This window comes from uncultured Flavobacterium sp. (assembly GCF_963925185.1).
Taxonomy (GTDB): Bacteria; Bacteroidota; Bacteroidia; order Flavobacteriales; family Flavobacteriaceae; genus Flavobacterium.
Map to the genome: position 1 here is coordinate 1 of NZ_CAWURC010000001.1, position 57,671 is coordinate 57,671.

The 57,671-nt window shown below is 34.9% G+C and carries 52 protein-coding genes (1 of these 52 running past the window's edge); 12 read left to right on the forward strand and 40 right to left on the reverse strand.

Annotation, left to right across the window (positions count from 1 at the left end):
- The first annotated feature begins 378 nt into the window (after nucleotides 1-378).
- The 4 genes from AABM59_RS00005 (at nucleotide 379) to ilvA (ending at nucleotide 5,044) form a co-directional block, all read left to right on the forward strand.
- Complete coding sequence (locus AABM59_RS00005; protein WP_338406923.1) at nucleotides 379-888, forward strand: thioredoxin family protein; 510 nt, start codon at nucleotides 379-381, stop codon at nucleotides 886-888.
- A 530-nt stretch (nucleotides 889-1,418) separates the two neighbouring features.
- The gene (ilvB, locus tag AABM59_RS00010; RefSeq protein WP_338406924.1) at nucleotides 1,419-3,167 is read left to right on the forward strand and encodes a biosynthetic-type acetolactate synthase large subunit; all 1,749 of its coding nucleotides are present in this window, start codon (nucleotides 1,419-1,421) and stop codon (nucleotides 3,165-3,167) included.
- A gap of 32 nt (nucleotides 3,168-3,199) precedes the next feature.
- Nucleotides 3,200-3,787, forward strand: a complete 588-nt coding sequence (ilvN, locus tag AABM59_RS00015) for an acetolactate synthase small subunit (RefSeq protein WP_338406925.1) — start codon at nucleotides 3,200-3,202, stop codon at nucleotides 3,785-3,787.
- A gap of 12 nt (nucleotides 3,788-3,799) precedes the next feature.
- Nucleotides 3,800-5,044, forward strand: coding sequence for a threonine ammonia-lyase IlvA (gene ilvA, locus AABM59_RS00020; protein WP_338406926.1), 1,245 nt, complete (start codon nucleotides 3,800-3,802; stop codon nucleotides 5,042-5,044).
- 192 nt (nucleotides 5,045-5,236) lie between these two features.
- On the opposite strand, the gene AABM59_RS00025 is transcribed toward ilvA, so the two are convergent.
- From AABM59_RS00025 to AABM59_RS00055, 7 genes are all read right to left on the reverse strand, one after another.
- Nucleotides 5,237-8,278, reverse strand: a complete 3,042-nt coding sequence (locus tag AABM59_RS00025) for an aminotransferase class III-fold pyridoxal phosphate-dependent enzyme (RefSeq protein WP_338406927.1) — start codon at nucleotides 8,276-8,278, stop codon at nucleotides 5,237-5,239.
- 560 nt (nucleotides 8,279-8,838) lie between these two features.
- Nucleotides 8,839-10,074: a M20 family metallo-hydrolase gene (locus AABM59_RS00030; RefSeq protein WP_338406928.1), complete on the reverse strand. Its 1,236-nt coding sequence runs from the start codon at nucleotides 10,072-10,074 to the stop codon at nucleotides 8,839-8,841.
- 210 nt (nucleotides 10,075-10,284) lie between these two features.
- Nucleotides 10,285-11,553, reverse strand: a complete 1,269-nt coding sequence (gene preA / locus AABM59_RS00035) for an NAD-dependent dihydropyrimidine dehydrogenase subunit PreA (RefSeq protein WP_338406929.1) — start codon at nucleotides 11,551-11,553, stop codon at nucleotides 10,285-10,287.
- A 52-nt stretch (nucleotides 11,554-11,605) separates the two neighbouring features.
- A complete protein-coding gene (locus AABM59_RS00040; RefSeq protein ID WP_338406930.1) occupies nucleotides 11,606-12,946 on the reverse strand; it encodes an NAD(P)-dependent oxidoreductase in 1,341 nt (446 codons plus the stop codon).
- A 126-nt stretch (nucleotides 12,947-13,072) separates the two neighbouring features.
- A complete protein-coding gene (locus AABM59_RS00045) occupies nucleotides 13,073-13,939 on the reverse strand; it encodes a nitrilase-related carbon-nitrogen hydrolase (protein WP_338406931.1) in 867 nt (288 codons plus the stop codon).
- A gap of 87 nt (nucleotides 13,940-14,026) precedes the next feature.
- Complete coding sequence (gene hydA, locus AABM59_RS00050) at nucleotides 14,027-15,409, reverse strand: dihydropyrimidinase (RefSeq protein ID WP_338406932.1); 1,383 nt, start codon at nucleotides 15,407-15,409, stop codon at nucleotides 14,027-14,029.
- A gap of 4 nt (nucleotides 15,410-15,413) precedes the next feature.
- Nucleotides 15,414-16,868 carry an NCS1 family nucleobase:cation symporter-1 gene (locus tag AABM59_RS00055; RefSeq protein WP_338406933.1) on the reverse strand — a complete coding sequence of 485 codons (1,455 nt, stop codon included), beginning with the start codon at nucleotides 16,866-16,868 and terminating at the stop codon, nucleotides 15,414-15,416.
- A gap of 552 nt (nucleotides 16,869-17,420) precedes the next feature.
- Between AABM59_RS00055 and AABM59_RS00060 the strand changes: the two genes are divergently transcribed.
- On the forward strand, nucleotides 17,421-17,654 hold the full coding sequence (locus tag AABM59_RS00060) for a hypothetical protein (RefSeq protein WP_338406934.1): 234 nt from the start codon (nucleotides 17,421-17,423) through the stop codon (nucleotides 17,652-17,654).
- A gap of 60 nt (nucleotides 17,655-17,714) precedes the next feature.
- A complete protein-coding gene (locus AABM59_RS00065) occupies nucleotides 17,715-17,846 on the forward strand; it encodes a hypothetical protein (protein WP_338406935.1) in 132 nt (43 codons plus the stop codon).
- A gap of 597 nt (nucleotides 17,847-18,443) precedes the next feature.
- Here AABM59_RS00065 and AABM59_RS00070 read toward each other — a convergent pair.
- The 17 genes from AABM59_RS00070 to AABM59_RS00150 all read right to left on the reverse strand — a co-directional run bounded on the left by AABM59_RS00070 (nucleotide 18,444) and on the right by AABM59_RS00150 (nucleotide 36,762).
- Entirely contained in the window at nucleotides 18,444-19,697 is a 1,254-nt protein-coding gene (locus AABM59_RS00070) for a peptidoglycan DD-metalloendopeptidase family protein (protein WP_338406936.1), read from the reverse strand.
- Nucleotides 19,698-19,720: 23 nt separating this feature from the next.
- Nucleotides 19,721-20,509 carry a DUF4292 domain-containing protein gene (locus AABM59_RS00075; RefSeq protein WP_338406937.1) on the reverse strand — a complete coding sequence of 263 codons (789 nt, stop codon included), beginning with the start codon at nucleotides 20,507-20,509 and terminating at the stop codon, nucleotides 19,721-19,723.
- A 10-nt stretch (nucleotides 20,510-20,519) separates the two neighbouring features.
- Nucleotides 20,520-21,869 (reverse strand): tetratricopeptide repeat protein, encoded by a 1,350-nt coding sequence (locus tag AABM59_RS00080; protein ID WP_338406938.1) that lies wholly within the window; start codon nucleotides 21,867-21,869, stop codon nucleotides 20,520-20,522.
- 28 nt (nucleotides 21,870-21,897) lie between these two features.
- The gene (locus AABM59_RS00085; RefSeq protein WP_338406939.1) at nucleotides 21,898-22,908 is read right to left on the reverse strand and encodes a sugar phosphate nucleotidyltransferase; all 1,011 of its coding nucleotides are present in this window, start codon (nucleotides 22,906-22,908) and stop codon (nucleotides 21,898-21,900) included.
- Nucleotides 22,909-23,019: 111 nt separating this feature from the next.
- Nucleotides 23,020-23,454: a dUTP diphosphatase gene (gene dut, locus AABM59_RS00090; protein WP_338406940.1), complete on the reverse strand. Its 435-nt coding sequence runs from the start codon at nucleotides 23,452-23,454 to the stop codon at nucleotides 23,020-23,022.
- A 58-nt stretch (nucleotides 23,455-23,512) separates the two neighbouring features.
- The gene (locus AABM59_RS00095; RefSeq protein WP_338406941.1) at nucleotides 23,513-24,973 is read right to left on the reverse strand and encodes an oligosaccharide flippase family protein; all 1,461 of its coding nucleotides are present in this window, start codon (nucleotides 24,971-24,973) and stop codon (nucleotides 23,513-23,515) included.
- Nucleotides 24,974-25,068: 95 nt separating this feature from the next.
- Nucleotides 25,069-25,473 carry a GNAT family N-acetyltransferase gene (locus AABM59_RS00100; protein ID WP_338407080.1) on the reverse strand — a complete coding sequence of 135 codons (405 nt, stop codon included), beginning with the start codon at nucleotides 25,471-25,473 and terminating at the stop codon, nucleotides 25,069-25,071.
- 116 nt (nucleotides 25,474-25,589) lie between these two features.
- Nucleotides 25,590-26,450 carry an ATP synthase F1 subunit gamma gene (atpG, locus tag AABM59_RS00105; RefSeq protein WP_338406942.1) on the reverse strand — a complete coding sequence of 287 codons (861 nt, stop codon included), beginning with the start codon at nucleotides 26,448-26,450 and terminating at the stop codon, nucleotides 25,590-25,592.
- Between the two features lie 121 nt (nucleotides 26,451-26,571).
- A complete protein-coding gene (gene atpA / locus AABM59_RS00110) occupies nucleotides 26,572-28,149 on the reverse strand; it encodes a F0F1 ATP synthase subunit alpha (RefSeq protein WP_338406943.1) in 1,578 nt (525 codons plus the stop codon).
- 16 nt (nucleotides 28,150-28,165) lie between these two features.
- Nucleotides 28,166-28,699: an ATP synthase F1 subunit delta gene (gene atpH, locus AABM59_RS00115; RefSeq protein ID WP_338406944.1), complete on the reverse strand. Its 534-nt coding sequence runs from the start codon at nucleotides 28,697-28,699 to the stop codon at nucleotides 28,166-28,168.
- A gap of 1 nt (nucleotide 28,700) precedes the next feature.
- A complete protein-coding gene (locus tag AABM59_RS00120; protein ID WP_338406945.1) occupies nucleotides 28,701-29,195 on the reverse strand; it encodes a F0F1 ATP synthase subunit B in 495 nt (164 codons plus the stop codon).
- A 69-nt stretch (nucleotides 29,196-29,264) separates the two neighbouring features.
- On the reverse strand, nucleotides 29,265-29,471 hold the full coding sequence (atpE, locus tag AABM59_RS00125; RefSeq protein WP_338406946.1) for an ATP synthase F0 subunit C: 207 nt from the start codon (nucleotides 29,469-29,471) through the stop codon (nucleotides 29,265-29,267).
- 19 nt (nucleotides 29,472-29,490) lie between these two features.
- On the reverse strand, nucleotides 29,491-30,576 hold the full coding sequence (gene atpB / locus AABM59_RS00130) for a F0F1 ATP synthase subunit A (RefSeq protein WP_338406947.1): 1,086 nt from the start codon (nucleotides 30,574-30,576) through the stop codon (nucleotides 29,491-29,493).
- Between the two features lie 699 nt (nucleotides 30,577-31,275).
- On the reverse strand, nucleotides 31,276-31,692 hold the full coding sequence (locus AABM59_RS00135) for a polymer-forming cytoskeletal protein (RefSeq protein WP_338406948.1): 417 nt from the start codon (nucleotides 31,690-31,692) through the stop codon (nucleotides 31,276-31,278).
- Between the two features lie 3 nt (nucleotides 31,693-31,695).
- Nucleotides 31,696-34,488, reverse strand: a complete 2,793-nt coding sequence (locus tag AABM59_RS00140) for a tetratricopeptide repeat protein (RefSeq protein WP_338406949.1) — start codon at nucleotides 34,486-34,488, stop codon at nucleotides 31,696-31,698.
- An 87-nt stretch (nucleotides 34,489-34,575) separates the two neighbouring features.
- Nucleotides 34,576-35,271, reverse strand: coding sequence for an ABC transporter ATP-binding protein (locus AABM59_RS00145; RefSeq protein ID WP_338406950.1), 696 nt, complete (start codon nucleotides 35,269-35,271; stop codon nucleotides 34,576-34,578).
- 27 nt (nucleotides 35,272-35,298) lie between these two features.
- A complete protein-coding gene (locus AABM59_RS00150; RefSeq protein WP_338406951.1) occupies nucleotides 35,299-36,762 on the reverse strand; it encodes a DUF5687 family protein in 1,464 nt (487 codons plus the stop codon).
- Between the two features lie 125 nt (nucleotides 36,763-36,887).
- Here AABM59_RS00150 and AABM59_RS00155 point away from each other — a divergent pair, with 125 nt between their 5' ends.
- Both AABM59_RS00155 and AABM59_RS00160 read left to right on the forward strand, forming a co-directional pair.
- On the forward strand, nucleotides 36,888-37,940 hold the full coding sequence (locus AABM59_RS00155) for a ferredoxin--NADP reductase (protein ID WP_338406952.1): 1,053 nt from the start codon (nucleotides 36,888-36,890) through the stop codon (nucleotides 37,938-37,940).
- A gap of 11 nt (nucleotides 37,941-37,951) precedes the next feature.
- Nucleotides 37,952-38,470: a GNAT family N-acetyltransferase gene (locus AABM59_RS00160; protein ID WP_338406953.1), complete on the forward strand. Its 519-nt coding sequence runs from the start codon at nucleotides 37,952-37,954 to the stop codon at nucleotides 38,468-38,470.
- A 59-nt stretch (nucleotides 38,471-38,529) separates the two neighbouring features.
- Here AABM59_RS00160 and AABM59_RS00165 read toward each other — a convergent pair whose 3' ends face one another.
- The 3 genes from AABM59_RS00165 to AABM59_RS00175 form a co-directional block, all read right to left on the reverse strand.
- Nucleotides 38,530-38,835 (reverse strand): hypothetical protein, encoded by a 306-nt coding sequence (locus AABM59_RS00165; RefSeq protein ID WP_338406954.1) that lies wholly within the window; start codon nucleotides 38,833-38,835, stop codon nucleotides 38,530-38,532.
- A 266-nt stretch (nucleotides 38,836-39,101) separates the two neighbouring features.
- On the reverse strand, nucleotides 39,102-40,121 hold the full coding sequence (locus AABM59_RS00170) for a glycosyltransferase family 9 protein (RefSeq protein ID WP_338407081.1): 1,020 nt from the start codon (nucleotides 40,119-40,121) through the stop codon (nucleotides 39,102-39,104).
- Between the two features lie 58 nt (nucleotides 40,122-40,179).
- The gene (locus AABM59_RS00175; protein WP_338406955.1) at nucleotides 40,180-40,785 is read right to left on the reverse strand and encodes a DUF4254 domain-containing protein; all 606 of its coding nucleotides are present in this window, start codon (nucleotides 40,783-40,785) and stop codon (nucleotides 40,180-40,182) included.
- 85 nt (nucleotides 40,786-40,870) lie between these two features.
- Between AABM59_RS00175 and upp the strand changes: the two genes are divergently transcribed.
- On the forward strand, nucleotides 40,871-41,524 hold the full coding sequence (gene upp, locus AABM59_RS00180; protein WP_338406956.1) for a uracil phosphoribosyltransferase: 654 nt from the start codon (nucleotides 40,871-40,873) through the stop codon (nucleotides 41,522-41,524).
- Here the strand turns inward: upp and AABM59_RS00185 are convergent.
- Nucleotides 41,519-42,448, reverse strand: coding sequence for a DUF6427 family protein (locus AABM59_RS00185; protein ID WP_338406957.1), 930 nt, complete (start codon nucleotides 42,446-42,448; stop codon nucleotides 41,519-41,521). The two genes, upp and AABM59_RS00185, sit on opposite strands and share 6 nt — an antisense overlap.
- 135 nt (nucleotides 42,449-42,583) lie before the next feature.
- On the opposite strand from AABM59_RS00185, the gene AABM59_RS00190 reads away from it, so the two are divergent.
- Nucleotides 42,584-42,814, forward strand: coding sequence for a uracil phosphoribosyltransferase (locus tag AABM59_RS00190; RefSeq protein WP_338406958.1), 231 nt, complete (start codon nucleotides 42,584-42,586; stop codon nucleotides 42,812-42,814).
- Here the strand turns inward: AABM59_RS00190 and purD are convergent.
- From purD to AABM59_RS00230, 8 genes are all read right to left on the reverse strand, one after another.
- Complete coding sequence (purD, locus tag AABM59_RS00195) at nucleotides 42,806-44,080, reverse strand: phosphoribosylamine--glycine ligase (protein ID WP_338406959.1); 1,275 nt, start codon at nucleotides 44,078-44,080, stop codon at nucleotides 42,806-42,808. The genes AABM59_RS00190 and purD overlap by 9 nt on opposite strands.
- A 290-nt stretch (nucleotides 44,081-44,370) precedes the next feature.
- Nucleotides 44,371-44,514, reverse strand: coding sequence for a glycosyltransferase (locus AABM59_RS00200; RefSeq protein ID WP_338406960.1), 144 nt, complete (start codon nucleotides 44,512-44,514; stop codon nucleotides 44,371-44,373).
- Nucleotides 44,498-45,850 (reverse strand): exopolysaccharide biosynthesis polyprenyl glycosylphosphotransferase, encoded by a 1,353-nt coding sequence (locus AABM59_RS00205; RefSeq protein ID WP_338406961.1) that lies wholly within the window; start codon nucleotides 45,848-45,850, stop codon nucleotides 44,498-44,500. The genes AABM59_RS00200 and AABM59_RS00205 overlap by 17 nt, the downstream gene beginning before the upstream one ends.
- Nucleotides 45,850-46,833, reverse strand: a complete 984-nt coding sequence (locus tag AABM59_RS00210) for a UDP-glucuronic acid decarboxylase family protein (protein ID WP_338406962.1) — start codon at nucleotides 46,831-46,833, stop codon at nucleotides 45,850-45,852. The genes AABM59_RS00205 and AABM59_RS00210 overlap by 1 nt, the downstream gene beginning before the upstream one ends.
- Nucleotides 46,834-46,900: 67 nt before the next feature.
- Nucleotides 46,901-48,580, reverse strand: a complete 1,680-nt coding sequence (locus AABM59_RS00215; RefSeq protein ID WP_338406963.1) for a hypothetical protein — start codon at nucleotides 48,578-48,580, stop codon at nucleotides 46,901-46,903.
- Nucleotides 48,581-48,622: 42 nt separating this feature from the next.
- Entirely contained in the window at nucleotides 48,623-49,501 is an 879-nt protein-coding gene (locus tag AABM59_RS00220) for a carboxypeptidase-like regulatory domain-containing protein (RefSeq protein ID WP_338406964.1), read from the reverse strand.
- A gap of 7 nt (nucleotides 49,502-49,508) precedes the next feature.
- A complete protein-coding gene (locus AABM59_RS00225; protein ID WP_338406965.1) occupies nucleotides 49,509-50,996 on the reverse strand; it encodes a GH3 auxin-responsive promoter family protein in 1,488 nt (495 codons plus the stop codon).
- Complete coding sequence (locus AABM59_RS00230) at nucleotides 50,997-51,500, reverse strand: peptidase (protein WP_338406966.1); 504 nt, start codon at nucleotides 51,498-51,500, stop codon at nucleotides 50,997-50,999.
- A 213-nt stretch (nucleotides 51,501-51,713) separates the two neighbouring features.
- Here AABM59_RS00230 and tatA point away from each other — a divergent pair, with 213 nt between their 5' ends.
- Nucleotides 51,714-51,890: a twin-arginine translocase TatA/TatE family subunit gene (gene tatA, locus AABM59_RS00235; protein WP_338406967.1), complete on the forward strand. Its 177-nt coding sequence runs from the start codon at nucleotides 51,714-51,716 to the stop codon at nucleotides 51,888-51,890.
- 81 nt (nucleotides 51,891-51,971) lie between these two features.
- Here tatA and AABM59_RS00240 read toward each other — a convergent pair whose 3' ends face one another.
- From AABM59_RS00240 to AABM59_RS00255, 4 genes are all read right to left on the reverse strand, one after another.
- Nucleotides 51,972-54,095: a Tex family protein gene (locus AABM59_RS00240; protein WP_338406968.1), complete on the reverse strand. Its 2,124-nt coding sequence runs from the start codon at nucleotides 54,093-54,095 to the stop codon at nucleotides 51,972-51,974.
- Between the two features lie 15 nt (nucleotides 54,096-54,110).
- Complete coding sequence (locus tag AABM59_RS00245) at nucleotides 54,111-55,013, reverse strand: cation diffusion facilitator family transporter (RefSeq protein WP_338406969.1); 903 nt, start codon at nucleotides 55,011-55,013, stop codon at nucleotides 54,111-54,113.
- A 6-nt stretch (nucleotides 55,014-55,019) separates the two neighbouring features.
- Nucleotides 55,020-55,448, reverse strand: a complete 429-nt coding sequence (gene rpiB / locus AABM59_RS00250; protein ID WP_338406970.1) for a ribose 5-phosphate isomerase B — start codon at nucleotides 55,446-55,448, stop codon at nucleotides 55,020-55,022.
- Nucleotides 55,449-56,087: 639 nt separating this feature from the next.
- Nucleotides 56,088-56,321, reverse strand: a complete 234-nt coding sequence (locus AABM59_RS00255) for a DUF2007 domain-containing protein (RefSeq protein ID WP_338406971.1) — start codon at nucleotides 56,319-56,321, stop codon at nucleotides 56,088-56,090.
- A 106-nt stretch (nucleotides 56,322-56,427) separates the two neighbouring features.
- Between AABM59_RS00255 and rnr the strand changes: the two genes are divergently transcribed.
- Nucleotides 56,428-57,671, forward strand: the 5' portion of a protein-coding gene (rnr, locus tag AABM59_RS00260; protein WP_338406972.1) for a ribonuclease R. It continues 937 nt past the right edge of the window; only the first 1,244 of its 2,181 coding nucleotides appear in the window; the start codon lies at nucleotides 56,428-56,430; its stop codon lies off the right edge, out of view.

Here is a 57,671-nt window from a genome sequence, read left to right on the forward strand (position 1 = left end):
AATGAATTATTATAATTTTTGAGTTTTTTATTAGTAACAAATATGTGATTATCTATATTAAAAACGGATTGGCAGAAAAAACAAAAGTGTTTCATGTTATTATTTTGAATTAGTACCTAAATTAGTAACTACACCTTAAAAAAACCTATCCAATTTAAAGGTTTAAGAACTATTTGTATGGGTTTCAAAACATTTTGTTTTGGAACCCTTTTTTTTAAGTTTAACATAATCCCGGGACATCCTTTTTCTTGTCTATCTTTTTGAAGATAATGCGCATAGTAATAGAAAAAGAAAAGAAATCAGAAATTAAATAAGAATTTTATTATTATCTAATAAATTAAGTTGTACCCCATTAACGAATTATAAATTAAAATTATTATGAAAAATTTAAAACACTCTTTTTTTGTTATAATATTAAGTATCAATGGTATTATAGCACAAGATCTGCCAATACCAAATAATATAAAATTATATGATCCAACAAGTGATGCCAAAGTTGAAGTTACAAATGCAGTAAAAAAAGCAAAAAAAGAAGGTAAACACGTGTTTTTACAGATTGGAGGAAACTGGTGCGGATGGTGTCTAGCGTTTGATAAAAAAGTAAAGTCAAATGACACACTACGAACTGCTATGGAGAAAAATTTCGTGGTTTATCATGTGAATTATAGCAAAGAAAATAAGAATTTGGATGTTCTAGCTTCGTTAGGATTCCCTCAGCGTTTCGGATTTCCTGTATTCGTGATTTTAGATGGTGAAGGAAATAGAATTCATACTCAAAACAGCACGAATCTTGAAGAGGGAAAAGGGCATTCAACACAAAAAACATTAAGCTTTTTTAACAATTGGTCCCTATCGGCTATTGACCCAAAAGAGAATAAAAATTGGTGAAGCGCTTAGCTAAAATTAAAGTATCCTGTTTTTTAATGTTTGGTTTTAGGGATAATCTATAGTGTTAAAAACAGTATTGAATGAATTATTATAATTTTTTGAGTTTATATTGAATAACAAATAGGTGATTGTCTATTTGGAAAACGGATCGGTTGAAAAAATAAAAGTGTTTTTATATTATCATTTGAGTTCATTTAAAAACGGCACTCTAAAAAGCCTATCCTAGTTAAGGATGTAAGAACTATTTGTATGGGCTCCAAGACATTTATTTTTGGAGTCTTTTTTTACGGAAAGTCTTGGGTGAAATTTTCGTTTTATTAGGATGATCCAAAAAAAAGTTTTTTAAAATGTACGCGCTGTCAAATTGCCTAAACCAGTTTCACTTATTGAAATATATTCAAAAAAATATGATTCGAAAACTGTTGTGTGTTAAATTAAAATAATCGCTATTGGTCTTTCTCAAAAAATTAGAAAGGTCGTTTTCTTGTCAAAAAAACATTTGGAACTTATAAAAATACAATAACAAAAAAATGAAAAAATTAGAGCTTCCTCTAAAAGAAAATTCAAAGATTCGAGTAATTAGTACAACGGGTAGTTTTGCGGTTATTGACGCTATACTATCTGAAAAAGTCGATACTGTTTTTGGCTATCCTGGAGGCGCTATAATGCCAATTTATGATGCGTTATACGACTTCAAGAATAGACTAAATCATATCCTAGTCCGTCACGAACAAGGGGCAATTCATGCTGCGCAAGGTTATGCACGTGTGAGCGGAAAAACGGGCGTTGTTTTTGCGACGAGTGGTCCCGGAGCTACAAATTTGGTGACAGGCCTGGCAGATGCCATGATTGATTCTACTCCGTTGGTTTGCATTACGGGTCAAGTTTTTGCTCATTTGTTAGGGACCGATGCTTTTCAGGAAACCGACATCATCAACATCACAACACCTATCACCAAATGGAATTACCAAGTAACTGCTGCTTCTGAAATTCCAGAGGCAATTGCCAAGGCTTTTTTTATAGCCAAAACAGGTCGGCCGGGCCCCGTATTGATCGACATTACCAAAAATGCCCAATTACAATTGTTCGATTACAAAGGATATAGACAATGCATACATGTGCGAAGTTACCGAGCCAAACCAATTGTTCGCAACGAATATATTGTGAAAGCGGCAACTCTTATCAACCAAGCCAAAAAGCCATTTGTGGTTTTTGGACAAGGAGTTATACTGGGTAATGCCGAAAAAGAATTTATATCTTTTATAGAAAAAGCAGGATTGCCCGCCGCTTGGACAATAATGGGAATGAGCGCTATTCCTACTGATCATCCATTAGGGGTGGGTATGTTGGGCATGCATGGGAATTACGCGCCAAATTTTATGACAAATGAATGCGATGTTTTAATTGCTATAGGCATGCGATTTGATGATAGAGTTACCGGAAGATTAGACAAATATGCAAAGCAAGCGCAAATCATTCACGTGGACATTGATCCTGCCGAAATTGATAAGAACGTCTTGACGACTCATTCGGTATGGGGAGACTGCAAAGAAACATTACCTCTACTAACTCTATTGGTGGAGAAGAAAAAGCATACTGAATGGCTTCATGAATTTAAAGTTAAAAAGGAAAAGGAAAACCTAGTAATCATCCAAAAAGAATTGAATCCTGCAGAAGGAGGTTTGACAATGGGAGAAGTAATCAATGTTCTTAACGAACTTACAAACGGTGATGCCGTAATAGTAACCGATGTGGGGCAACACCAAATGATAGCGTGCCGCTACGCAAAACAAAACCAAACTAGAAGCAATATTACCAGTGGTGGATTGGGAACAATGGGGTTTGCGCTTCCGGCTGCTATAGGAGCCAAGTTTGGCGCTCCTGAAAGAGAAGTTATTGCTATTATGGGAGATGGTGGGGCCCAGATGAACTTGCAAGAATTAGGAACCATTATGCAATTTAAACCCAATGTAAAAATCATCATTCTTAACAATGGTTTTCTTGGAATGGTGCGCCAATGGCAAGAACTTTTTCACAAAAAAAGATATTCGTTCACCGATATTAAAAGTCCTAATTTTGTACAAGTTGCCAAAGCATATGGCATTAAAGGAAGACAACTAGTTCACCGGAAAGAATTAAAAGATAGTCTAAAACAAATGTTGAACCACCCAGGTGCCTTCTTACTGGAAGTGGCTGTAATTCACGAAGACAATGTTTTTCCAATGGTCCTGCAAGGAAAAGGTGTTGCGGAAATTATATTGAGTAAAGAGGAAATCTAGCGTTAAGTTATCAATAATATCTATAACAAAAAATGAAACAAGAATATACCTTAACCATCTACACCGAAAATCAGGTAGGCTTAATCAACAAAATAGCTATAATGTTTTCTAGAAGAAAAATTAGCTTAGAAAGTTTTACTACATCCCCTAGTGAAATCGAAAAAATATACAGATTTACAATCGTTATCAGAGAAACGGAAACGGTGGTTAAAAATTTGGTGCGACAAATAGAAAAAATTGTAGATGTTTTTAAATGCTATTGCAATACAAATGACGAAATTATTTGGCAACAAATGGCATTATACAAAGTTCCAACAGCTATCATTGTGAGAGAGGTAAAGGTAGAACGATTGCTTAGAAAATACGGGGCCAAAGCGGTAGTGATTCGGGAAGATTATACTGTGTTTGAAGCTACGGGTCAAGACGAAGAGATAAATAATTTGGTTTCAGAACTAGATAGATATGGCCTCATTGAGTTTGTAAAAAGTTCCCGAATAGCTATTATCAAATCGAGTGAAGGTATCCACCAAAAAGTACTAGATATGGAAAAAAATGATCCCTCAAAAAAACCTATAAATAACGAATTTTTGAATCATAAAAGTATGATTTTTGAAATGTAATAAAACAAGTACATGACTATATTTGAAGGAGTGTTAGCTGCAAAAAAACAATTACAAGGTATCGTCTCAGCTACCCCATTAACAGAGAACCTAAATCTATCGGATGAGTTTGCCGCAACTATTTTACTAAAACGGGAAGATTTACAAATTGTTAGATCCTACAAAATTAGAGGGGCTTACAATAAAATGAGTTCCCTTACGGAAAAGGAGAAAAAACAGGGTATAGTATGCGCTAGTGCGGGAAACCATGCTCAGGGAGTAGCCTATTCTTGTAATTTGCTAAAAATAATGGGCAAAATCTACATGCCAAAACCTACCTCAAAACAAAAGATAAAACAAGTCCAGTTATTCGGGAAATCATTTGTCGAAATTGTACTTATAGGTGACACTTTTGATGATGCTTATGAAAAGTCTATAGAAGATGTTCAAAAAAACAAAAAGATTTTCATTCATCCTTTTGACGATGTCAATGTAATTGCTGGTCAAGGTACGGTAGGTCTGGAAATTTTGGAATCATTTACCGAATCAATTGATTATGTATTTGTTCCAATTGGCGGTGGTGGTTTGGCTTCTGGACTTTCGGAAGTTTTTAAACACCTGAGTCCAAATACAAAAATCATTGGAGTAGAACCCGAAGGTGCACCATCTATGAAAACTTCAATTAAAAACGGCATAAACACAACATTAAAAACCATTGATAAATTTGTGGATGGTGCGGCGGTAAAAAGAGTAGGTAATATAACTTTTGAAATTTGCAGAAAGAATCTGGACGATATTATTTTGGTTCCCGAAGGCAAAGTTTGCACCACAATTTTACGAATGTATAATGAGGAAGCCATGGTTGTAGAGCCTGCTGGCGCTTTGACTATTGCCGCTTTAGATTTTTACAAAGATGAGATAAAAGACAAAAAAGTTGTTTGTATTGTTAGTGGAAGTAATAATGACATTGAGAGAACCGCTGAGATAAAGGAACGATCGTTGTTGTACGAAGGATTAATGCATTATTTTATGATTCAGTTTCCTCAACGTCCAGGGTCTTTAAAAGAATTTGTAAATGAAATTCTTGGTCCCGATGATGATATTACCTACTTCCAATTTGCAAAAAAAAACAGCAGAGAGGTTGGTCCTGCTGTGGTAGGGCTGGAGTTGAGAAATAAAAATGACATCTCGATTATCAAAACCAAAATGGTTAATAAAGGATTTGACTTTAAATACCTCAACGAAAAGCAAGATTTGTTCACCCAATTAATAGGATAAACAAGAATTTATAAAGTGAATTATTGTTGCAACTCCGAGTAATAGTGAGGCTTAACGAGTCTTATCGTTAATTTGTTAAGACTTTTTATGTTAACTTCTTGAAATATTTTGGAGGCACACGTCTTTGTGTTAGGAAATACGAAAAGAGGGGTGGTTAATACGTTTGAATAAAAACGCTCCTTTGGTGAAAATTTAAAATGCGTTAGGATAGGATTTCATGAAATTTTCCGCAAAAATAGTTCTTAAATAAAAAACCAATTCTTCCGCATTTTCTTTTGTGAATACAATTGGGGGTTTTATTTTTAAAACATTGTGGTCGAGTCCATCTATGCTCATTAATATTCCGTGATCTTTCATTCGGTTTGCTATATATTCGGTTTGAGTTGCCAAAGGCATCATTTTAGCATCTACTAATTCAATCCCAAGAAACAAGCCTTGGCCACGAACGTCTCCAATAATAGGAAATTCAATGGCGATTTTTTTTAATTCAGATTTTAAAAACTCCCCGACATTTAAAGCGTTTTCCTGTAATTTTTCTCGCTTAACCGTTCGTATGACTTCGGCGCCAATTGCGCAAGAAACGGGGTTGCCGCCAAAAGTGTTGAAATATTCCATTCCGTTCGCAAATCGATCGGCCACTTCTTGTGTACAGGCAACTGCCGCTAGCGGATGCCCGTTTCCTAAAGGTTTCCCTATGGTAACAATGTCTGGCACTACATTATGAAGCTGAAAACCCCAAAAAGATTTTCCCATTCTGCCACAACCGGTTTGAACCTCGTCTGATATACATATTCCTCCAGCTGCGCGAACTAATTGATACGATTTTGATAAAAATCCTTCCGGTAATTCTATTTGACCACCACAACTAATTATGGGCTCAATGATGAAACCCCCAACGTTTCTTCCTTTTTTCTGGATTTTAATTATTTGCTTTTTTACTTCTTCTGCATACTTTTTCGCTGTGTTTTTCCCTCTGTGTTTTCCTCTAAAAGCATCCGGTAAAGGGAAAATATGGGTGTGATCGGGAGTTCCTGCCCCCCCTTTTCCGTCAAATTTATAGGAACTGATGTCAATGCAGCTGTTTGTGTTGCCATGATACCCAACTTCCGAAGCAATAATGTCTATTTGCCCCGTAACTGCTTTTACCATTCTAATTGCTAATTCGTTCGCTTCACTTCCTGAATTCACAAAATGAAGCACGTTTAATTCTGCTGGTAAAGTTTCAATTAATTCTTTGGTAAGTGCATTGATGTTTTCGTGTAAGTATCTTGAATTAGTATTGATTAAAGCCATTTGTTCCTGCCCGGCTTTTACTACCGAATATTTTTCATGACCTACATGTGCAACATTATTTACGGTGTCTAAATACTTTTTTCCATATTGATCCATTAAATATTGGCCTGCACCACGTACCATTTTTATTGGTTGTTTATATTGTAGGCTTAAACTTTTCCCTAAATGTTGTTTTCTGTAAGCTATTATTTTATCATTAGAATTGATTTCAATTTGTTCCAGTCCGCGTGCTTTAAATAAAAAGTTGGGGTTTGGGCAAATGCTCTTCCAAACCTCCATTTGATTGTGAAATGCAACACCTGGAAAATCAATTTCATAATTTAACAACGATAGCGTCACTTGAAAATGTAAATGAGGAACCCAATTACCATTTTCGTTCTTTTTACCTAAATATCCCAGACACTCCCCTTGTTTAATCTTATCTCCCTTTTCTTTATTTGAAACACTTTCCGTGCTTAAATGGCCATAAAGCGTATAAAATGTAAAGTCTTTGACTTCGTGTTTTAAAATGATAAGCCCGCCATATTGTTTATTGCCGAAATTGTTATAAGAAACCACTACTTCTCCATCAATTAATGCATGAACCGGAGTTTCGTTTGGAAGCCAAAAATCAATTCCCAAATGGATTGTTCGGCTTTCTCTTCCGTTATTTCCAATTTTATCAAATGCTGTTGAGGTGTATAACGGTCGTGGTTCTAAATAACCACCCGCAATTATTTTTGATGTGTTTTCTGATTGTAATTTTATGATTTTATATTCGAAGAGTTCTAAATCATTGAAGTCGTTAAAGTGTCCAATCCACTTGCTTGAAACACTTAAATCTAATGGTTGGATTTTATTTTTTTGGATTGTTGGAAATAATTCATTTAGGCTAAAGTTATTTTTAACCGTCCAATTAATGAACTTGTTTTCGTTAGGATGTGCTGTAAATTTGCACGTTTCCCTAAAACTATAATGAGCATAATCCGCGCTTATTTTAAACCATTTTTTTAAGACTTCCCATGCGGGTTTTTCACTTACTAGCAAATAGGTATTGTCGGGTTCTTTAGTTTTGTTAATCGCGGATTTTGTTAGGGAAATCACTAATCGCATTGCAATAGCGTTATATAGATGCGCTAATTCACTTTCGAGCAATGGAAACTTGGAGTGATATCCTTTAATAATTGGTAAAGCCGCGTCTAATGGTTCGTTATGGCGCATCATTGCATACGCACAAGCAACGGCTAAATCATTAATAATTTGAGTATAAACAGCGTCGCCAAAATCAATAATTGCTTTTACTTTTGGTTGTATTAAATCTTCGGTTACAATAATATTGTTTTCATTTGCATCATTATGTACAACTGATTTTCTAAGTTTAGAATAGGTGGTTTGTGATGTTTCAAATCTATTTTGAAAAAAGGAAATTATCTCTTTTTCTTTTTTATTAAATAAACAAATGTGTTCCTTTGTCCAAAGGGACTGTGCAATATCCCAATCAAGTTCGCGGTGTGCTTCTTCGTGAACAAATCCTTTTAAAGCGTTTGTTAGCAATCCACATTGTTCGCCCAAACTAAATCGTAAATCATCCAATTGTGGGTTCACATCATTCCAAATTCTTCCAGAAACCCAGGTTAATAATCTAACTTTTCGCTGGTTTCCCCATTCGTCTTTTATTTCTGAAATGAAGTTTCCGTTTACCTCTTTTACAATTTTAGGAACGATGAGATTTGAGTTGTTCTCTTGAATAAACTGCGCCAATTTTTGCTGAAAATTAAGGTATTTTTCATTTTCATTTGGTCGAGAAACTTTTAGAACATAGCTTTCTCCTATTTTGGTTTTAACCCTAAAATTAAAATCAATTTCGCCGGGAAGAGGTGTTGCAACTCCTTTTATTTGATATAGCTCAGAAATAATGTTTTCTGCTTGCTGTGCTTTTATTGTTAGGCTATTATAGTTCATCTGTATAGGTTCATTAAAAGCATTGTAATAGGGTTGAAAAACAGATTAGAGATATTAATTTTGCTAATAAACAGAGGGTTTTATTTTCTTATTAAATTAAATGTAAATTGTTTTTTGGACTAAAAAATTGGTTCTTTCGAACCCGCCAAATATAAGTATAAACGGTGAATTTGAATCTTGATTTACGAAGCTAATGAAATAAACTATTGGAAGCTTGACTTTTTCAATTTTAACAATTGGTTTTTTTTTCAATCTTATTATTCTGTTTCCTGAGTTAAACCTTGCAAAAGTATAAACTTAGAATCGTCAACAACAAAACGAACTAATTTTAACCCTTTAGTTTAGGATTAAGTACGGTAGATAGAAACCTCTTTCAATGGGATAAAAAAGTAGAGGAGTTGTCAAATACGACAGCTTTTTTAGCTTCAGCCTTGTAGTTCCAATCTTAGAATAGGATTCCCTAAACTTTTGATCTGGGCTAGGTCCCCGGCGGGGCTACTAAAATTAAAAGACCGTCGTTGCTGATGGTCTTTTTAGGTAATTTTGAGCCTCTATTTTAGTTATTTCTTCAATATCTCTAGAACAGTTCCTAATAAAACATTGGCCCCTAAAGCCAGATCTTCATTAGAAGAATATTCTAATGGATTGTGGCTAATTCCATCTTTGCAACGTACGAAAATCATTCCGTAATCGCAAGCATAAGACAGCGCTAAAGCATCGTGAAAAGGTCCGCTCATTAATTCTGGAGTGTCAAGATGCAATGTTTCACATTCATTGTGAATGATTTTCTTAATCCAATCGGCGCAATAACGGGGTTCGCTGTTAGTGTCTTCTGATATTTCGAAAGTCAATTGATGTTTTTTAGTAATGGTTTCAATACGGTCACGAAGTTGTTTTTCGTAACGGTTTCTTCTTTCTAAATCAATATCCCGTAGGTCGACTGTAAAGGTGACTTCTTCAGGAATAATATTTCTCGAAGCTGGGAAAACATTTAGAGTTCCCACGGTTCCTACAGTTGGGGCGCCCGGAATTTGTGTGGCAATTTCATTGACCGCAATGATTATTTCGGCTGCGCCAACTAAAGCGTCTTTTCTGATTGGCATTGGTACCGAGCCGGTGTGACCCGCCATTCCCTTTAATTTTACCGTCCACCACAAAGGTCCTGAAATTCCCGAAACTACTCCAATTGGTTTATTAGCCATATCTAAAACAGGGCCTTGCTCAATGTGTAATTCGAGAAAGCAAAAAATACTCCCCGGTTTGTATTGTGATGCTGCAAATTGTGTTGTGTCGCAACCAAAATCTTTTAGTGCTTTTTCTCTTGTTATTCCATCTTTATCGGCACGTTGTAATTCGCCTTTTTCGATTTTTCCTAAAATACCTCGTGAACCAAACAGTCCTTTGTTAAAACGCCAGCCTTCTTCGTCGGCAAAGGAAATGACATCAATGCTACGTTCGGGAACAATGCTGTTTTCGGTTAATGTGGTTACTGCTTCAATAGCGCATAAAACACCCGCAACTCCATCAAATCTCCCTCCATAGGGTTGGGAATCGAGATGTGAACCCATCATCAAAACGGGTAATTCGGAGTTTTTCCCTTCGAGTCTTCCTACCAGATTTCCAAAATTATCTATGCGGGTGCTCATTCCTGCTTCCTTCATCCAAGAAGAGGCGAGTTCAAATCCTTGTTTTTCCAATTCAGTGTGAGCTGGACGACAAGTGCCTGTTTCGCCAATTTTACCAATTAGGCTCATTGCTTCGAAATGGCTTTGTAGTCGAGTAGCGTTTATTTTCATTTTATAATTTTCAAGTGTTAACTAAATATTTATATTACCTGTACTATAGGGATTACATCGCTTGTGTTTTCATTTGGGTTCAGTGAACTTCGTTTGAAGTGAAACCTTTTTTTTACAAAAAGTATTTCAACCGAGCCTTGGGTGATAAACAAAAAAGAATGCAAAATAAAAGCTCGGTCCCAAGTTTTTACGAAGGGTCAAGCCCCTAAATTAATGATCGTTCAAGGGTAATCCCTGTGCTTGCCAATCTTTCCAATTCAAGTATTCTGGTGCTACACGATGTTCTTCCATCGTGATGCATTCATCAACAGGACAAACGAGTTTGCATAAATTACAGCCCACACATTCTTCCTCTTTAATTGTATAATTGTTGTGGGGAATCAGTTTTTCGATACTGATAGATTGGTGCGAGGTGTCTTCGCAGGCAATGTAACACAGCCCACAATGAATGCATTTGTCTTGATTTATTTTGGCAACATGATGGAAATTAATGTCTAAATCTTCCCAATGTGTGATTTTTTCAACCGCTTTTCCAATGAATTCGTCTACGGTTTTATATCCTTTTTCGTCCATCCAATTGTTCATTCCTTCGCACATATCTTCGATAATTCGGAAACCATGCGTCATCACTGCGGTGCAAACCTGAACATTACTGCTGCCCAAAAGCATAAACTCAACAGCATCTCTCCAGGTGCTGACGCCTCCTATTCCTGAAATAGGAACTCGGGAAGTGATCGGATCTTGTGCAACTGTAGTTAGCATTTTTAAGGCAATTGGCTTTACGGCTGGACCGCAATAACCACCAAAAACACTTTTTCCAGCCACATATGGATTTGGAATTAAGGTGTCTAAATCAACGCCGGTTACGCTTTGTATGGTGTTGATTAAACTTAAAGCATTTGTTCCGCCTTGAACTGCGCCTCGGGCTGTTGGTACTACTGAGTGAACATTTGGGGTTAATTTTGTTATTACAGGAATTGTTGATTTTTCCATAACCCATTCTACTACCATCCTGGCAATTTCAGGATCTTGACCCACTGCCGCTCCCATTCCTCGTTCTGTCATTCCGTGAGGACAGCCAAAGTTTAGTTCGAATCCCATTGCTCCAGCATCTTCGCATTTCATTATTAGTTCGTGCCAAGATTTTCGGTCATTGTCTGCCATTAATGAAACAATCATCGCTCTATCGGGAAACATTTTTACGACTTCGGTAATTTCACGAAGGTTAATTTCTAAGGGTCTATCGCTGATAAGTTCAATATTATTGAATCCCATCATTCGTTTTCCTCCATAATTAATCGAGGAGTATCTGGAAGAAACGTTCTTTACTTGTGAGCCAAGAGTTTTCCATACTACTCCTCCCCAGCCCGCTTCAAAAGCACGAATCACATTTATTTTTTTATCTGTTGGTGGAGCGCTTGCTAGCCAAAAAGGATTTGGTGATTTTATTCCTAGAAAATTTGATGATATGTCTGCCATAATGATTGTTTTAAATGTTGGATTATAAATTTAGAATAGTGGTTTTTAGTTTTTATTTAAAAATGAAGTTTAAAATAGCTGCTGCGCCATCTTTTCCAGCCTGAACAGCGTCGACCACTTCTTTTCCTCCGTTGACACAATCGCCTCCAGCAAAAACTCCTTTTAGATTAGTAACCGATGCATCTTCCACTTTAATTTTTCCTTTGTTGTTTTCGATTTGGTTGCTTTTTACTAGGTTTTCAAAGGGCATTTGTCCCGCGGCTTTAATTAGCATATCAACATCCATAGTAAAGGTTTCTCCAGAAGTAATTGGGCTTCTTCTGCCACTAGCGTCGGGCTCTCCAAGTTTCATTACGTCACAAACCAATTGAACAATTTTTCCTTCTTTGCCAAGAACTTCTTTTGGCGAAGCAAGCCAAATAATCGCACAACCATCTAGTTTTGCTATATTTAATTCGTGTTCAGTACAAGGCATCTCCTCTTGTGTTCTTCTGTAAATCAAGGTAACTTCTTTGGCTCCTAATCTTTTGGCTTGGGTCGCAGCATCAATGGCTGTCATTCCCATTCCGACAACAGCAACTTTATCTCCAACTTTTATTGATGAAAAATCATTGGTTCTTAATTCATAAATAAACTTGATAGCATCTACAACACCGGTCAAGTTTTCCCCGGGAATTTCCAATTGTCTGGCCAATCCTACTCCAAATGCTAAATAAACTGCATCATATTTTTGCTGTAATTCTTCTATGGAGATGTCTTTGCCTAATTCTTGATTGTGTTTTATTTCGATTCCGCCAATTGATGTAATATAGTTTACTTCGGCTTCGCAAAATTCCGGGGTTACTTTATAGGCGGCAATTCCATAGGTCATTAATCCTCCTCCTTTGTCTTCTTTTTCATAAATAGTAACGTCGACACCTTCTTTGCTTAAACCATGTGCACAACTCAATCCTGCGGGACCAGCACCAATTATAGCAACTCTTTTTCCTGTTGCGGGTTTTCTTTTGAATAATTGCCAGTTGTTTTTTATGGCAATTTCTGTGGAGTAGCGTTGTAATTTGGCGATAGAAATTGGTGTTTCATGCATAAAATTATAAACACAAGAACCTTCGCACAGTTTTTCAACGGGACACACTTTGCTGCAACCAGCTCCCATAATATTTGAAGATAAAATGGTGTGGGCTGATCCTTTTATATTATCAGTAGTTATTTGCTTGATAAACTTTGGAACGTTAATTGACGTAGGACAAGCCTTCATACAAGGCGGGTCATAACAAAATAAACATCGATTGGCTTCTATTAAAGCAGCGTCTTGTGTTTCGAATGGAGGATGAATATCCGTGAAATTTTCTTGATATTCTGGGGTGGTTAAGTGATTGTTTTTTATAGACATAGTTTGGTTTGTAAAAATAAATTTTTGGTTGATATTTGAGCCGTCAAAAAATTAAGAAACAACAAAAAGTTAATTCCCTTATTATTTTAATAGTTTAAAGTTAGTGTTTTTTGTTTTGTTGTTTTATTATGGCGCTACAATTTCATCATACGTTTCTGGTCGTCGATCTCTGAAAAATTGCCATTTGCTTCTTACCTCTTCAATTAAATCCAAATCGAATTTAGCGACCAACAATTCGTCTTTGTCTTCAGAAGCACAAGCGAATATTTCTCCCCAAGGATTCACAAAATAAGAGGTTCCGTAAAATCGTCCTAAGTTCCATGGTTTTTCAATTCCAACACGGTTGATGCAGCCCATAAAATATCCGTTGGCGACAGCGTGAGCTGGTTGTTCTAGTTTCCATAACGATTGTGATTGCCCAACAGTTGTTGCGGAAGGATTGTAAACAATCTCGGCTCCATTCAATCCCAAACATCTTGCGCCGTCAGGAAAATGGCGGTCATAACAAATGTAAACGCCCACTTTGGCATACTTGGTTTGAAAAACAGGATAACCCAAGTTTCCGGGTTTGAAAAAGAATTTTTCCCAAAACCCCCCTGTTTGTGGAATATGGTTTTTTCGGTATTTCCCTAAATAGGTTCCGTCGGCATCAATAACAGCCGCAGTATTATAGAGAATTCCGGTTTGTTCTTTTTCATAAACCGGTACGATAATTACCATGTTGTATTTTTTGGCATAGACTTGCATCCTTTCGGTTGTGGGTCCAGGAACTGTTTCTGCCGATTCATACCAAGCCCTGTCTTGTCCCGGACAGAAATAAGGCGTGTTGAAGATTTCTTGAAAACACAAAATTTGGACGCCTTGTCTTCCGGCTTCCTCAATATATGGAATGTGTTTTTGAACCATCGCTTCTTTGATTTCTTCGATAGTTCCTTCGCCTTCAGTTTTGGCTAAACTCAATTGGATTAGTCCTGATTTTATTATTCTTGGCATAATATTTTTGTTTTTAAACCATTAAGAAATTAAGGTTCATTAAGATTATGATAAATTAATTTTTGAAATTGTCATTGATATTGCAATTTATATCTTCCCTTCCACTTTGTTTCTCTTAACAAATTGTCCGTAGCCTTTAACAACTTTACATTCATTATTATCAATAACAACTTTACCGCGCAGCAAAACGGTTTTTACTTTTCCTATTACTTTCCACCCTTCGTAACCGCTGTAATCCACATTCATGTGATGGGTTTTAGCTGACAATGTGTGTTTTTCGTTGGCATCAAAAAGAACAATGTCGGCATCGCTGCCAATGGCAATTGCTCCTTTTTTTGGAAACATCCCAAAAATTTTAGCGGCATTTGTACTAGCAATTTCGACATATTTATTCAAGGAAATTCTTCCTTTATTCACGCCTTCGCTGAAAAGTAATTCCATCCGGTTTTCGATGGCGGGATGACCGTTTGGGATCTTGGAAAAATCGTCAATTCCCATCAGTTTTTGTTCCCATTTAAAGGGACAGTGGTCTGTTGCGACTACTTGAACTAAGCCTTGATTTATTCCTGCCCAAAGTGTAGCTTGATCTTTCTTTTCGCGCAATGGTGGCGACATTACCCATTTTGCACCTTCGAAATTTTGTTCATATAGGGAAGCGTCCAAAATCAAATATTGGATACATGTTTCCACAAATACTTTTTGGTTTCTTTTGGTTGAATCCCGAACAGCGTTCAAAGCGCCTTCGCAAGTTAAATGCACAATATAACCTGGACAACCTGTGTAGTTTGCCATGTTGGCAAAGCGTCCACTAGCTTCGGCTTCCGTAACTTCGGGTTGTGACAAGTAATGATATAAAGGCGAAAGTTTTCCTTCGGCTCTGTGTTTGGCAATCAAATAATCAATCATATCACCATTAGTAGCGTGAACATTAATTAATCCGCCATGTTTTTTTACTTCCTGCATCAATCCAATCATTTGGCGGTCGTCAATCATCAGCGCGCCTTTGTAGGCCATAAAAGTTTTGAAAGAAGTAATGCCTTCCTCTTCAATAAAATGTTTGATTTCTTTCTTGGTTTCGTTATTAAAATCAGTAACTGCCATATGGAAACTATAATCACCCACGGCGTTATTGTCGCTTCGGCCTTTCCATTCTTGCAGGGCTGATTGCAAACTTTTACCTTGAGTTTGTAAAATAAAATCAATTACAGTTGTGGTCCCTCCATATAAAGCGGCGCGAGTTCCTGTTTCATAATTATCACTGCTGTAGGTTCCCATAAACGGCATGTCGAGATGCACGTGAGGATCAATTCCGCCGGGCATTACTAGTTTTCCTGTCGCGTCAATTTCTTGATCGGCTTTCATGGATAAATCTTTACCAATGGCTTTTATTATCTCTCCTTCTATGAAAATATCCGCCACATAATCATCGGTGGCTGTAATGATTCTTCCGTTTTTAATTAAAATGCTCATAGCTTTATTTTTTATTCTTCATTAAAATCCAATAAACCAGTCCACTTATTCCAAAGCCCACAAACCAAGCGTAATTGTATAAGCCTGTTACCCAATTTGGAAAAACATCAGAGGAAACCACTTTAATTGTAGATAGAAAACCGGGAACATTTGGCGCGATTCCAATAATTAACGCTAAAATGGCATTAATGTTAAACCCTTTTAAAAAACTGTAAATCCCATTGGAGTCATACAAATCATTCAGGACTAAGGTTTGCTTTCTGATGAAATAATAATCTACAATCATAATGCCCCCAACAGGGCCCAATAAACTGGAATAACCCACGAGCCAAGTAAAAATATAACCCGTTGGATCGGCAATTAATTTCCAAGGGAAAATTAGGATTCCGATAATTCCTGTAATATAACCTCCGGTTTTAAAATTGATTTTGGAAGGGGCAAAATTGGCAAAATCATTGGCAGGGCTAACAATATTGGCTGCAATATTTGTAGCCAATGTTGAAATTGCCACAGCAGTCATGGCAACACTAACTAATAGTTTGCTTTCAAATTTTGCTGCTAATATTACTGGATCCCATATCGTCGTTCCAAAAACAATTGCGGTTGCCGAAGTGACTACAACACCAACAAATGCAAAAAGCGTCATTGAGGTTGGTAAACCGATTATTTGTCCCCTGATTTGCGCTTTTTGTGAAGTGGCATATCTTGTGAAATCTGGTATATTAAGCGAAAGTGTTGCCCAAAACCCAACCATTCCCGTCAAAGCTGGAAAAAAGAAATGAAAGAAATCTGCTGAAGTTGTAAATTTAGATGGTGTTTCTAATATTAAACCCAAACCATCTGCTGCATTAATTGCCCAAAAAAGCAATGCCAAGGCGGCGATGGGCAAAAATATGGCTTTAAATACCAGTAATTTCTTAATGCTTTCAACTCCTAGATAAACTACATACATATTAAGCAACCAGAACAAGAAAAAACAGATTGCTGGACCGGTTTGCAGTCCAAAAGATGTGGGGAAAATTTGTGGTAATGTTTCTATTGAAGGAATCCATAAGCGCATCATTTGGTAAATGGCAAATCCACCAATCCAAGTTTGAATTCCAAACCATCCACAGGCAACAATTGCACGAAGCAAGGCTGGAATATTGGCTCCTTTCGTTCCAAAACTTGCACGGGCAAAAACCGGAAATGGAATGCCATATTTCGCTCCAGCGTGGCCGTTTAAAATCATTGGAATCAGTACAATTGTATTCCCCAAGAAAATAGTAAGAATGGCTTGCCACCAATTCATCCCTCCTTCAATCAAGGAGCTCGACAACATATAAGTGGGTATGCAAAGACTCATGCTTATCCATAATGCAGCATAATTCCAAGTGTTCCAAGTTCTTTTATCTTCTGGTATTGGAGCTAAGTCTTCGCTGTACAAGGAAGGGTTTGAACTATTTATCTTTTTGGTCATAAAATACTATATGTTAATTTGATTCGTCGGATAATTCAGCCCATTATTTTAATAAAAATACAAACAATTTTAAAACAAACAAGTTTTAACGCAAAATTATCTAAAGTGCATTGAAAATGTGATTCTCTGATTTTTAAATAAATGCTGATCTATAGTACAAAAAAATATAACTTTCTTTTTTACAAAATAAAAGTTTGTGATTTCGAAATGAATTATCTTTACTTTCTAATAAATAGCTTCGATTTATGAAAAAGGGTCTTAGTGTGTGTTTAATTTATTTGTTTATTTCTTATTTGCCTTAATAGTTGCAATAAGGGAAAGGCCTCGGTTTCAATCCTTGAAAACAAAAAAAGAAGTTGTAAAGCCCTCAATTATTCCCGAAACAATTGTTCCCACAATCGACACTTTCGATTATAACAAAAGGATGCTTGCTCTGGCCAACAACGATACTACCAGAAGATGGCCTGTAAAAAAAACTTCTTATTCGCTGCCAGGTACGATATTGCCGTACAGCAGGATTATTTTGTATTATGGGAATTTATATTTTAAAAAATGGGTGTTCTTGGGGAATTACCAAGAGAAGAAATGTTACGAAAATTGCAATCAGAAGTGGTTAAATGGAAAGCCGGCGATTCTACTGTAAAGGCGATTCCTGCCCTGCATTATATTGCCACAACTACGCAAGGCGTTCCAGGAAAAGAAAATTTGTATAGAATGCGAATGCCATTTAAACAAATAGATACTGTTTTAAAATGGGCAAACCAATCAATGCTTTGGTTTTTTTAGATATTTAAGTTGGGCACAGCAATGTCAAGGACGAAGTTGCTTCGTTAGAATCTTATCTTAATGCCCAATGTTCATTTAGGAATTGATCCTGAATTCTCGTTGAAAAACGGTGAGGTTCCTGGAACCAAAACAGGTTCTTTCACTTCGGATGACATCAATGATACCATAGCTATTTTAGCAAACTTAGTTTGAAAAAACAAACTGACTGACTCCTAAAGTTTTTGGGGTACACCGATTCACACAGGGTATGGTAACTGGTTACAAAAATATAAAAAAAGTACCCGAAGTTCAGGTGGTTATAGATATGGGTTGATTTGGCAGTAAGGTTTTAAAAAAATCCATTTATCTGAGATATGTTTATAGAGGGCTGGTTCAGTTTGCTGGGTTTAAATTATTTTACAAAAACAACAATAAAAATGACTGGCAAATGTATACTCCTGAAGAGTTGTTAAAATTTACTCCAAAGCCTATCTATATCCAATATCAGTAATTCATTGCGCTCAACTTTTGAAACATAAAAAAAATTTAGTTGCTTTTTAGTGTTGGTGTGTGTTTTGTTGGCTGGCAATCAATCAAGACCCCGTTTCGTAAAATAGGGAGTGGTTTTTGACCAAATACAAATTAAAAAACATCCAAAAAGCTTTGGTGTGATTGGAACAACTCTTTCGCAACCCATAGATTATTTTGCCTATCTAGATTCGGTCTGGTCTTTATAAATGATTGTTTGGAGTTTAATTTTAATGATGCGTGAAATTTCTTTCCGTTTAAAAGTAAATTAATTTTTCTCTATTACATGTTAAACAACCAGTTAGCAGGATTGTCATATGTGGTGTTTTGTGAAATGGTAAATTTAACTACCGTTTTTCCTGTATCTCCGTTGGTTCTTATTTTACCAATATTTTGTTTTATGCTCACTTTGTCCCCCTTGTTTACATAAACCGAACTCAAGTTTTGATAAACGGTAAAATAATCCCCATGCTGTATTACTACGGCTTTAGTTACGGGCGACAAAATCATTACGCTTGTTACTTCACCTGCAAATACTGCTCTTGCGGTTGCTCCTTCATTTGTGGTGATTTCCACGCCACTATTATGAACCGTTAATGATTTGAAAACAGGGTGTGGTTGGTCGCCATAACCGAGAGAGACAAACCCTTTTTCGACTGGCCAAGGTAATTTACCTCGATTTGCCTTAAAATTATCTGCCAATATTTTCGATTCTGCTGTCAAGATTATTCTTGATGAAGATACCGTTGTTTTAGAAACCACGGCAGTTGGGTTAGCTTTTGCGTTTTCGGCGGCGGCTTTTCTATTAGCTTCAGCAATAGCTTCCCGTATTAATCGATCAATTTGTCTGTCAATGGCTTTTGATTCCTGTTGTTTTTTTCTTATGTCTGCTGCTATTTTATTCTTGTCCTTTTTAATGGTTTTTACCAGCTTCTCTTGTTCTTTCTTTTCTTTTTCTAATGACAATTTTTCTTTCTCATTTTCTACAATCAGTTTTTGTTTGGCTGTTTTTTGAACATTCAACTTTTTGTTGTAATCAATAAGTTGGGTCGATTTTGATTGAATTTCTTCGCCCTGCAATTTCCTGTAATTCGTGTATTGCTTCATGTATTGAACCCTTTTGTATGCCTGCAAAAAACTATTGGACGAAAGTATAAACATCGCCCTACTTTGCTCTGAGCGGCTTTTATACGATTTCATAATCATTCTGGCATAATCTTCTTTGAGCACAACCAATTCTCTGTTGAGTTTGTTGATTTTTATTTGATTTATATACATGTCGTTGCCTAACAACTTGGTTTGCTTTTCGGTGGTGTTAATGAGTTTTTCCTTGAGCTTTATTTTGTTGGTTTGAATCATGAATACATTCACGGCCGATTTTTCCTTTTTCTTTACAGACTGTAACAGGGCTTCATTTTCCCTGATTTCTTTTTGGATTTGGGATTTTCGCTCTTCTAATTTTTCTTGTTGAGACGATTGGCACCACATCAGTGAAGTCAAGCAAATAAAAATCAGCGTCAGGAGAAATTTTGGCATCTTAAAAATATATTTATGCAAACTTAATTAATTAAAATTCTTTTATAACCATTTGGAACGCTATATGGAAAAGAAAATTCTTCATTGAATGTTATCGTGGTATATTCTAAATTGATTTCGGTTTTGCGCCCTTTTTGAAAGGTTTTAATAAGTACACTCGAGGGCAATATTGCCTCCTTGTAAAAAACATTGTTTAAATAGGTAACTTGAATCATTCTCGCCTCGATGGTTTGTGTTATTTCTTGTTTTTGAACAAAAAACTTGTTGGCATCAAAATAGAAGGATTTCTTGGTGTTATTCTCTAATGCATTGTCCAACCTATACGTTTGGTTATCCACTGATTCTGTGAATTTTTCCTTTTTTAAATCATCTATTACTTGTCCCAACAACATGTTTTGAATCTTATTAAAATCCAAATCAGTTCCCAACCATTGACTTAGCATACTGAAGTTGCCTTCAAAATAACTGCCATTTATTTTTTCATAATAGTTTACGGCTGTAGGCGTAATTAAGGCTTTTGCCATTGTGATTCCCAAAAAACGAATGCTGATTAAAATCTGCTCGTCTTTCTTTATTTTTATTTCTGCGGTAACGTTTTGTGTCTGATTCCCATCCGAATATTGAACATTAGATTTTATATATAATGTGGAAAAGTTGATTTTATTGTTATTGTAGTTTTCTATTATTTTGCTTGCTTTTAAATGGGTTGTCTTTTCTGTTGCTCCAACTACCGCCGATTTCGATTTACAGCACACGAGAGTCAGCGAACCACCTAACCCAAAAACTATCATTAATAACAAGAATCTTTTCATTTGAATTTATTTATTTTTTGTTCTTTAATAATTGGTCGGCTTTAGAAAAATAAAACTCTTTTTTCTTTAAATCTCCCAATCCATTGAAGGATTCACCAAGTTGAATATTAAAATTGATTTCCAAAATTTCATTGTCAACCAGATAATCCATTCCCATTTCAAGCATTTCCTTAGCTTTTTTGAATTGTTTCAGTTGATTCTTCGCCAAGCCTGAAAAATAGTAAAATTGGGGCAGTGTTGGAAAAATTTCGACCATTGCTGTTGCTTTTTTTTCCAATACATCAAATTGCTTTGTTTCTATATAAGCTTGAAACAAAAATAAATTAGTTTCAACATCATCACCCGAATTATTTTTTAATGCTTGCTCATAATACTGAACCGCTTTGTCCCACTGTTTTTTATTGTGGTAATACTTCCCTGTTTTTTTGGCAACATCTACATTGGAGTCATTGGCGAAATAAGAAATGGCTTTTTCCAAATCAGGGGCATATTGTGGATTCTTGTCTACAAAAATCAAAAATTCATTCAGGATTCGGTACTTGATTTTGGGATCCGTTTTAGTGCTCGCCAAAACTATATTCATTGAATTTACCGCCTTTTGCTCTTCATTATTGTCCAAATAATATTTAAACAAACCCACTTGTGCCCATTCCGATGTTGGAATTTCCACTTCTAGTTTTCGAGTGATTTCAAGTACTTTTTCGACATCGTTATTTTTCGAATACAGACGAATCAAGGCAATATAGTTTGATTCCTCTTTTAAATTTTTATTGATTTGGTCTATCAAATGGGCAATTTCTGCATTTTGATATTTCCTTTGGGACAAAATCTGCATTTTATATAAATCTCTTCTGTCTGATTTTCCAATTTTATCGTTCAACTCGTTAATAAGAGAAAGCGCTTTGTCAAATTGTTGCGTATTCATATAAAGCGAAACCAAATCTTCTTTGTAAATTTCGTCAAATTCAATCAACTTATTGACCACAATTATCGCACGATTATAATTTCCAGTCTGATAATCCACATCGTACATTCCCAACCAAAACCATTTGTTTTTGGAGTCAATTTGTGTGGCCTTTTCGAATGAATTATAAGCGTTTTCAAACTGCTTTAAAGCCAACTGATTTCTTCCCAATTCAAAATAAACAGTGGCATCCTTCGGTTTTATTTTTAAGCATTGCTCTAAAGCCGCGATGGCTTTGTCATAATTTTCGATTCCTTTTTGCAACAACGACTCATAAAAATAATCTTGGAATTTATCTGTTTCAGGCACGATTTGCTCGGGTTCCGTTTGTGCCAAAAGCACCGCTGGATTGCAAAGCAAAACCAAGAATAGAAAGAATAAAACCGTTTTTTTCATTGTTGTTGTTTGTCATTCTCAGTCCAAATTATTCCAGAACTGAATAATCGCCAATGCTGATGCTTGTAAAATTCCCATCAAAACTGGCGTGATTCCCAATCATTGCATTGTCTAAATTGGCGTTTTTTATATGTGTTTGTGTTTGTACCAAACTATTTTTTATACTGCTATTACTCACGTGACATCCATTTCCTAAAGATACATTTGGTCCAACTGTAGCGTTAATCAAAACCACATTTTCGCCAATATAACAAGGAGGAATAATTGTAGAATTTTCCGACTTTACGTCAAAATCTACTAAACGTTCCCCATCATTGTGCAAAAATCCTAACATTCTGGAATTGGTCTCAACGGTAACATCTTTGTTTCCACAATCCATCCATTCCGCTACTTCTCCCGGTACAAATTTCAAGCCTTTTGCCATCATTTGTTTGATTCCGTCATTTATTTGATATTCTCCACCATGAATAATGTTATTATCTAAAACCAATTGCAATTCATTTTTTAGAACGGCAGCATCCTTGAAATAGTAAATTCCGATAACAGCAAGATCCGAAACAAATTCTTTTGGTTTCTCCACTAATTCGATTATTTCATTCTTTTCGTTTAAGTTGATTACGCCAAAAGCTTCCGGTTGATCAACTTGTTTTACCCAAATAACGCTATCGGCGGTGGCGTCTAATTTAAAATCCGCGCGAATTAAAGTGTCGGCATAAGCAATAACCGCAGGTCCGCTCAAAGATTCTTTGGCACACATAATCGCGTGACCTGTTCCAAGCGCTTCGTTTTGGTAATAAATTGTTCCTTTGGCACCTAATTTTTGAGCAATGGCAATTAAATCATCTTCTACTTTTTTGCCAAAACTTTCGTGAATGATAAAAGCTATTTCTTCGATATCCTGATTCAAAACTCCTGCAATATCTTCGACCAAACGATGCACGATTGGCTTGCCAGCAATAGGAATTAATGGTTTAGGAATGGTTAATGTGTGTGGTCTTAATCTGGAGCCTCGTCCAGCCATTGGTACTATTATTTTCATATCAGCCCCCTAACCCCCGAAGGGGAACTACTACTAGGAGTAAGTAGGATTTAAGTTATATTATTTTATTATTTTGTTTTTCTTTCATTTCCCCTTTGGGGTTTAGGGGGCTTACTTCACTCCCGTACTTCCAAAACCACCTTTACCACGTGATGTTTCGGATAATTTCTGAACTTCAATCCAATCGGCTCTTTCGTGTTTTGCGATAATAAGTTGGGCAATGCGTTCGCCGTTTTCGATGACGAAAGCTTCATTGGATAAATTTACTAAAATCACACCAATTTCTCCACGATAATCAGCATCGACCGTTCCTGGCGAATTGAGTACGGTAATTCCTTTTTTGGCCGCCAAGCCACTTCTTGGTCGCACTTGTGCTTCAAAACCTATTGGTAATTCGATAAAAAGTCCTGTATTTACGATGGTTCTTTCTAAGGGTTTCAGGGTTATGGATCCTGTTAGATTAGCGCGCAAATCCATTCCTGCCGAGGCTATAGTTTCATAGTTTGGTATGTCGTGTTGCGATTTGTTGATGATGTTTATTTTCATTTTTTTGTTTTGAAATATCGAAGGGACAAGTCAAGATTTGTCAGTACTTACAATATAATTATTTTCGTTTTATAATGCCTAAAATAGTTTCTTTTTCGTTGTGATAAATAAAATACATAAACCCGATTAATAAAGGGATGCCAACGAAATAATTTTCGCGGAAATAATAAAACGATAGTATGGAAAATAGGATTGATACACCCATATAGCTTCCGATTTTTTTGATGTCGTAAGGAATTGGATAGTATTTGTTACCCAAAAAGTACGAAATCAACATCATTGTGCCGTAAGCTGCAATTGTCGCGATTGCCGAACCATAATAACTCATCGATGGGATGAGTAAAAAATTGAGCGCGAGTGTCACAATGGCGCCAATAATAGAGATATAGGCACCTATGTATGTCTTGTCGATCAATTTGTACCAAACGGAAAGATTCGTGTAAATGCCTAGAAAAAAATTGGCCAAAATAATCAAAGGAACAACTTTCATCGCTTCCCAATACGATGAATCGCGTATCATAAGTTGTTTAAAAAGATCTGCAAAAACAATTACCGCAAGTAAAATGAAAGAGCCGAAAATGATGAAGTATTTTGTGACAGTGGCGTAGGTTTGTGGTGCGTTTTTATCAGAAGCGTGACTGAAAAAGAAGGGTTCGATTCCTAAGGTATAGGCGGTTCGATATAAAACCATAAACAGCCCCAGTTTATAACAGGCCGAGTAAACTCCTACTTGAGCATCGGCGATGTTGGCGGGCAACCATTTTCCTAAAAGGATTTTGTCGGACTGTTCGTTGATGGCAAAAGCTATTCCGGCTATCATTATTGGCAAACCATAGCGCATCATTCGTTTCCATAAACCGAAATCGAAATTCCATTTTAATAAAAAATAATCCGGTGACAAAGCCACAAATGTTAGTAAGCTGGCGATAATATTAGCTACAAAAATATAACCAATTTCAAAGTTCTCTGCATACAACGAACTTAAAAATCCTCCGGGATGAGCGGCGGCTATTTTTGGTAAATAAATTAAAAAGAATAAGTTTAAGCTAAGGTTAACAACCACATTACCAATTTTAATTATGGCATACGCCATTGGCTTTTGGGTTGCCCTTAATTTAGAAAATGGAACAATTACCAATGCGTCAAGCACTAAAATCCAGATTGTATAGGTGATATATTGAACATCAATCCCGGAAAAGGAAGCCAATGTGTTTCGGAATAATAATGCAGGAAATAGAAATATTATTGTGGACCAAAAAACAGAAACCATTGTAGTTTCAACAACCGATTTTTTATCTTTTTCGTTGTTGTAAAATCTAAAAAATGAGGTTTCCATCCCGTAAGCCAGGATGACATTAAAGAAAATCATATAAGCAAAAATGATGGTAACCTTGCCGTATTCTTCTTTTGGAAGTAAATCTGTGTAAAGCGGCACCAACAAAAAAGCGAACATTTTCGGCAAAACCGTAGCGAGTCCGTAAATGGCCGTTTGTTTGAAAAGGTTTTTATATAATCCCAAAGGGTTGTTTTTTAAATTTTATGAAACAAAAATAACCATTTCTATCATTTAATATTGATTTTGTTGATTCAATATATTCAGTTTTTATAAACGTTTTATGACAATCCTGCTTCGTTTAAGGTTTTAATGAAATGAAATCCTCTGGGATTATATCCTTGATTGTAGTAGAATCGATGCGCCGTGAAATTTCCGTTGAATGCGTCGAGAACAATCATCGTACAATCTAAATCAGTAGCTTTTTGATTGACATAATCGGTAAGAAGTCTACCAATCCCTTTTGATCGATGTTCCGGATGAACAATAAAATTATCAATTTCCATATATTTTCCAGACCAAAGTTTGATTCCGTACCATAATCCAGTAAGTCCGACGCATTCTTCATTTTCGAAAACGGCAACTTGGGTATAATTGTGGGGGATCATTTCTTTTAGATAAGACCTGTATTTTTCAATAGTGAAATTGGGATATAAATGCTTCATTATTTCAAACTGAGCAAGCATTTCTTCGATTGTAGTGATTTCTATTGTTTTCAAGTCGGTAAATTTTTATAAAATTAAGTAAAAAAAAGTCCCACTATTGCGGGACTTCTATAATATATTTAAAAAAGGTGTTTTTCTTATCCTTTCAAAGCTTCCGCTCCACCAACAATCTCTAAGATCTCATTAGTAATTGCAGCTTGACGTGCTTTGTTATAGGTTAATTTCAATTGATCTCTCAATTCGGTGGCGTTGTCTGTTGCTTTGTGCATTGCAGTCATTCGCGCTCCGTGTTCAGAGGCAAATGAATCACGAATTCCTTTGTACAATTGTGTTTTCAATGATTTTGGAATCAAAGTCAAAACAATTTCCTCTTTTGAAGGTTCAAAAATATAATCCCCAGTTGAAACGGGTGTGTCTGTTTTTATTGCTGCTAAAGGTAAAAATTGCTCTACTTGAACGATTTGAGTAGCCGCGTTTTTAAATTGATTGTAAACCAATTCGATTTTGTCATACTCACCAGAAACAAATTTCTGAGTTAATGTTTCAGCAATTACAGTAACATTTTCGAAAGTCAAATCATCAAAAACAGCACTTTGGTTATCCACCACAGCATGCGTTTTAGTTAAGATGTCATTTCCTTTTTTTCCGATGGCAAAAACATCAACTTGTTTTCCCATGTAATGTTCAGAACGGATTTTAACTTCTTTAATTACATTTGAATTAAACGCACCGCACAAACCTCTGTTTGAAGTTATCGCAACTACCAATACTTTTTTAACTTCTCTTTGTCTAGTATATTCTCCTCCCACCTCTCCATCAAGAGTCGCTGAAAGGTTTTGTAACAATTCCGTTAATTTTTCAGCATAAGGTCGCATTGCTGTGATGGCATCTTGTGCCTTCTTAAGCTTCGCTGCAGAAACCATTTTCATCGCAGATGTAATCTGCATCGTCGATGAAACGGAAGTAATTCTATTACGGATTTCCTTTAAATTTGCCATTTTTTCCCCTCCCCAACCCTCCCCGAAGGGGAGGGAGACCAAACGAGGGTATCTGTCTTATATTAATATTTTATTTCTATTTCCCTTTCTACTCCTCCCCTTCGGGGAGGCTGGGTGGGGATTAGTTATATTTCGCTGAAACTTCTTTTGCTACTGCCTCAAGTACATCTGTAATTTCGTCAGTCAATTTTCCTGCTTTCAACGCATCAAGAGTAGCTCTGTTTTTGTTGTTTAAGTATTCTAAGAAATCTTTCTCGAATTCTTTTACTTTATTAACAGGAACATTTCTCAACAAGTTTTTAGAACCAGCATAGATAATAGCCGTTTGATCTTCAACAGTATAAGGGTCATTAAGATTTTGTTTCAAGATCTCAACGTTTCTTTTTCCTTTTTCAATTACGTTTAAAGTAACGGCATCTAAATCGGAACCGAATTTAGCAAACGCCTCTAATTCGCGGTATTGTGCTTGATCTAGTTTTAAAGTACCTGCTACTTTTTTCATTGATTTAATTTGTGCATTTCCTCCAACACGAGATACCGAAATACCTACGTTGATCGCTGGACGAACACCTGAATTAAACAAATCTCCATCAAGGAAAATCTGACCATCAGTTATCGAAATTACGTTCGTTGGAATATAAGCAGAAACGTCACCAGCTTGAGTTTCGATAATTGGCAAAGCAGTTAAAGAACCTCCTCCTTTTACGATACCTTTTAATGAATCTGGTAAATCGTTCATGTTTTTTGCAATTCCGTCATCGGCAATTACTTTACAAGCTCTTTCTAATAAACGAGAGTGTAAGTAGAAAACGTCTCCAGGATATGCTTCACGTCCTGGTGGTCTTCTTAATAAAAGAGAAACCTCACGATACGCAACAGCTTGTTTTGATAAATCATCATAAACAATTAAAGCTGGACGACCAGAATCTCTAAAATATTCTCCAATTGCAGCTCCGGCCATTGGCGCATAAACCTGCATTGGCGCTGGATCAGAAGCATTAGCGGCTACAATTACTGTGTATGCCATTGCACCTCTTTCTTCCAACATTTTTGCGATTCCTGCTACAGTTGACGCTTTTTGTCCAATTGCAACATAGATACAGAATACAGGTTTTCCTGCATCGTAAAATTCTTTTTGATTCAAAATGGTATCCAAACAAACGGTAGATTTACCTGTTTGACGGTCACCAATAACTAGCTCGCGTTGTCCACGACCTACTGGAATCATTGCGTCTACTGCTTTGATCCCTGTTTGTAGTGGCTCGGTAACTGGTTGACGGAAGATAACTCCAGGAGCTTTTCTTTCTAATGGCATTTCGAATAATTCGCCTGTAATTGGACCTTTACCATCAATTGGTTGACCCAAAGTGTTTACTACTCGGCCTACCATTCCTTCTCCTGTTTTAAGAGAGGCAATGCGTTGTGTTCTTTTAACGGTTGAACCTTCTTTGATTCCTGTTGATGGTCCTAAAAGCACCACACCAACATTGTCTTCTTCCAGATTCAATACAATCGCCTCAAGACCATTATCAAATTCTACCAATTCACCATATTGAACATTAGAAAGCCCATAAACACGTGCAATTCCATCTCCTACATTTAGTACTGATCCAACTTCTTCCAATGTAGCTCCAGATTCGAATCCTTCTACTTGTTTTCTTAATATTGCTGAAATTTCAGCAGGTTTAATTTCCGCCATAATTATTTATAAATAACTAGTTATTCAATTCTCTTTTTAAAACTTGTAATCTGTTAGCAACAGAAGCGTTGTATTGCTTGTCGCCTATTCTTAAAATAAATCCTCCAATGATAGAAGCGTCTATAGTGCTTTCAATTGTAATTTTTTTATTTGAAAATGTTCCGATTTTAGCCAAAACTTTAGCTTCTAAAACGGCATCCATAGGAATCGCTGTTGTTACTTTCGCCACTTCAACACCGTTCATAATATCAAACAATTTGTTGTATTCTATCGCAATAGCGTCTAAAATTTCAAATCTTTTGTTTATTAATAATAGACGGAAAAGACTTTTTGTTACTGCATTGGCATTGGCAAAAACTTCTAAAAGTGCATTTTCTTTTTGTTCTACTTTAATAGTTGGGCTTTGAATAAAAATATTCAATTCTGCATTATTATGTATAGTAGAAGAAATTAATACCATATCGGCACCAACTTCAGAAGCTGCTTTTTTAGAGTCTGCGATTTCTAGAATTGCTTTTGCGTAACGAATTGCTGCTCTTGTACCTGACATATTAGTTTAGTTTAGCATCACCTAACATTTTCTCCACTAGTTTTACTTGGGATTCTTTGTTAGAGAGTTCTTCTTTTAATAATTTTTCGGCAATTTCAATAGACAAGGTAGAAACCTGAAGTTTCAATTCTGCCATTGCTGCATTTTTTTCACTTTCTATTGCTGCTTTTGCTTGTTCGATCATTTTCAGACCTTGAGCTTGAGCTTCATTCTTAGAATCGGCAATCATTTTTTCTTTTATTTCACGAGCATCTTTTAACATTGCATCGCGTTCCATTCTTGCTTCTTGTAAAATACGTTGGTTATCCGCTTGAAGATTCTGCATTTCTTTTCTGGCGTTGTCAGCAGAAAGCAGGGCCTTTTTTATTGATTCTTCTCTTTCGCTAACGGCATCCAAAATAGGCTTCCAAGCGAATTTTTTTAGTATAATAAGTAAAATTAAGAACGTTATTACTGTCCAAAATACTAATCCCAATCCAGGTGTTATTAAATCCATTTTTAAATTTTTTTTAAATTAAAAATATAGAGATAGCCAACCGCTATCTCTATATTTAATCAATCATAATTAAACGATTAACGCCGCAACAACTCCGAAAAGCGCTACCGCTTCAACAAAAGCTGCTAAAATCAAAGCAGATGCTTGAATTTTTGCGTGCATTTCTGGTTGACGAGCCATGGCATCCATAGCCGATCCACCAATTTTACCAATTCCGATACCAGCTCCAATAGCCGCTAAACCCGCTCCAATTGCTGCAATTCCAGTAATAGTCATAATAGAAAATTTAAATTAATTAATGATGCTCTTCTTCGGTTGCCATACCAAAATATAAGGCAGACAACACTGTAAAAATATATGCTTGTATTGCAGTTACAACAATTTCTATAACTCCAATAAATAATGAGAAAGCTACTGAAACCGGTGAAACCCAAACTGTTTCGAAAATAAAAATTAGTGACATTAATGCCAAAATGATAATGTGTCCTGCTGTTATATTAGCAAATAAACGTATCATTAACGAAACTGGTTTTGTGAATATCCCAATTAATTCTATTGGCATTAGAAATATTTTCATTGGAACAGGAACTCCTGGCATCCAAAAAATATGTTTCCAATAATTCTTGTTTCCGCTAAAAGTTGTAATAAGAAATGTAAACAGTGCTAATGTTAGCGTAAACGCAATGTTTCCACTAACGTTTGCTCCATTAAAAATAGGTATTAATCCAAAAATATTGTTAATCCAAATAAAGAAAAACACCGTTAATAAATAAGGCATATATTTCTTATATTTATGCTCCCCAATCATTGGTTTTGCAATTTCATCTCTAACAAAAACAATCAAAGGTTCAACAAAACCAGCTATTCCTGTTGGAACATTGCTTTCTGATGATCTGTATTTTCTGGCTGATGTAATAAATAAGAGTAACAATAAAACTACCGACACCCACATCATAAAAACGTTTCTTGTGATGGAAAAATCTAACGGAAGTGATGCGTTTTCTGGGTGCTGTTTTTCGTTAAGTGAAACAGATTCAACACCATCATTTAATTGATAAATTTTTTCGTGAAGTTTAACAAATCTATTGCCATTTCTTTCCACTATTTGTTGCCCTGAATCATCATGATGAAATTCGCTTGACGAAAAAGTTGTTAAACCTTTGTTTGTCCAAAGTATAATTGGCAGAGAAAATGTTATTGGTTTGTTATTCCATTCAACTATATGAAATTCATGAGCATCTTTTACGTGATGCATAATCATTTCTTTTGCATTGAATGGCTCTTTTTCCTTTTTTGTGTTATTTTCTGATGCGCTTAAATATGTTGTACTAGCTAAAAACAACACGGCTAATAACGCAGCTTTAAAAGTGTTTAATCCCATATTTATAACTTAAAATGCCTTGTTTAATTTTGCGCAAATTTACACACTTTGTTATTAATATACAAACTATATTTTATCATTGTTTTAAAGCGGTATCTTACTTGTTGTTTTGGAGTAATTTCGTTATAGAATAGACTTCGAATATCAGAAACAGGAAATAGGTGATAAAAAAACTAAACACGTCAGGTTTTTTGTCTTTAAATTCTCCCATTAAAAGTGGTGATAAAAAAACGATAACCAATATCATTTTAAATAATGTACTTAACATAAAAGTATTAAAAACAGTGTCTTTGCCTTTTGAATATTTGTGATTAATAATAGTGTAAAGGAGGGCTGTGGTTGCAAAATTAAAAATATAAATGTGCCAAAGTGGAAATAAAAACATTGTTTTAGCTGCAAAATAATGCAACAAATAACTATGAATGGAGTATAGTGCAATTGCAAATAATCCGCATTGGGTTAAAAAAGAAATTTGCCTAGATCGGAATGTTAAACTCATTTTATTTATTGTCTTTTGAGGAGGAAATAATACTCCGAACCACATATAATATAGATATTATTACAGAAAGTAAGGATGTAATTATGGTGAACAAATCGTTTTTGTTTTGAAAATATTCGTCTAACTTTATTCCGCCAAAGGCTCCGATAGCAATAATAGCAAACATTTGAATAGCAATGCTTGAAAAACGTGCATAAGAATTAAGTTGTGAATTTTGCTTCTTCGGGTTTTGGTTGTCCTTCATTTGCTATCGTGTTTTTTGTGTTGGTCTTCATCGCACAAGAAGCGCTAAAATCCGCGCCTGGCTCTACTGATAGTTTTCCTACGGTAACTTCGCCGTGAATGCTTGCTTTTGATTTAACGTTGAGTATTTCAACAACCTGAATCTTGCCGTTAAATTTTCCTTCTATGTCAGCATTTTTACAAATGATGTCGCCTGTGACACTTCCTGCCGGACCAATTACAATTTTACTTGTAGATTGAAAATTCCCTATCAATTCGCCATCAAGTCTAAAATCGGCTTGGGAAATGATATCGCCTTTAATAATTGTTCCTTCAACAATTCTGTTTGTTTTCCCTAAAAGTTCTGTGTATTTTTTTGGTTTAGAATCAAACATAATTTAAGGTTTTTGGGGTGGGTTTGGAGTGGGTTTGTACTTGTCTTCCGTGTTAGGAATTCCTGATTTTGGGATTGTGTCTTTAGAGAAGTTTTGATTCGGCATTGTCGTTTCTGGATTTAATGGTTGAGAAATCACCGTTTCAGGAACTACTGTTTGAGTAGTGGTTAGGGTAGCTTTTGGCGGTGCCAAATATTCTTCGAGGTTTTTCTTAATTTGAACTACTTTGTAGTTTTCATTGGTAATCGCAATTGCCGGTTCGGTAACTTTGTATTTATCGTTTAATGTTTTGATTATGTTTTTTGCATATTCTTCTGAATTTATACCGTGAACAGCAACAAAACTTTCTTTTTCAGTGTAATTATCGAATGAATAAGTTAAGATTTTGTGGTTTTCAGTAGCAATTAACTTGTTGATTTTTTCTTCTATTGTTTTTGCTTTTTTATCGTCTAAAGGTTTTATTTTATAAAGAATCTTCCATTTTTTAGTGTCGGTTGGTGTAAAATTCATTTTCTCCAATAACGGAATTTGAGTTGTCAAAATCTCTTGTGCATTCTTACCTTCCTCGCTGTTTGGATAATTATCGGCAACACTTTGCATTGCTTTTTTATACATTTCCAATCCTTGAAGTTTTCCAATGGTATTTGCTTTTAGTAATTCGAATTTAGATACAATTTCGTCGCCTGAAAATTGATTAATCAACTCGTCAATTTTATTTAGAACAGTCATAAGCCGTTCCTCTTGAAATAGTTCATATAATTCTCCATAAATGTCTTCTGGGGTGCCGCTTGCAAAAATGTTATTAATGTTTGAGTTGTTGATTATCTGTGCATAGCGAGAATTTGGGAATTGAGTAGAAATCTTGATTTTTATCTCTTCCGCCATAGCGTTATTTGTAATCTGATAAATTTTATACAAATTGTACATTGCGGGAAGTACTAGTTTATCTTCTGGATTATTTTTTAATAACCGTTCCAGTTTATTACTAGCTAATTTATATTCTTTGAATTTTTCTTTGTAAATAACTCCTAGTTGATAATAGGTAAAATTTCGTTCTTTGGCAATACTATCTGTTTCTATTTGTGTTGTTGGAAGCTGTTTTAAATAATAATCGACTGTATATTCTTCGATTATTTTAGCATCGGCTAATTTATTTTCCGCTATCGATTTGTCGTTATTTATAGTGTCGTTAATGTTTGATTCCATTTTATTGCTCGGTAATCTCCAGTAGCCATTTGAGGTTCTATTTCCCCATTTTTTTTTAAACTCTAATTTTCCAAAAGCTACGGTTGAGGGGTTGTAAAAATAAAAGGCGCTTGCTGTTCCTTTTGTGGAGGCATCGCTAAACGAAGGTGGAGTAAGTCCTGGTTTCTTAGTTGGTTTTCCTGGAACTTGAGCGCTAGTAGCGGGATCATCGGAGCCGATTTTATTGAATCTATCAATGTTTTCAAGAAGTTTTTTTTGCTTTTCTTCGGCAATTCTTTTGTCTTCATCAGACTTCTTTAATTTAACAATATAATTTTCAAAACACAAAACCCTGTCCGTTTCTGACAAGGAAACCACGTTCAATATACTGTCATTCCTAGTGGCAATAGATTCATATTCTATAACTTCGTCTAAATCCTTTCTGACTTTTTGAATATGAATATATTCCCTTGTTTTAACGTCGAGTTTCACTAATGTACTATCATAATACTTTGCAGCAACAAAATAATTCGCCTCTTTAAAATACATATTTCCTAAATTTCTATAATCCGATGCGATTAAATAGGGATCTAAGGAGCTTGTTTTTAAAGAGGCATTGTATGATTTTAAAGCTAATTTCTGATCGTTTTGTTTGTCATAAAACACTCCCATTTCAAAGTGAATCACGTCTAAAAATGGTCTGTTTTCTCTGTCGGCAAGTAGGTTATTAAATGTTTTTACAAATGAATCTCGGTCTCCATTTTCATAATCAAACAATTGTGCTTTTTTGGCATACGCTTGAATAACGTATTTCCTGTCGGCTTTTCTTTTCATCTTTATTACGGATTCAAAGCAATAAACAGCACTGTCTTTTTTGCCTATTTCCTGGTATAATTGCCCAAGAATAAAACGATACCTGGCTCTTTCTGAATTTATTTTTGTGGATTTTTCTGCGATTTTTAATTTCGAAATGGCACTGTCTTTTTCTTCCAAGTTTAAAAAAGCCTCTGACAACAGGGCATTGGCGTTAGCGACAACTTGGTTTTTTAGCTTTTTTTTATCTAGGAGTTTACTGATGTTTTTTACCTCTTGTTCGTCATTTCCAAGACGCATATTGGTTTTTTCTCTCCAAATTTTAGCCTCATAAATATTGCTGCTGTTGGGGTATTTATACAAAATATAATTGAAAGCGTCCAAAGCTGGAATGTATCTTTGATCATAATAACGGGCTTTGCCAAGTAGCAAATAAGCTTCGTCTATTTGACTGTTTTTTTCTCTTCCGCCAATGTTCATTGAGTGCTTTTGAATTGCTTTGGTGGCTTTGGCTTCGGCAAGTTCAAAATCGCTATTCTTTGATTTTTCTCCTCCAGCTAAATCATCATTGATTTGCATTCTTTCGATAGGCAATCGTTTCCAAAAGTTGTCTTTGCTGTTGGCTTTTATTCCTTCTATTCCTTTGTCTAAACCTATTTGTCCGTTAAATAGAATGTTGTATTTTGTGCTTAGAGCGTGTGATTTTCTAGCCAAAAAAACATCTTTCTTGGTAGAACAAGCTATCAAGAAAAATAAAAATCCTAAAATAAATGTGTATTTATATGTGTTGGTTTTCAATGGTAAACTCTTTAATCATTAAACTTTTAAAAGTGAGTTTTAGTATAATGACTTGTAAAAATACGTTTCTTTTTGAAATATGAAAATTTAAACCGCAAAAAACGTTTCCAACTCTTGTAGGGTTTGCTTTGATGTTTGAATATCTTTGACAATCTCACCTCTATTTAGCACAACAATCCTATCACAAACCTCAACGGTATGTTGCAAATCGTGGCTCGAAACCAGCACGGTAACATCAGGGTTTTCGGTAAGTACCTTTATTGTTTTTTTTAATCGGCTAACGGTTGTTGGATCCAAATTGGCAAACGGTTCGTCGAGAATTACCACTTCTGGATTGCCAATAAGTGTGGCAATGATTCCTACTTTCTTCTGATTTCCTTTGGATAAATCACGAAGATACTTTTTGTTTTTTAAAATTTCCCCGTTAAAAAACTCATTGTGTTTTGCTAATAAAGCATCTACATCCGCCTTGTTTTGATTGCGCAAATCGCCTATGAAATAGAAATATTCTTCAGGCGTGAGATAGCCAATCAGGAAACTTTCATCAAGGAAAGAAGATGTAAAGGGTTTCCAGTTTTCACTTGTATTTACCTGAATTGTGTTGTTAATTATATTTCCTGTCGAAGGCTGTATTAAGTCCAAGATTAAACTAAAAAAAGTGGTTTTTCCCGCTCCATTGTTGCCAACGAGACCAAAACTTTGTCCTTTTGGTATTTCTAAATTGTCTATTTTTAATACGGTGGTTCCGTTATATGTTTTTGAAAGATTTTGTACTTGTATCATTTTGAATTACGATTTTAGATTTATGAATTACGATTTTTGCTTGTAGGCGTCAATGGTTTTGTGTTTTTCAGTTCTGTAGATTTTTTCAATTATTGAGAAAACTTTATCTCTTAGTGCAAAACCCAAAACTCCTGCAAGGGCAACAAAAACAAGTCCTAAATTAGGATTCATTATTAAAGATCCCGCCCAGTAAAGCAATAATGGCAATACTAATTTTGGTAACGAAAGCAGCATTGCACTTGTGTTAAATGCTTTTTTGTCGCCAAATGCGCCTTTACTAGACTGCAAATCGATTGGTGTTTTTGTATAAGCGCCGCCAAGTAAAACCAAATGCGAATTGACGCCAATATTGTAAATTGCTCCAACGACAATTGTTAGGTAGACTTGCCATCCATAAAACAAATAAAACGAGGCCAAAACGGTCGAAATAAATGTCGCAATAACCACCAACCACCATTTTGAACTCAAATAACCTTTATAGGAAATGTTTTGTGTCATCATTAATTGGTAATACGAACTATCCCAGCTAGGTACAAATTGCCCGAAAGTGAATAAAAATCCACCCGAAACAAAAATTCCTGCAAAAATGCGCATTACTTCCGGTTGGTGTGAGTTTTCTTTAAAAAAGATCAGCCCATAAAACAAAAATAGCAAACTCATAAAAACAGTAGTTCTCGAACGTTTGTTTCTTTTGATAAGTTTGATGTCGTTTTTTAAAAATGTTCCTAAAGTTCCAAATTGGTTTAACCAAGTTAGATTCTCTGTTTTGGCAATATCGTGTTTGCTTGATAATCCTGCATCGAGATATAAATTGTTTTTTAGATAGTTAAACGTATAATAATACAAGCCTATCAAAGCCAAAACCGGAAGTAAAAACAGTTCTTTTATGCTAAATAATCCATCAAAAAACATAGCGGTATAAGTGGTAATATCAAAAAATTGATAGTATTGAAAACCCCAAAGAAAAAGAACTGTGATCGAGAAAACGGCAAACACTTTGTCTCTGTTCGTTAAAATAATATTCAGGAAATTATTGCAATAAACCAATCCTATCATTGCCAAATGCCAAAGAATTACACTTACAACGTCGTAGCCCTCGACTAACAAAACAATTGAGAACGGCAGAAAGAAAAAAGCGTGGAGAAAATTAAAAAAAGTTAAGAGTGTTTTTCCAATGGAGAAGTTAACAATTGTTGGTCTTTTAATTGGCAAAGCCAACAGCGGCCGAATATTCAATACCGGGATTTTTTGCAATAATAAACGAATGCCTAAATCGATAAAAAAATAGTAAATTAAGTATTTGTTAACTTGCTGCAACGGATCAAGATTCATTTTTTTTAGCCCATAAAAAGCTCCAATTCCTGCCATTAGCAAAATAAAAGAGTACAAAATTGCCACAAAACCCATAAGGATTTTCAGCGCTAAATTAGTTCCGAAGGATGCCGACCTTATAAACGCTTTCCATTCGAGATAAAGGAATTTTTTAATCATAATTCGTTTTGGTTTTCGTGATTAGATGCTAAAAGTAAGAAATTGTTACTGTTAAAATAAAATATTAGACACTTTATAAGCGCGATTTATTTACCGTTTCTTATTTTTGCAAAAAAACAATCATAATGCCATCATTCAAGAAACTTGTTATAAAAGAGATAAAACACGAAACTGCTGCTGCGGTTTCCATTCTATTTAATGTTCCCGAAGAATTAAAACCAAATTATACTTTCATTGCTGGTCAATACGTTAATTTGAGATTAACACTGGACGGACAGGAAATCCGTCGTGCCTATTCTATTTGTTCTTCGCCAGAAAGTGGAGAATTGAGAATTGCGGTTAAAGCGGTGAAAGACGGTGCATTTTCCCAATTTGCCAATACAAAACTAAAAGTAGGCGATCTTATTGAAGTAGGAACACCGGAAGGAAAATTCACCTTCCAACCACACGATGACAGACAAAAAAATTATGCTGCTTTTGTGGCAGGAAGCGGAATTACACCCGTAATTTCTATTCTGAAATCGGTCTTGAAAGGCGAACCACGAAGCGGTTTTGTTTTGGTTTACGGAAACAAATCACCTGAAGAAACCATCTTTCATCAAGAATTACACGATTTACAATCTAAATATACCGGTCGATTATTTGTTCATTATGTTTTCAGTCAAGCCAAAGCGGACGGCGAATTATTCGGCCGAATAGATAAATCCGCCGTTAATTTTGTTTTGAATAACAAACACAAGGAATTGGAATTCGACAACTTCTATTTGTGTGGTCCCGAAGAAATGATCAATACCGTTTCGGCTGTTTTGGCAGCACATAACATTCTGGAAAAAAATATCAAGTTCGAATTGTTTTCGTCATCATCTGCAGAGAATAAAATCGAAAAATCGCTGGAAGGTCACACAAAAATTACCATTCTTGTCGATGATGAGGAAACGACTTTCGAAATGTCGCAAAAACAAACTATTCTTGAAGCGGCGCTAAAACAAGGTGTTGACGCTCCTTATTCCTGCCAAGGCGGAATTTGCAGTAGTTGTTTGGCAAGAATTAAATCCGGAACTGCGGAAATGACAAAAAACTCTATCCTGACTGATGGCGAAATTGCAGATGGTTTAATTCTTACTTGTCAGGCGCATCCTACATCTGCAGAAATTTTTGTGGATTATGACGATGTTTAAAAAAGGTTGAAATGATAAATTATCACTTTAGAAAAGCTGAAATTGACGAAACCTCTACAATTTGGGATATTTTACTACAAGCCATCCTTCGAAGAAAAGAAGATGGCAGTAATCAATGGCAAGACGGTTATCCAAATCCTGAAGTTGTACAAAAAGACATTGAAAAAGGGGAAGGATATGTTTTGGTTGAAGGAAAATCTATCATCGGGTATTGTGCGGTCTTAGTCAATGACGAGCCTGAATATGAAAAAATTGAAGGAAAGTGGCTTACGGATGATGATTTTGTCGTGTTTCATAGAGTCGCTATTTCAGAAAAGTATTTGGGAAAAGGTTTCGCTAAAATAATCCTCGAATATATAGAAGATTTTGCTCTTACTAACAACATATTCAGTGTAAAAGCAGACACTAATTATGACAACATTGCTATGTTGAAAATTTTTGAAAAATCGGGTTACACTTGCTGTGGGGAAGTATATTTCAGAGGAAGTCCAAGAAAAGCCTATGAAAAAGTACTCTCTAAAGCTTTGTAAATACGACAAAAAAAAGACTGCTCAATGAACAGTCTTTTTTTTATGTCTTGAAAAATGGTTTAAGCCATAAACAGGGTGTTTTTGTGGTAGTTGTATAAAACCAAATCGTAAGGAACTAGTTTAGACGCTACTTTTTCTGAAGACGCATCAAACTTTATGTTGTTGTGTTTTCTGAATAAGTAAATTTCTTTTAAACAATTAGACAAACTCTGGTGAATTGCTGTCGTAAAAGTTGGTAATTGTTTGTCGCCTACCAATAAATCGACTTGGTAGTTAGAACTGCTTTTCGATAGATTATTCCCATTGATTTTTATGGTGAATGTAGTCAGAATTTCGTTTTGTTTTCCCTGATATTGTACTACCATACTATTTAATATTAAAATGTGATTAAAATAATTTATAGTCTCAACTTTTTTATTCGTTGAATTCTGTGTTAAAGTTAAAAAAAATTGGAAACTGATATAATAACAGTCCTTAAATTATTCGTTTTTAACCAAAATTAATTATTAAAATGGTTTCAATCGTCATTTAATATGCTGAAAATTTTGTAAAATAAAAGTAAAGCCCTTCAAAAATCGGCAAAGGAATAGTCAAACAAAATGGATTCCATTAGCCGAACAAGTTTTTGACTTTATGCTAACAGTTCTTGAATTTTAGAAACTATCTTCTCAACCGGAATCGTTCTCATTGCCCTTTCGTAACCTTCCACTTTTTTATTCCCATAAACCGAAGTAGGAATTTTTGGAAATAAATTTCTATCCGAAACCAAGGTATTCTCTATTGGCTGATTAAAAGGAGAAAAACCCGCAAAAGGATGCGTTGCTCCCCAAAGTGTAATGACTTTTATACCAAACATTGCAGCAATATGAGCATTTCCGGAATCCATAGAAAGCATCACGTCAAGATTGCTGATGACTTTCAACTCCTGTTTAAAATTTATTTTCCCTGCAATATTGACAACATTTTCTTTGTCTTTTGAAAGAGAATCTAACAACTCTATTTCTTTTTTCCCGCCACCAAAAAGAAGAATTTTATACTCCTTGTTTTTGGCCAATGTATCAATGACTTCCTGCATTAAATCCAGCGGATACACTTTCGAATCGTATTGCGCAAAAGGTGCAATCCCAATTAATTTAATCCCGGTTTTTTTCGAAATTTCACCCGTTAAACGAACGGTTTCAGGATCTAAATCTTGTTTTTGAAGAAATCCCTTCCCGATGTCTTGGGAATTCAAATCAATTGGAAATCCTAGTTGCCCGAACACGTTGGAGTGTCTTTCGAACATCGTGGGAAGTTGTTTGAAAATTTTGTTTTCAGAACGTGTCAACGCTGCTTTTTCGGCTCTGCCTTTATCAACAAATGCTGTTTTTATTCCGCCAAAAGCAAATAAAGTCCGAATAACTTTTGAACGTAAAACGTTGTGCAAATCTGCTATTTCCGTGATTCCTTTCGATTTCAAATCTTTGTATAAACGAAATAATCCCAAGAATCCCTTGTGCTCGTGATGAACTTGGGCAGAAAAGAAATCAACATTTGGAATGTTTTTAAAAAATGGCCTGAAAAAAACACGTGAAACTATCGTGATTTTTACTTCGGGATGTTGCTGTACCAAAGCCAAAATTACAGGAACCGTCATAGCGACATCTCCCATTGCGGACAGACGAATGACGGCTATATGTTTTATTGGTTTTGACAAGGTCTATTGGATATTATTTCTTGTTTTGGTACAAAACCGGATTCAAATCATCGTCGTTGTACATCTTCATCTGTTTGTACACTTTCATAAATTTATCTCCTTTTTCAATGTCATTTAGTAAATCATCTATAGCGGTTGACAAATCAGTTCTTTGTTCCAACAATACATTTAATTTTACTTGACATTTGTCTCTATGATCTTGTGAAGCTTCTGCGCGATTGGCTTCTTCGTTCATATGATAAATTTTTAAAGCTAAAATAGACAACCTGTCTAACGCCCAAGCGGGACTTTCAGAATTGATTTTAGCCTTTTCCTTTGCAATAACGTGACTGTATTTTTCGAGAAAATAACCGTCAATATATTCCACCATATCCGTTCTTTCCTGGTTGGAAGCATCAATTCTTCTTTTCAAGGTTAATGCTGCCGCTGGATCAATATTTGGATCCCGAATGATGTCTTCGAAATGCCACTGAACGGTGTCAATCCAATTTTTCAGATATAACAAATGTTCTACTTTTTCTTTTGGAAAAGGATTATTTATAGGTTGGTCCACATTATCAAATAAGTGATAATCTTGAATGCTTTGTTCGAAAACGGAATACGCTACTTTTGAAAACATATTTTTTTATATTAAAAAACAAAGATACTTTTTATACTTTTATAGTCTATTAAAAACTTAAGAAGATTAATTCAAATTTAAAACAATGCAAACACACTATTTATCAGAGGACAATAGTATTCTTAATCACTTTCTTGGTCAAATCAGGAACGTGAATGTGCAACACGACAGTATGCGTTTTCGGAGAAATATTGAGCGAATTGGCGAAGTAATGGCCTATGAATTGAGCAAAGATTTGCATTATGCGACTATCGAAATTCAAACACCTCTTGGTATTAAAAAAACCACTGAAATTGAGGATAAGCTTGTTTTATGTTCAATTCTTCGGGCTGGATTGCCTTTGCATTTAGGGTTTTTGAATTATTTTGACAGTGCCGAAAACGGTTTTGTTTCGGCTTATAGACATCACCCAAACAATGACGATTATTTTGATATTTTGGTTGAATATCAAGCTGTTCCAAATATTGAAAACAAGACTTTGCTGTTGATTGATCCGATGCTTGCCACAGGACAATCCATGGTTGCCGTTTTTAACAAATTGATGGAAAAAGGGCTTCCAAAAGAAATTCATATTGCCGTTATCATTGCCGCTCCAGAAGGAATTGACTATCTCGAAAAACATTTGCCGGATTCTTGCCATCTTTGGGTAGCTACTTTGGACGAGAAATTGAACGAGAAAAAATACATTGTTCCTGGGTTGGGCGACGCCGGCGATTTGGCTTACGGGAATAAACTATAACTGGGAAAAAAAAGCAAATAAACCGCACGCAATTAGCACGAATAAAATCATTTCCTGTTGCAATTTTGGTTGTTTCATTTCGATGTGACTGGTGACGATTATTGACAAAGGGGCGATTGTATATACCAATAAATCGTTGCTTTTATTAGACGAAACGACAAAAATCATTATTCCAATAAAAAAAAATCCAATAATTTTTTTGTAAGAGCTGTGCAGCACTTGCGGTCTATTTGATAAAGAAGCAATCATCGAAACTACAAAAAACAAAGCAATCGTTGCATAAATTGACAAGGCGCCATTTTGATAATTATTGGTAAAATAATCCATTTTGAAATTGATTGCCGCATTTGTATTTATGAATCTAACAGCATTTTTATAAAAAAGCATCGATAAAAGCATCGAAATAATCCCTGCTACAAAAAAAGCGATGAAAGGTATGACCCAATTTCTATAATCTCTGTACACGTGAAAAATTATGGAAATAAAAACCAATAGAATAAACAGAACACTCCAAAAATGAAATAATGATGCCAAAAAAATCCACAACGATGCATCAAATATTTTTTCTTTGGATGCTTTTTGAGTTTGCAATGAAATTAATCTACGAAGTGCCAACAACACAAAAAAATTAGCTATAATTAGATTCGTGTTGTTAAATAATGAAGGAAAGAAAAGTAGAAATAAAAAGTAGAAAAATATCGTATAGCCGCTGTCTTTGCTCAATCCGTTTTTCTTTGCAACAAAATTAGTCATAAAAACAGAGCCGAGTAAAATGACAAACAGTCCTGTTTTTTTTAATATTAAAAATACAGGGTTTGACCATGTCAAATCTTGAAACTGGAAAATTAAAAAGAAAACCAGTATCAAAATCACGACCAAAATTAAATTTATTGGTGTAGATTTTTTAAAAACACTTGTTATCATAAGGATATTTTATACTTTTGTGACCGTAAATATAATACTTACACAAAGATGAAACGAGGCTAGTAAAGTTAATTTCATTAAAATAAATACAATGACGAGTTACATCGAATATAATTAACAAATAAAATTAATGAGATGAGAGCATTTTTTGAAGGAATTCAATGGTTATTTGAAAATATTTTTTTTGCGTTACACGATTTTCTTAGAGCACTTGAGCTTAAAAATTGGGTTGCTGCAAATGCTGTAAATTGGGTTTTTATGGCCATTTGCGCAGTTGCTATAGTCTATTGGTGTAAACAATTGAAATTACACAAAGATAACGGAGAAGAGTATCAAGACACAACGGCTCAATCTTTTTTAAAGTAGGTCAAAGCCAATGTCTTTTCTGAAATTCATCTTATCAAAATGCAGCTTGTCTATGTTTTGGTAAGATTTTTTTATGGCCTCTTGAAAATTATTCCCGTACGATGTGACCGCCAAGACTCTTCCGCCATTGGTAACCACGTTGCCGTTATCTAATGTGGTTCCCGCATGAAAAACAATCGAATCCTGAATTTTTTCAAGCCCTGAAATGACTTTTCCTTTTTCGAAATCTTCAGGATAACCGCCTGAAACAAGCATAACTGTCGTGGCGCTTCTTTCATCAATTTCAAGTTGGAATTCGTTCAGTTTCTCATTGGCCACGGCCAAAAACAATTCCACTAAATCGGATTTCATTCTCGGAACAACCACCTCGGTTTCGGGATCGCCCATTCTCACGTTGTATTCAATTACAATTGGTTCGTTATTCACGTTGATTAATCCAATAAACACAAAACCTTTATATTCAATTCCGTCTGTTTGAAAGCCCTTAATTGTTGGTTTTACGATGCGTGTTTCGATTTTTTTCATCAAAACAGCGTCGGCATAAGGAACGGGGGAAACCGCTCCCATTCCGCCGGTATTTAATCCTGTGTCGCCTTCGCCAATGCGTTTGTAATCTTTGGCGGTTGGTAAAATTTTATAGTTTTTCCCGTCTGTCAAAACAAAGCAACTCAATTCTATTCCATCCAGAAACTCCTCGATTACCACTTTCGAACTAGCGGCACCAAATTTTTGATGCACCAACATGTTTCTTAATTCATCCTTGGCTTCCGCTAAATCGTGAATAATCAAAACGCCTTTCCCTGCTGCTAATCCATCTGCTTTTAAAACGTATGGTGATTTTAAAGTGGCTAGAAAATCGCATCCTTTTTCTACCGTTTCAGCGGTGAAACTATCGTAAGCTGCGGTTGGAATATTGTGTTTGATCAAAAATTCTTTCGCAAATTCCTTACTCCCTTCCAGTTGTGCTCCTGTTTTTGAAGGTCCAATAACCGGGATGTGTTTTAAACTTTCATTGTTTTTAAAAAAATCGAAAATTCCCTTTACCAAAGGATCTTCTGGACCCACTACCACCATTTCCACTTTTTCTTGAAGAACGAATGTTTTTAATGCGTCAAAATCTAATGGGCTAATGTCGATATTGATTGCGATCGATGCCGTACCGGCATTTCCGGGAGCTACAAAAAGCGTGTCGCAAAGAGGGCTTTGAAGCATTTTCCAAGCAAAAGCATGTTCTCTTCCTCCTGAACCTAGTAGTAAAATTGTCATTGTGTAATGGGTTGTTGTGAGGTGCAAAAATAAATTCTTTTGTGTTTAAACTTGCATTAAAAGATAAAAATTTTAATAGCTGGATTCAAGTTATAAATGCAACTTTTTGATTAAAAATATAATTAGGTGTTTCAAAATTAAACCTTTTTCTTGGTCTATTATTTAATTTTCCCTTGATTTTAGACATTGCTGTATTGTGAGCAATTCCGGTTCCGGAATTTTTTCGAGTTGAAAAATCTCAATTCTATTGTCATTAAAGGCCTTTTCTTTAATAATGGAGAAAGTATTGTCTAACAAACAATAATAATCATTTCCCAGTTTTCAAAGGTTTGGCTTTGCACGGTTTGTTTTGTTTCGGCAATTAATTTCTCTGAATTGAAAGTAGGGGTTATTATTGAGCCCAATGAATTTAACATATTAATATGCTTTTTCATCTCCTTTCAACATCTTGAAGAGGGTGTTTACGATGATTTTAATGTCCAATAAAATAGACCAGTTTTCTAAATAAAAAACATCATATTTTACTCTATTTACAATGTCTTCTTCAGTCTCGACTTCTCCCCTATATCCTTTTGTTTGAGCAAGTCCCGTAATTCCTGGTTTAACAAAATGTCGCGCCATAAAATTATTTGTCATTAGGGCATATTTATCATTGTGGCTTGTTGGGTGTGGTCTTGGTCCCACAACCGACATGTCTCCCCATAAAACATTGAAAAACTGTGGCAGCTCATCGATACTTGTTTTGCGAATAAATCGTCCTATTTTAGTTATTTTGATGTTGTTTATTAAAGCTAAGTCCTTGTTTTCTTCGTTGTTTAACTCCATAGATCGAAATTTAAAACATTTGAAAACTTTATAATTCAAACCGTTGCGTTTTTGGATAAAAAAAAGGGGGCCTTTTGAGTCTATTTTTATTATTATAGCCATAATTGGCGTAAGCCAAGACAAAACACCTAGGATGATTATTGCTGAAAAAAGTAGGTCAAAACCCCGTTTTATAATTTTATTTAAAGTCTCGTCTTGTAAAATATTTCTTGAAGGAATAACGGGTATATAATCGTAATATTCGAACTTCACATTACGAGAAAGCATTTGTTTTTCGTCTGGAATAAACTTTAGTGTCTTTAAATTATTATCCGCGAAATTAATGATTTCTCTAATTTGCTTGTCTGACAAATCGGCTGTGGCACAGTAAATTTCATCAATTTTGTTCTCTGATACAAACGAAACACAGTCTTCAATTTTTTCGGTTTTATGGTGTTCTAATGTAAAAACTTTAATTAATTTATAACCATAATCTGGGTTCTCTGTAAAAAAAGCTTTTAACGGATTTGTGTTTTTCTTGTTTCCCAATAACACTACGGTTCTGAAGTTTCTGCCAACTAAAACCCTATACCTTCTTAAAAAATAATAAATAAAAATTTTAATTGAAAGAACTAAAAACAGGGAGGCAAAAACAAATAGAACAACTCTTTTTTGATTTGCAAATTCCGAATAATACAACTCCAATGCCAGACAAAACAAGGTGAAAATAAATGTTTGTTTTAATGCACAATTTAAGATTGATATTACCTTAGTGTATCTATATACTTCATAAAAACCTAAATAAAAGGCGGTCGAAAACCAAGCAATACTTATAAAAAATGAGTAAACAATTTCGTTTGTGTGAAACGGAACTATATAAAGAGCTAATATGTTGATGATAATAAGATCAATCACATAGGAGAAAGGGCGAATATAGCCTGAATATCTTCCTGTATTAGTTTTCACTAGTTTATGTATTTAGAAAAATCTTTGTGCTCTTCTTTTAAAAGCTCCTCTGTAGATAATGATTTGAAATAGTCATAGGTAATTTTCATTCCTTCTTCTCTTGAAACTTTAGCGCTCCAACCTAGTAATTCTTTCGCTTTTGTAATATCGGGTTGTCGTTGTAAAGGATCGTTTATTGGTAACGGATGATACACTACTTTTTGAGTCGTTCCTGTGAGTTTTATAATTTCATCGGCAAAATCCTTTATGGTAATTTCGTCGGGATTACCAATGTTTACTGGATACGCATAATCAGAATGTAGTAATCTAAAAATGCCTTCCACTTGATCGTCAACATAACAAAAAGAACGTGTTTGCATACCGTCACCAAAAATTGTTAAATCTTCACCCCGAAGCGCCTGTCCAATAAAAGCCGGAATAACTCTTCCATCATTGAGTCGCATTCTAGGTCCATAGGTGTTAAAAATCCGAACAATTCTGGTTTCTACACCGTGAAAAGTATGATACGCCATCGTGATGGATTCCTGAAATCTTTTGGCTTCGTCATAAACTCCCCTAGGACCAATCGTGTTTACATTGCCATAATATTCTTCTGTTTGAGGATGAACCAATGGATCGCCATAAACCTCCGATGTAGAGGCAATAAGGATTCTGGCGTTTTTTACTCTTGCCAATCCTAAAAGATTGTGCGTTCCTAAAGAGCCTACTTTTAAAGTCTGGATGGGGATTTTTAAATAATCAATCGGGCTTGCTGGTGATGCAAAATGAAGGATATAATCTATATTTCCAGGAACATGAACGAATTTAGTAATGTCGTGATGATAAAATTCAAAATTTTCTAATTTGAATAAATGTTCAATGTTTTTTAAATCCCCCGTGATGAGATTGTCCATTCCTATAACAAAATATCCTTCTTTAATAAAACGATCGCAAAGATGAGAGCCTAAAAACCCTGCAGCTCCTGTTATTAATATTTTTTTCATATTCTCTTTTTGGTTGAATACATTAAAAAGTTCTTTTGTTCTTATAATCTCAAACTGACTGTATTTATTATACATTAAAAATTTGTTCCAATATTTTGATTGTTATCAAATACGTTGGTTTTACACCAGTTGTTCCCAATCCACCCGAAGCTAACGTGCTTCCTGTTTCCAAGGGATTATCCGAAGCGTAATAGGCATATCTTACCTTCACGTCGTGAGGAATGCTTTTCCTGATTTTTGATGCTGATTGGATGGCTTTTTGGTAATAAGAACCTTCCATTTCTAATCCGATAACTCCCCAAGTTGATTCGTGAAAGAACTTCAATAAATCTTTGTTTTGCAGTGAAGTGCCAAGAACAGTAACCATTGGGCCTTCAAAAACGGCAATGCCATTTCCTTCAAACATTGCTGCGGATAATTCATTATTAAAAAAATAATTGTCGGCTGTTCCTTCGTTGATATGGGCTGTCGGGATCATTATATCCCCTTTTCCGCCTTCCAGAATTCCCGCTTTTCCCATTATGGAAACAGATTCCACGTTGATTAAACTGTTGTTTTTCTTGAATGGTTTCAATAATTCATCGATGGTTTCATACGCTTGTTCTCCAAAAGCATAATCCATTACAATGATTACCGGGTTTTCCCCTTTTATTTTTGCCGTTGGAAATGATGATTTTGCCCACTCAATTTTTGCGGTATCAAAAATTTGAACGTCAATATTGGTTCCAGATTCATCAGGGACAGAGATCATTCCGTGCAGTTTTGCAAATTCCTCGACTTTGTCCCTAACTTCATATGCGCCAGATTTGCTCAATTCTTCATAAATAAAAAAATCTGATTTGTCTTTAAATTTGGTTTTCAAAACCGTTGTGGCAAAAACGGAGTTCATTACGCTGTGCATATTGGCGCTAATAATATGAATTGGGCGGTCTAAAAGCTTATTTTCTTTTAAAACCTCCTTGATGTTGGTTGCCCAAATTTCCCCATGAATATGGTGTCCTAGTCTTTCTCTTAAAATTGGACTAAAGGTTATTGTTCTTTTGTTGTCATCGACAATTTCTTCGATTGCTAATTTTCCCAACCAATAGATAACGTGCAAGAAACGATCTGGTGATTGTTCAGATCCAAATGCATCGTAAATATCCAAAACTTCTATAAATGTTCTGCCAAGAATGTTGGCGGCATGTGAAACCGCTTTCTCTTTTTCAATTTGTGTAAGCTTTTTCTTTTGAAAAACCGCTTGTTGCAACTTTGACCAATCACGTGAAACTTCGCCTCCATCATCAAGCAAAACCCTATTTTTTATCTTATGTGATTCGATAAAAATAAACGTTAAATGCGTTAAAATATCATAAATATCGGAACGTCCACGGGTAATCTCGACATTCATTTGTTCTTCGTCAATACGGTAACAATTTCTTCTTCTTTTGGGAGGAACAATTGCTTGAAAATGTGACTTCGAATACCCTTCATCTGAGGTTAGGTTAATAAATCGACATTCCTCAATCCCCACCGGAAGACGTTCGATAACGTATAACAGTCCACTTAATTCTACTTTTTCTTCGCCAATATTTCCATAAATTTCAGGTCGCAAAGAAAGCAATGCTTCGCGCAAAGTTTCGCCCGAAACGCCCATTGGTTTATAGAACCCGCGGTTAAACAAATGGCGCATTGTGATGTACATTTTTTCAATTGCCGCAGAAGATTCTTGAGCTCTGGATCTTGATATATTTTTAATTTCTTTCATTGCTTTTTATTTTGTAACCTGCAAATGTATGGTTTTTATGGGTTAGTTGGTTAAAATAAGATTTATTACCGGTTCGTTTATCATCATTTTATCTGGAGAATCGCTATTGTTCTCTTTTGTTTTTCTATTCCACTTTCCTCCTGAAAAAGTGTATAAAAACTCTCTTTCCACATAATTATACAAAACGAAGGGAAAGTACGTCCTTTGTGTTTGGGTAATGTTTGTGTTTAAATCTGTAATGGTTTTCTCTGTTTTATTCTTTTCTATCATTAATTTTTCAAAACCAACAAAAATTCCTTTTTCGGGCATTGTTAAATTAAATTCGGTTAAATCAAATCGGTTTGTTATTGTCCCTTTTTTTACCATGACAACAAAATCTTTGTCAAGAAATTCTTCTCCAGGAAAACCATTAGAATCAACAGTATAAAAATGAATTTTAATGATGGCGTTTTCTATTCTACTATCGGTATAAATGGAAACTTGTTTCAAGTATTTTGTCCTTTTATACGCAGGAAAATAGGGGAAAAATTTAGTGTCAATCCTTGGTCCGTTGTCAAATGACTGAAAAATTTCGCTGTTTGTTTTGCCTATTTCTACTTCTTTAGTTCCAATGCTTTTTGAAATAACAACCTCGTCTAAGGAGTAAGCGATTGGTATTAAATTAACTTCCGAAACCCCTGAAGCTTTAATTATTTTTTTTTCGTATCCTAAAGTTGAGAAAATTAATTTTTTGTTTTTGGGATGGGAATTAATCAAAAACATTCCGTTTTCTTCTGAGGTTGATCCAATATTTTCGTTTTCAACCCAAATGTTTACATAGGGTATTGGTTTTCCAGTAAGGCTGTCTTTTACAACTCCTTTTATTTGGGCCATTAGAGAAAAACCGGCAAAAAACAAGATTAAAAATATTTTTTCTTTCATCTTTTTGCTATTTTATCGGTAACAAATCGACAATCTTTCTATCATTGCTCAGTCTCGGAATCTTGTTTTGTCCCCCAAGTTTTCCAATGGATTTCATATAGTCTTGAAAACCATTTTTAACAACTTTAGTAATAACAACTTTTCTTAAAACATTACCCACAATCAAATCATCGTAATACATGTTCTGTTTACGCATCGCGTTGTCTAAAGCTTCTTCAAAAGTATTTGGGTTTTCGGGTTCATTTTCAAATTCTATAAACCACTCGTGGTAAGGCAAGCCTTTGTTTGGTGTAATTTGAGGCGCTACAGTAAATTCGTTGATGCGAATCGTTGTTCCAATCATAACTTCTTGCAAGGCGGTTTCAACTTCTTTACCAATCACATGTTCGCCAAAGGCTGAAATATAATGCTTGATTCTTCCTGACACAATTATTCGATACGGCTTCAAACTTGTAAACTGAACCGTATCCCCAATATTGTATCCCCAAAGCCCCGCGTTGGTTGAAATTATCAACACATAATTAAGGCCCAATTCGACTTCGCCAATGGTGTGTCGTTTTGGGTTTTCTTTATAAAACTCCTCACTTTTGATAAATTCATAAAAGATTCCTGAATTCAACAAAAGCAACATTCCTTTTTCTTTTTGGGAATCTTGGTAGGCAAAAAACCCTTCCGAGGCCGGAAACAATTCGATACTGTCCACTTTTCGTCCAATAAGGTTTTCAAATTTGGCGCGGTAGGGCTCGTAATTAACCCCTCCGTAAATAAATAAATTGAACTTTTTGAAAATTTCTCCGATGGGTTTTTCTCCTTTTTGATGCAATTTTTCAAAATACATTTGCACCCAAGACGGAATTCCGGAAATCACAGTCATGTTTTGGTCAAAGGTTTCTTCGACAATCGAAATTATCTTAGTTTCCCAATCTTCAATACAGTTCGTTTCCCAAGAAGGCATTCGGTTTTTTTGGAGATATTTAGGAACAAAGTGAGCTGCAATTCCCGATAATCTTCCTAGTTTTATTCCGTTTTTCTCCTCCATTATAGGGCTTCCTTGAAGAAAAATCATTTTCCCATCTAGAAAATCAGCCTTTCCGGTTTCGTGAATATAATGCAGAATCGCATTTCTCACGGCTTCGATATGAAAAGGCATCGATTCCTTAGTAAGTGGGATGTATTTTGCTCCAGAAGTAGTTCCAGAAGTCTTGGCAAAATAAAGTGGCTTGCCTCTCCAGAGGATATTCTCCTCGCCTTTTACAACACTATCTATGTAGGGTTTTAGTTCTTCGTAATCGCGAACAGGAACGTTTTGGGTAAAATCTTCGAAGGTTTTTATTTGCGAAAAGTGATGGTCAATACCGAATGTTGTGTTTTTCGCCTGACGGATTAAATATTCAAAAACGTTGCGCTGTGTTTCTATTGGATTTACTGCCCAAAATTGGGTTTTTTGATAGATTTTTTTGGCAAAGATTTTAGCAAAAAAAGATTTTAAAGACATTTATTTTTTGTTTTTTTTATTCGCATTAGAAAGGGGGGTGTTTTCATCTTTTGCTATTTGATTTCTCAAATCCATTTCTTGTTTTGAGGGTGATAAATCAACTTTAGATGGAATTTCATCACTTGTTGCAAGAATAGAATCTTTATTAAATTTTGCATATTCCAATTCGCCTGTCAATACTTTTTGGATAGATTTGATATAAGCTTCGTTTTTCTTTAATGCATTCGACAACGAGTCGGATTTTAAGGCTAATACAGTCGCATCCTTTTTTAATTTGGATGAAGAATATCCTGGTATAAATTCCCGTAAAGGGGTGAAGGCTATTAAATAGGTCGTAAACGAAATTAATAAAATGGCGCTACTGGTTACTGTTACAAAAACATTCATTAGATTCAATTTGAAGGAAAAAAGCTCTTCAAAAGTATCCTCATTCAAAATAACCAGCCGGTTTTTTGTGAATAATTTTTTGTGGAGTTTTTTTCTTTTAAGTCTGTTATCTGGCATTTTTTGTGTTTATTTTACAAATATAATCATTAATGTCTTGAAATCACTCGTGAAATTTCTTTGCGGAATTTATAATAAGAAATTGTTTTACCAAATTTTTAACGTTGATAAAACTAAATAAATAACTGAAAATGAATTCAAGTTAAGTATTTCTATATACCTTTGTCATTAGAGTTATTACAAATTTGCTTCGGCAATAAATTATTTTTAATCATGGGAAGATTTGGCATCACAGAAATCCTTGTTATATTAGCAGTTGTTTTATTACTTTTTGGGGGTAAAAAAATTCCAGAATTAATGAAAGGTTTGGGTAGCGGAATTAAAGAATTCAAAAATGCAGCCAAAGACGACCAGCCGGCTGATAAAAAATCGGACGAAACTAAAGAATAAATTTCTTTATCTCAAAATCCAAGAGTGCGGTAAGAAATTCCAAACGCTAGACAATTTTGTTCTTGAGTTTGGAATTTTGTTTTAAATAACCATCGTTAGCTGAATTCGCTTTCGATCTTCGTCAACTTCTGTAATTTTTACTTGAACGTGTTGGTGTAATTTCACCACTTCGTTTACATCACTCACAAAACCAGCTTTGAGTTGCGAAATATGAACCAAGCCACTTTCCTTAATTCCAAGATCAACAAAGCACCCAAAGTTGGTAATGTTATTCACAATTCCTGGTAAAATCATTCCGGTTCGAAGATCTTTAATCGTTTTTACATTAGAATCAAATTCGAAAACTTTAGCCGCTTTTCTTGGGTCTAAACCTGGTTTTTCGAGTTCTTTAATGATGTCTTTCAAACCTAATATTCCTATTTCTGGAGTGACATAATTTTCTGGTTTTATAAGGCCGGTTTTTTCTTTATTGGCAATCAAATCATTGACTGAAAGTTTCAAGTCTTTTGCCATTTTCTCTACAATTCCATACGCTTCCGGATGAACGGCAGAGTTGTCCAGCGGGTTTTTTGCATTCGAAATTCGAATAAAAGCAGCGCCTTGTTGGTATGCTTTTTCACCTAATCGAGGCACTTTTTTTAATTGTTTTCTATCTTCAAAAGGTCCATTTTCCGAACGATATTGAACGATGTTTTCGGCTAGCTTCTCTCCTATTCCACTCACGTAACTCAACAAATGTTTGCTTGCTGTATTGATGTTTATTCCAACGGAATTCACGCAACGAATTACTGTATTGTCCAACTCTTCTTTGAGTTTGGTTTGATCCACGTCGTGCTGATATTGGCCTACGCCTATGGCTTTCGGGTCAATTTTCACCAGTTCAGCCAATGGATCTGAAAGTCTTCTTCCAATAGAAACGGAACCACGAACCGTCACATCATAGTTTGGAAATTCTTCTCTTGCAATTTTTGATGCAGAATACACCGAAGCGCCTGCTTCTGAAACTATAAAAATCTGAACGGGTTTATCGAAAGCAATTTTCTTAATAAAAAATTCAGTTTCTCTTGAAGCGGTTCCGTTCCCTATGGAAATCGCGTCAATTTGATAGGCATTGACCATCGAGCGAATTTTTTTCATCGCCATCGCTGTTTCGTTTTGTGGAGCGTGAGGATAAATGTTTTCGTTGTAGAGCAAATCGCCTTTTTCGTCCAGACAAACTATTTTGCAACCCGAACGAAATCCTGGATCAATAGCCAGAATTCTTTTTTCTCCCAAAGGGGGGGCAAGTAATAATTGTCCCAAATTATTGGCAAAAACCTGAATTGAATTGGCGTCAGCTCTAACCTTGGCTTCTTGCAAAGCTTCGTTTGAAATTGCTGGATTTAGCAATCTTTTAAAACTGTCTTCTATGGAAAGTTGTAAATGAGGTGTTGTTTTGTCTTGTTTTTTAATAATAATTTCGTGAATTAAATCATAGGCATCTTCGATTTCTACCTCGATTTTTGTTTTTACAAAACCTTCATTTTCTGCACGAAGCATTGCTAATAAACGGTGTGAGGGTGTTTTAGATAACGATTCTGACCAATCGAAATATTGATTAAATTTTTGTGATTTCTCGTCTTCTTTTTTTGTTTTAACGACCTTGGTGGTGATGGTAGCTTTTCGTTGAAAAAGTCTTCGCAACTGCTTTCTAACATAAATGTTTTCGTTAATCCATTCGGCAATAATATCGCGTGCGCCCCGCAATGCTTCGTCTTCGTTTTTAATATTATTATTTAAATATTGAGTTGAAATAAAATCGACATCATCATTGTTTTGTGCCATTATCATTTTTGCTAATGGTTCCAATCCGTTTTCACGAGCGACATCTGCACGTGTTTTTTTTTTCTTTTTATAGGGTAAATAAAAATCTTCTATTTCCTGTAAATCGAAACTTTGCTTTATTTTGTTTTCTAATTCGGGCGAAAGGGGGTTTTGTTCTTCGATTGATTTTAAAATCGCCTCTTTCCGTTTTAAGATGATTTCATACTCCTTTTGAAGTTTGGCGATTTGTTCTATTTGTACTTCGTTAAGATTACCTATTTTGTCTTTTCGGTATCGGGAAATAAATGGAATTGTGCAGTCGTCTTGTAGTAATTGAACTGTGTTTTGAATGTTTATAACCGCTGTAGCAACTGTTTTTGAGATGAATTGTAGGTTGGTCATTATTTTGTTTTAATATTAATCTTGGACAATGAAATCCATTGGGTCTTCTTTGTTGTATTCGGGTTGAATATTAACGTGATTGATTTTGAATTTGTTAAATAAAACGCGTTCTAGGTTGTGCAACATTTCGTTAAATTCAGACATTTTTATATCTTTAAGACAGTCTAAATGTGCTTCTAGATGTAGTTCGTCTTCGTTGAGATACCAAACGTGAATGTGGTGTAATTTGCCCACGCCTTTTATTTTGTGAACTTCGCTAATAATTTCTTTTATATCAATATGGACTGGGGTGAAAAGCATCAACATTTGGGTGGATTTTTTAAGTAAATCGACGCCCACAACTATCAAATAAATAGCAATAAGTAATGTCATTACGCCATCTACCCAATACCATTGAAAATATTTCATTAACAAACCACCAACCAAAACCGCCACCGAAGCCAGCATGTCTGTAAATAAATGCAAATAGGCCGATTTCATGTTTAAGTTTTTGTCCGCATCTTTTTTTAACATTAAAACCGATAATCCATTAACAATGATTCCTAAAAGAGAAAGCCAAATTACTAACTCAGAAGCTATTTTATGTGGATTGAAAAAACGCTCGGTTGCGCCGTAAATTAAAAACAAGGCAACTATTATTAAGGTCATTGCGTTTACAAAAGCGGCTATGAGTTCGGCTCTTTTGTAGCCAAAAGTTTGATTTATAGAGGCTTTTTTTCTGGATAATTTATAAGCAACATAACTAAAAACTAAAGAAAGAACGTCGGAAAAATTATGTAACGCATCAGATATTAAAGCTAGACTTCCTGAAATAAGTCCACCTATAACTTGGGTAACCGTAATTACTAGATTTAGAATAATCGAAAAAAGAAGGTTTTTACCCTGCACTTCGTTTTTGTGGTAGTGATTGTTTCCCAAAATAATTTAACAACTTATTTTACTCACTCTTGTTTGGTGTCTCCCTCCTTCAAATTCAGTAGTAAGAAAAGTTTCCACCATTTCTAAAGCTTGGGAAATTGAAGTATAGCGCGCAGGAATACTAATAATATTAGCATTATTATGTTGGCGAGCTAGGGCTGCAATTTCATTCGTCCAGCATAAAGCGGCGCGAACTTTCGGGTATTTGTTCACCGTCATTGCAATTCCGTTTCCTGAACCACAAATTACGATTCCAAAATCAACCTTTCCTTCAGACACGTCTTTTGCAACAGCGTGACCAAAATCAGGGTAATCAACACTTTCATTTGTGTCTGTGCCATAATTCGTGACTTCGTATCCTTTAGCCTTTAGCATTTCCATAATTGCTTTTTTATAATCTGGTCCGGCGTGATCGTTTCCAATAGAGATTTTCATTTTTTTTTATTAATTGTGTATCGCAAATTTAAGGAAACAAATGTTTAATTTTTTAATATATCTTATTAAATATATAACAGCCAAGGTATTAATTCAAAGAAGTTTTTAGAAAATGACTTTAATATAAATTATCCTTAAATAAAGGTGTGGTATTATAAATGTGGTTTATTCTGGTTGTGTTAATAGTGTTTTATAATTCATTGATAATCAGATAACCTTAAATTAACATTCGGTGTTTATAACTTTACATAGATAGTTAAAAGTATTTCTTTTTTGTATTAAATAAAAACGTAATCCAAAACAGGAACGAAACAACCAAATTTAGTTTGGTGAATTTATAGAAAAGTTATTGATAAAAAAACCCATATTGTTAACAAAAACAGAATAGTAAGTTATTTACAAAAGAGATTGTTTGTGGTTTGTTAACCATTGTTAATTATTTTTTAAAATCACTTTAAAACAAGCAAATTAACTTTATATAATGGTGTTAATAAGTCGTTATAAAAACATTTATCTACAAAACATCGTGTTTTAAAAAAAACTTATAGTAACTATTAACACACTATAATCACCATCAAAAAATAAATTTAATTTTCTTTTCTTTTTATTGTTTTTAATAGATGTTAACAACTTTTGAATTTAAACTATATTTAAATTATTATTTAATTCATCTAATATATTTTGAACCCTTTCGAAATCATTGGGGTGGATTTTTAATTTTATTCCACCTAACGCATTGGAATAAAAAGGAGCAATGGAAGTCATGGTTTCATTCTCAAAAAAATAATAAATACCCTCTAATTCAAAACGATGTTTTAGAACTACAATTTCGTGCGTATAATTAAAAATAGCTATAGTTTTAAATTCCTCCATTTTTAAATTTTTTATAAATATACAAAGTTATTATTTCTTTAAAACTAGTTTAGATTACTCTATACTGAATACTATTTTGTAATTTTAGACTTTTAAGAAAATATTTATGAGTAAAAAACTGAGAAAACCAGAAAATAAAGAGAAAGATTTCTCTAATAAAATTATAAAAATATTAGCCCAGAATGCTAATAAAGCATTTAATTATAAACAAATAGCCGCTATTTTAGATGTTGATGATACTAAAAGTAGAAACGAAATTATTAAAAATTTAAAAATTCTAGCTTCACAAAAAAAAATAGTAGAAACAGAACCCGGAAAATACCTTGTAAAAGCAATTAGTCAAGATTACTACGAAGGAACTATTGATATGACCAGTCGAAGAACGGCTTATTTTGTTAGTTCTGAATTAGAAGAAGATATATTTATTCCAACTAATAATTTAAATCGCGCTTTAGATAAAGATACTGTTAAGGTTTATGTTTACAATAAAAGAAAAGGTAAAAAACCCGAAGGAGAAGTTATTGAAGTTATTGAGAGAAAAAAAACTGATTTTGTTGGTGTAATTAAAATTCATGAAAACTTTGCTTTTGTTTCTACCGCCAATCCTAAAATGTATACCGATATTTTTATCCCAAAAGATAAATTAGGAGAAGCAGAACAAGGTGATGTTGTTTTAGTTCATATTGAAGATTGGCTAAAAAAAGCCGATAGTCCTTTTGGAGTCGTGATTAAAGTTCTTGGAAAACCAGGAGAACATGACACTGAAATTCACGCCATCTTAGCGGAATATGGTTTACCAGCAGAGTTTCCTGTTGAAGTCGAGGTTTATGCTCAAAAAATAGATACTTCGATTACGGAAGAAGAAATTAAAAAACGTCGTGATATACGTGACACATTGACTTTCACGATAGATCCAAAAGACGCCAAAGATTTTGATGATGCTTTGTCTTTCAAAAAATTAGAGAATGGGAATTATGAAATTGGTATTCATATTGCTGATGTTTCACATTATCTTCAAGAAGGAACAATACTGGATGATGAAGCGTATCAACGAGCAACTTCGGTGTATTTAGTAGATAGGGTTGTACCAATGTTGCCTGAAGTTTTATCAAATTTTGCTTGTTCACTTCGTCCTCAAGAAGAAAAATATACATTTTCTACCATTTTCGAAATAACAGAAAAAGCCCAAGTAGTTAATCAATGGTTTGGTAGAACGGTGATTTTTTCAAATCAACGATTTGCTTACGAAGAAGCACAATACATTATAGAAACAAAAGACAATACCATTCCTGAAGATATTTCTATTACAGGAGGTTCTTATAAAGTATCTAACGAAATTGTAGCAGCAAC

Coding starts and splice junctions, on each gene's coding strand:
- AABM59_RS00005 (WP_338406923.1), top strand. CDS start 379: ATGAAAAATTTAAAACACTCTTTTTTTGTTATAATATTAAGTATCAAT.
- ilvB (WP_338406924.1), top strand. CDS start 1,419: ATGAAAAAATTAGAGCTTCCTCTAAAAGAAAATTCAAAGATTCGAGTA.
- ilvN (WP_338406925.1), top strand. CDS start 3,200: ATGAAACAAGAATATACCTTAACCATCTACACCGAAAATCAGGTAGGC.
- ilvA (WP_338406926.1), top strand. CDS start 3,800: ATGACTATATTTGAAGGAGTGTTAGCTGCAAAAAAACAATTACAAGGT.
- AABM59_RS00025 (WP_338406927.1), bottom strand. CDS start 8,278: ATGAACTATAATAGCCTAACAATAAAAGCACAGCAAGCAGAAAACATT.
- AABM59_RS00030 (WP_338406928.1), bottom strand. CDS start 10,074: ATGAAAATAAACGCTACTCGACTACAAAGCCATTTCGAAGCAATGAGC.
- preA (WP_338406929.1), bottom strand. CDS start 11,553: ATGGCAGACATATCATCAAATTTTCTAGGAATAAAATCACCAAATCCT.
- AABM59_RS00040 (WP_338406930.1), bottom strand. CDS start 12,946: ATGTCTATAAAAAACAATCACTTAACCACCCCAGAATATCAAGAAAAT.
- AABM59_RS00045 (WP_338406931.1), bottom strand. CDS start 13,939: ATGCCAAGAATAATAAAATCAGGACTAATCCAATTGAGTTTAGCCAAA.
- hydA (WP_338406932.1), bottom strand. CDS start 15,409: ATGAGCATTTTAATTAAAAACGGAAGAATCATTACAGCCACCGATGAT.
- AABM59_RS00055 (WP_338406933.1), bottom strand. CDS start 16,868: ATGACCAAAAAGATAAATAGTTCAAACCCTTCCTTGTACAGCGAAGAC.
- AABM59_RS00060 (WP_338406934.1), top strand. CDS start 17,421: ATGGGTGTTCTTGGGGAATTACCAAGAGAAGAAATGTTACGAAAATTG.
- AABM59_RS00065 (WP_338406935.1), top strand. CDS start 17,715: ATGCCCAATGTTCATTTAGGAATTGATCCTGAATTCTCGTTGAAAAAC.
- AABM59_RS00070 (WP_338406936.1), bottom strand. CDS start 19,697: ATGCCAAAATTTCTCCTGACGCTGATTTTTATTTGCTTGACTTCACTG.
- AABM59_RS00075 (WP_338406937.1), bottom strand. CDS start 20,509: ATGAAAAGATTCTTGTTATTAATGATAGTTTTTGGGTTAGGTGGTTCG.
- AABM59_RS00080 (WP_338406938.1), bottom strand. CDS start 21,869: ATGAAAAAAACGGTTTTATTCTTTCTATTCTTGGTTTTGCTTTGCAAT.
- AABM59_RS00085 (WP_338406939.1), bottom strand. CDS start 22,908: ATGAAAATAATAGTACCAATGGCTGGACGAGGCTCCAGATTAAGACCA.
- dut (WP_338406940.1), bottom strand. CDS start 23,454: ATGAAAATAAACATCATCAACAAATCGCAACACGACATACCAAACTAT.
- AABM59_RS00100 (WP_338407080.1), bottom strand. CDS start 25,473: ATGCTTGCTCAGTTTGAAATAATGAAGCATTTATATCCCAATTTCACT.
- atpG (WP_338406942.1), bottom strand. CDS start 26,450: ATGGCAAATTTAAAGGAAATCCGTAATAGAATTACTTCCGTTTCATCG.
- atpA (WP_338406943.1), bottom strand. CDS start 28,149: ATGGCGGAAATTAAACCTGCTGAAATTTCAGCAATATTAAGAAAACAA.
- atpH (WP_338406944.1), bottom strand. CDS start 28,699: ATGTCAGGTACAAGAGCAGCAATTCGTTACGCAAAAGCAATTCTAGAA.
- AABM59_RS00120 (WP_338406945.1), bottom strand. CDS start 29,195: ATGGATTTAATAACACCTGGATTGGGATTAGTATTTTGGACAGTAATA.
- atpE (WP_338406946.1), bottom strand. CDS start 29,471: ATGACTATTACTGGAATTGCAGCAATTGGAGCGGGTTTAGCGGCTATT.
- atpB (WP_338406947.1), bottom strand. CDS start 30,576: ATGGGATTAAACACTTTTAAAGCTGCGTTATTAGCCGTGTTGTTTTTA.
- AABM59_RS00135 (WP_338406948.1), bottom strand. CDS start 31,692: ATGTTTGATTCTAAACCAAAAAAATACACAGAACTTTTAGGGAAAACA.
- AABM59_RS00145 (WP_338406950.1), bottom strand. CDS start 35,271: ATGATACAAGTACAAAATCTTTCAAAAACATATAACGGAACCACCGTA.
- AABM59_RS00150 (WP_338406951.1), bottom strand. CDS start 36,762: ATGATTAAAAAATTCCTTTATCTCGAATGGAAAGCGTTTATAAGGTCG.
- AABM59_RS00155 (WP_338406952.1), top strand. CDS start 36,888: ATGCCATCATTCAAGAAACTTGTTATAAAAGAGATAAAACACGAAACT.
- AABM59_RS00160 (WP_338406953.1), top strand. CDS start 37,952: ATGATAAATTATCACTTTAGAAAAGCTGAAATTGACGAAACCTCTACA.
- AABM59_RS00165 (WP_338406954.1), bottom strand. CDS start 38,835: ATGGTAGTACAATATCAGGGAAAACAAAACGAAATTCTGACTACATTC.
- AABM59_RS00170 (WP_338407081.1), bottom strand. CDS start 40,121: ATGGGAGATGTCGCTATGACGGTTCCTGTAATTTTGGCTTTGGTACAG.
- AABM59_RS00175 (WP_338406955.1), bottom strand. CDS start 40,785: ATGTTTTCAAAAGTAGCGTATTCCGTTTTCGAACAAAGCATTCAAGAT.
- upp (WP_338406956.1), top strand. CDS start 40,871: ATGCAAACACACTATTTATCAGAGGACAATAGTATTCTTAATCACTTT.
- AABM59_RS00185 (WP_338406957.1), bottom strand. CDS start 42,448: ATGATAACAAGTGTTTTTAAAAAATCTACACCAATAAATTTAATTTTG.
- AABM59_RS00190 (WP_338406958.1), top strand. CDS start 42,584: ATGAGAGCATTTTTTGAAGGAATTCAATGGTTATTTGAAAATATTTTT.
- purD (WP_338406959.1), bottom strand. CDS start 44,080: ATGACAATTTTACTACTAGGTTCAGGAGGAAGAGAACATGCTTTTGCT.
- AABM59_RS00200 (WP_338406960.1), bottom strand. CDS start 44,514: ATGAAAAAGCATATTAATATGTTAAATTCATTGGGCTCAATAATAACC.
- AABM59_RS00210 (WP_338406962.1), bottom strand. CDS start 46,833: ATGAAAAAAATATTAATAACAGGAGCTGCAGGGTTTTTAGGCTCTCAT.
- AABM59_RS00215 (WP_338406963.1), bottom strand. CDS start 48,580: ATGAAAGAAATTAAAAATATATCAAGATCCAGAGCTCAAGAATCTTCT.
- AABM59_RS00220 (WP_338406964.1), bottom strand. CDS start 49,501: ATGAAAGAAAAAATATTTTTAATCTTGTTTTTTGCCGGTTTTTCTCTA.
- AABM59_RS00225 (WP_338406965.1), bottom strand. CDS start 50,996: ATGTCTTTAAAATCTTTTTTTGCTAAAATCTTTGCCAAAAAAATCTAT.
- AABM59_RS00230 (WP_338406966.1), bottom strand. CDS start 51,500: ATGCCAGATAACAGACTTAAAAGAAAAAAACTCCACAAAAAATTATTC.
- tatA (WP_338406967.1), top strand. CDS start 51,714: ATGGGAAGATTTGGCATCACAGAAATCCTTGTTATATTAGCAGTTGTT.
- AABM59_RS00240 (WP_338406968.1), bottom strand. CDS start 54,095: ATGACCAACCTACAATTCATCTCAAAAACAGTTGCTACAGCGGTTATA.
- rpiB (WP_338406970.1), bottom strand. CDS start 55,448: ATGAAAATCTCTATTGGAAACGATCACGCCGGACCAGATTATAAAAAA.
- AABM59_RS00255 (WP_338406971.1), bottom strand. CDS start 56,321: ATGGAGGAATTTAAAACTATAGCTATTTTTAATTATACGCACGAAATT.